General features: G+C 66.8%; 46 protein-coding genes and 1 tRNA gene (2 of these 47 cut by a window edge). 20 read left to right on the forward strand and 27 right to left on the reverse strand.

The window, feature by feature from the left end; all coding sequences use genetic code 11:
• The 3 genes in view from BS38_RS0111645 to BS38_RS0111655 are tightly spaced (each overlapping or abutting the next) and all read right to left on the reverse strand, a layout consistent with a single transcriptional unit that may run on beyond the window.
• Positions 1-1,077, reverse strand: partial view of a Na+/H+ antiporter subunit D gene (locus BS38_RS0111645; protein ID WP_028270964.1) — the 5' portion only. 579 nt of this gene lie to the left of the window's left edge; the window shows 1,077 of its 1,656 coding nt (coding positions 1-1,077); its start codon is at positions 1,075-1,077; the stop codon falls past the left edge of the window.
• A complete protein-coding gene (locus tag BS38_RS0111650; RefSeq protein ID WP_028270965.1) occupies positions 1,074-1,661 on the reverse strand; it encodes a Na(+)/H(+) antiporter subunit C in 588 nt (195 codons plus the stop codon). Before BS38_RS0111650 ends, BS38_RS0111645 begins: the two co-directional genes overlap by 4 nt.
• The gene (locus BS38_RS0111655; protein WP_028270966.1) at positions 1,658-4,702 is read right to left on the reverse strand and encodes a Na+/H+ antiporter subunit A; all 3,045 of its coding nucleotides are present in this window, start codon (positions 4,700-4,702) and stop codon (positions 1,658-1,660) included. Before BS38_RS0111655 ends, BS38_RS0111650 begins: the two co-directional genes overlap by 4 nt.
• 204 nt (positions 4,703-4,906) lie before the next feature.
• On the opposite strand from BS38_RS0111655, the gene BS38_RS0111660 reads away from it, so the two are divergent.
• The 3 genes from BS38_RS0111660 (at position 4,907) to BS38_RS0111670 (ending at position 8,053) form a co-directional block, all read left to right on the forward strand.
• Positions 4,907-6,310: an MFS transporter gene (locus BS38_RS0111660; protein ID WP_028270967.1), complete on the forward strand. Its 1,404-nt coding sequence runs from the start codon at positions 4,907-4,909 to the stop codon at positions 6,308-6,310.
• A 64-nt stretch (positions 6,311-6,374) separates the two neighbouring features.
• Complete coding sequence (locus BS38_RS0111665) at positions 6,375-6,857, forward strand: cation:proton antiporter regulatory subunit (protein ID WP_028270968.1); 483 nt, start codon at positions 6,375-6,377, stop codon at positions 6,855-6,857.
• Positions 6,858-6,862: 5 nt separating this feature from the next.
• Positions 6,863-8,053: a cation:proton antiporter gene (locus BS38_RS0111670; RefSeq protein WP_028270969.1), complete on the forward strand. Its 1,191-nt coding sequence runs from the start codon at positions 6,863-6,865 to the stop codon at positions 8,051-8,053.
• Between the two features lie 39 nt (positions 8,054-8,092).
• Here the strand turns inward: BS38_RS0111670 and dcd are convergent, their stop codons facing one another.
• Positions 8,093-8,668: a dCTP deaminase gene (gene dcd, locus BS38_RS0111675; RefSeq protein ID WP_028270970.1), complete on the reverse strand. Its 576-nt coding sequence runs from the start codon at positions 8,666-8,668 to the stop codon at positions 8,093-8,095.
• Positions 8,669-8,823: 155 nt separating this feature from the next.
• Between dcd and BS38_RS25000 the strand changes: the two genes are divergently transcribed.
• Entirely contained in the window at positions 8,824-10,617 is a 1,794-nt protein-coding gene (locus BS38_RS25000) for a CAP domain-containing protein (RefSeq protein WP_231511219.1), read from the forward strand.
• Between the two features lie 48 nt (positions 10,618-10,665).
• Here BS38_RS25000 and BS38_RS0111685 read toward each other — a convergent pair whose 3' ends face one another.
• Positions 10,666-11,112 (reverse strand): SRPBCC family protein, encoded by a 447-nt coding sequence (locus BS38_RS0111685; RefSeq protein ID WP_028270972.1) that lies wholly within the window; start codon positions 11,110-11,112, stop codon positions 10,666-10,668.
• 267 nt (positions 11,113-11,379) lie between these two features.
• Here BS38_RS0111685 and BS38_RS0111690 point away from each other — a divergent pair.
• From BS38_RS0111690 to BS38_RS0111700, 3 genes are all read left to right on the forward strand, one after another.
• Positions 11,380-11,453 (forward strand) — tRNA-Gly (locus BS38_RS0111690).
• Between the two features lie 105 nt (positions 11,454-11,558).
• The gene (locus tag BS38_RS27395) at positions 11,559-11,708 is read left to right on the forward strand and encodes a hypothetical protein (protein ID WP_197024936.1); all 150 of its coding nucleotides are present in this window, start codon (positions 11,559-11,561) and stop codon (positions 11,706-11,708) included.
• Between the two features lie 8 nt (positions 11,709-11,716).
• On the forward strand, positions 11,717-12,865 hold the full coding sequence (locus BS38_RS0111700; protein WP_043438458.1) for a N(5)-(carboxyethyl)ornithine synthase: 1,149 nt from the start codon (positions 11,717-11,719) through the stop codon (positions 12,863-12,865).
• On the opposite strand, the gene BS38_RS0111705 is transcribed toward BS38_RS0111700, so the two are convergent.
• The gene (locus tag BS38_RS0111705; protein WP_028270974.1) at positions 12,798-14,294 is read right to left on the reverse strand and encodes an MFS transporter; all 1,497 of its coding nucleotides are present in this window, start codon (positions 14,292-14,294) and stop codon (positions 12,798-12,800) included. The genes BS38_RS0111700 and BS38_RS0111705 overlap by 68 nt on opposite strands.
• Positions 14,295-14,429: 135 nt before the next feature.
• On the opposite strand from BS38_RS0111705, the gene BS38_RS0111710 reads away from it, so the two are divergent.
• Together BS38_RS0111710 and BS38_RS0111715 are read left to right on the forward strand one after the other, a co-directional pair.
• Entirely contained in the window at positions 14,430-15,284 is an 855-nt protein-coding gene (locus tag BS38_RS0111710; protein WP_028270975.1) for a LysR substrate-binding domain-containing protein, read from the forward strand.
• Between the two features lie 307 nt (positions 15,285-15,591).
• The gene (locus BS38_RS0111715) at positions 15,592-15,900 is read left to right on the forward strand and encodes a hypothetical protein (RefSeq protein ID WP_231511221.1); all 309 of its coding nucleotides are present in this window, start codon (positions 15,592-15,594) and stop codon (positions 15,898-15,900) included.
• A 153-nt stretch (positions 15,901-16,053) separates the two neighbouring features.
• On the opposite strand, the gene BS38_RS0111720 is transcribed toward BS38_RS0111715, so the two are convergent.
• Positions 16,054-19,605: a bifunctional proline dehydrogenase/L-glutamate gamma-semialdehyde dehydrogenase gene (locus BS38_RS0111720; protein WP_028270977.1), complete on the reverse strand. Its 3,552-nt coding sequence runs from the start codon at positions 19,603-19,605 to the stop codon at positions 16,054-16,056.
• Between the two features lie 344 nt (positions 19,606-19,949).
• Complete coding sequence (locus tag BS38_RS0111725) at positions 19,950-21,413, reverse strand: amino acid permease (RefSeq protein WP_028270978.1); 1,464 nt, start codon at positions 21,411-21,413, stop codon at positions 19,950-19,952.
• A gap of 141 nt (positions 21,414-21,554) precedes the next feature.
• Between BS38_RS0111725 and BS38_RS0111730 the strand changes: the two genes are divergently transcribed.
• From BS38_RS0111730 to BS38_RS0111740, 3 genes are all read left to right on the forward strand, one after another.
• The gene (locus BS38_RS0111730; protein ID WP_028270979.1) at positions 21,555-22,490 is read left to right on the forward strand and encodes a LysR substrate-binding domain-containing protein; all 936 of its coding nucleotides are present in this window, start codon (positions 21,555-21,557) and stop codon (positions 22,488-22,490) included.
• 90 nt (positions 22,491-22,580) lie between these two features.
• Positions 22,581-23,009, forward strand: coding sequence for an aspartate 1-decarboxylase (gene panD, locus BS38_RS0111735; RefSeq protein WP_028270980.1), 429 nt, complete (start codon positions 22,581-22,583; stop codon positions 23,007-23,009).
• Positions 23,010-23,214: 205 nt separating this feature from the next.
• Positions 23,215-24,138, forward strand: a complete 924-nt coding sequence (locus BS38_RS0111740; RefSeq protein ID WP_028270981.1) for an AEC family transporter — start codon at positions 23,215-23,217, stop codon at positions 24,136-24,138.
• On the opposite strand, the gene BS38_RS0111745 is transcribed toward BS38_RS0111740, so the two are convergent.
• The 11 genes from BS38_RS0111745 to BS38_RS0111795 form a co-directional block, all read right to left on the reverse strand.
• Positions 24,135-26,762: a trehalase-like domain-containing protein gene (locus tag BS38_RS0111745; protein ID WP_028270982.1), complete on the reverse strand. Its 2,628-nt coding sequence runs from the start codon at positions 26,760-26,762 to the stop codon at positions 24,135-24,137. The two genes, BS38_RS0111740 and BS38_RS0111745, sit on opposite strands and share 4 nt — an antisense overlap.
• A 180-nt stretch (positions 26,763-26,942) precedes the next feature.
• The gene (locus BS38_RS0111750) at positions 26,943-28,046 is read right to left on the reverse strand and encodes a PP2C family protein-serine/threonine phosphatase (RefSeq protein WP_028270983.1); all 1,104 of its coding nucleotides are present in this window, start codon (positions 28,044-28,046) and stop codon (positions 26,943-26,945) included.
• Positions 28,047-28,166: 120 nt separating this feature from the next.
• Positions 28,167-30,275 carry a hypothetical protein gene (locus tag BS38_RS0111755; RefSeq protein WP_028270984.1) on the reverse strand — a complete coding sequence of 703 codons (2,109 nt, stop codon included), beginning with the start codon at positions 30,273-30,275 and terminating at the stop codon, positions 28,167-28,169.
• 63 nt (positions 30,276-30,338) lie between these two features.
• Entirely contained in the window at positions 30,339-31,430 is a 1,092-nt protein-coding gene (locus BS38_RS0111760) for a glycoside hydrolase family 130 protein (protein WP_028270985.1), read from the reverse strand.
• Between the two features lie 3 nt (positions 31,431-31,433).
• Positions 31,434-32,405, reverse strand: a complete 972-nt coding sequence (locus BS38_RS0111765; RefSeq protein WP_231511222.1) for a carbohydrate ABC transporter permease — start codon at positions 32,403-32,405, stop codon at positions 31,434-31,436.
• 1 nt (position 32,406) lies between these two features.
• On the reverse strand, positions 32,407-33,417 hold the full coding sequence (locus BS38_RS0111770) for a carbohydrate ABC transporter permease (RefSeq protein WP_028270987.1): 1,011 nt from the start codon (positions 33,415-33,417) through the stop codon (positions 32,407-32,409).
• 13 nt (positions 33,418-33,430) lie between these two features.
• Positions 33,431-34,732, reverse strand: coding sequence for an extracellular solute-binding protein (locus BS38_RS0111775; RefSeq protein ID WP_028270988.1), 1,302 nt, complete (start codon positions 34,730-34,732; stop codon positions 33,431-33,433).
• Between the two features lie 12 nt (positions 34,733-34,744).
• Complete coding sequence (locus BS38_RS25005) at positions 34,745-35,857, reverse strand: LacI family DNA-binding transcriptional regulator (RefSeq protein ID WP_231511223.1); 1,113 nt, start codon at positions 35,855-35,857, stop codon at positions 34,745-34,747.
• A 252-nt stretch (positions 35,858-36,109) separates the two neighbouring features.
• Positions 36,110-37,099, reverse strand: a complete 990-nt coding sequence (locus tag BS38_RS0111785; RefSeq protein WP_028270989.1) for an LLM class flavin-dependent oxidoreductase — start codon at positions 37,097-37,099, stop codon at positions 36,110-36,112.
• Positions 37,100-37,339: 240 nt separating this feature from the next.
• Positions 37,340-39,553: a PxKF domain-containing protein gene (locus tag BS38_RS0111790; protein WP_028270990.1), complete on the reverse strand. Its 2,214-nt coding sequence runs from the start codon at positions 39,551-39,553 to the stop codon at positions 37,340-37,342.
• Between the two features lie 314 nt (positions 39,554-39,867).
• Positions 39,868-40,674, reverse strand: a complete 807-nt coding sequence (locus BS38_RS0111795) for a hypothetical protein (protein WP_028270991.1) — start codon at positions 40,672-40,674, stop codon at positions 39,868-39,870.
• 108 nt (positions 40,675-40,782) lie between these two features.
• Between BS38_RS0111795 and BS38_RS0111800 the strand changes: the two genes are divergently transcribed.
• The 4 genes from BS38_RS0111800 to BS38_RS0111815 all read left to right on the forward strand — a co-directional run bounded on the left by BS38_RS0111800 (position 40,783) and on the right by BS38_RS0111815 (position 43,637).
• Positions 40,783-41,484, forward strand: a complete 702-nt coding sequence (locus BS38_RS0111800; RefSeq protein WP_028270992.1) for a type 1 glutamine amidotransferase domain-containing protein — start codon at positions 40,783-40,785, stop codon at positions 41,482-41,484.
• Positions 41,485-41,665: 181 nt separating this feature from the next.
• Complete coding sequence (locus tag BS38_RS0111805) at positions 41,666-42,646, forward strand: ABC transporter substrate-binding protein (RefSeq protein ID WP_028270993.1); 981 nt, start codon at positions 41,666-41,668, stop codon at positions 42,644-42,646.
• A 91-nt stretch (positions 42,647-42,737) separates the two neighbouring features.
• Positions 42,738-43,217 (forward strand): helix-turn-helix transcriptional regulator, encoded by a 480-nt coding sequence (locus tag BS38_RS0111810; RefSeq protein WP_028270994.1) that lies wholly within the window; start codon positions 42,738-42,740, stop codon positions 43,215-43,217.
• Between the two features lie 9 nt (positions 43,218-43,226).
• A complete protein-coding gene (locus BS38_RS0111815) occupies positions 43,227-43,637 on the forward strand; it encodes a VOC family protein (protein ID WP_028270995.1) in 411 nt (136 codons plus the stop codon).
• A 191-nt stretch (positions 43,638-43,828) separates the two neighbouring features.
• On the opposite strand, the gene BS38_RS0111825 is transcribed toward BS38_RS0111815, so the two are convergent.
• From BS38_RS0111825 to BS38_RS0111855, 7 genes are read right to left on the reverse strand one after another with little or no spacing between them, the layout of a single operon-like run.
• Positions 43,829-45,208, reverse strand: coding sequence for an NtaA/DmoA family FMN-dependent monooxygenase (locus tag BS38_RS0111825; protein ID WP_028270996.1), 1,380 nt, complete (start codon positions 45,206-45,208; stop codon positions 43,829-43,831).
• A gap of 9 nt (positions 45,209-45,217) precedes the next feature.
• A complete protein-coding gene (locus BS38_RS0111830; protein WP_028270997.1) occupies positions 45,218-46,324 on the reverse strand; it encodes an LLM class flavin-dependent oxidoreductase in 1,107 nt (368 codons plus the stop codon).
• A complete protein-coding gene (locus tag BS38_RS0111835) occupies positions 46,324-47,157 on the reverse strand; it encodes a DUF1684 domain-containing protein (RefSeq protein WP_028270998.1) in 834 nt (277 codons plus the stop codon). The genes BS38_RS0111830 and BS38_RS0111835 overlap by 1 nt, the downstream gene beginning before the upstream one ends.
• On the reverse strand, positions 47,135-48,301 hold the full coding sequence (locus BS38_RS0111840) for an LLM class flavin-dependent oxidoreductase (protein WP_028270999.1): 1,167 nt from the start codon (positions 48,299-48,301) through the stop codon (positions 47,135-47,137). Before BS38_RS0111840 ends, BS38_RS0111835 begins: the two co-directional genes overlap by 23 nt.
• Positions 48,298-49,347, reverse strand: a complete 1,050-nt coding sequence (locus tag BS38_RS0111845; protein ID WP_028271000.1) for a transporter substrate-binding domain-containing protein — start codon at positions 49,345-49,347, stop codon at positions 48,298-48,300. Before BS38_RS0111845 ends, BS38_RS0111840 begins: the two co-directional genes overlap by 4 nt.
• 11 nt (positions 49,348-49,358) lie before the next feature.
• Positions 49,359-50,201, reverse strand: a complete 843-nt coding sequence (locus BS38_RS0111850; protein WP_028271001.1) for an amino acid ABC transporter ATP-binding protein — start codon at positions 50,199-50,201, stop codon at positions 49,359-49,361.
• A complete protein-coding gene (locus BS38_RS0111855) occupies positions 50,198-51,262 on the reverse strand; it encodes an amino acid ABC transporter permease (RefSeq protein ID WP_028271002.1) in 1,065 nt (354 codons plus the stop codon). The genes BS38_RS0111850 and BS38_RS0111855 overlap by 4 nt, the downstream gene beginning before the upstream one ends.
• Before the next feature lie 268 nt (positions 51,263-51,530).
• Here BS38_RS0111855 and BS38_RS0111860 point away from each other — a divergent pair, with 268 nt between their 5' ends.
• The 4 genes from BS38_RS0111860 to BS38_RS0111875 all read left to right on the forward strand — a co-directional run bounded on the left by BS38_RS0111860 (position 51,531) and on the right by BS38_RS0111875 (position 56,919).
• Positions 51,531-53,483, forward strand: coding sequence for an FAD/NAD(P)-binding protein (locus BS38_RS0111860; RefSeq protein WP_028271003.1), 1,953 nt, complete (start codon positions 51,531-51,533; stop codon positions 53,481-53,483).
• A gap of 107 nt (positions 53,484-53,590) precedes the next feature.
• Positions 53,591-54,055, forward strand: coding sequence for a GNAT family N-acetyltransferase (locus BS38_RS0111865; RefSeq protein ID WP_231511226.1), 465 nt, complete (start codon positions 53,591-53,593; stop codon positions 54,053-54,055).
• 9 nt (positions 54,056-54,064) lie between these two features.
• Entirely contained in the window at positions 54,065-55,783 is a 1,719-nt protein-coding gene (locus tag BS38_RS0111870) for a helicase HerA-like domain-containing protein (RefSeq protein WP_028271005.1), read from the forward strand.
• A 143-nt stretch (positions 55,784-55,926) separates the two neighbouring features.
• Positions 55,927-56,919: a hypothetical protein gene (locus BS38_RS0111875; protein WP_028271006.1), complete on the forward strand. Its 993-nt coding sequence runs from the start codon at positions 55,927-55,929 to the stop codon at positions 56,917-56,919.
• Positions 56,920-57,078: 159 nt separating this feature from the next.
• Here BS38_RS0111875 and BS38_RS0111880 read toward each other — a convergent pair whose 3' ends face one another.
• On the reverse strand, positions 57,079-57,671 hold the 3' portion of the coding sequence (locus tag BS38_RS0111880; protein WP_028271007.1) for an endonuclease domain-containing protein. Its footprint extends 235 nt past the window's final position; the window shows 593 of its 828 coding nt (coding positions 236-828); its start codon lies off the right edge, out of view; its stop codon occupies positions 57,079-57,081.

The following is a 57,671-nucleotide window of genomic DNA, read 5'->3' on the forward strand; positions in this document are numbered from 1 at the left end:
GATCGAGGAGCTTCCGCCGCGGCGTTCGATCAGGCCCGTGACCAGGAACAGGCTGGTCTGGATGGTGATGTGGTGGGCCACGTAGAACACCGCCGCGCCAAGCCCTGCCACGGAGGACATGGCCAGCCCGAACACCATGTAGCCGATGTGGCTCACCAGGGTGAATGAGAGCAGACGTTTGATGTCGCTCTGGGCCAGGGCACCCAGGATTCCCACCACCATGGTCAGCAAGGCGGCCACCATCAGCGGGGTGTTCAGCGAGTCCCCGGGGAAGAGGAGCGTCTCGGTGCGCACCATCGCGTAGACGCCCACCTTGGTCAGCAGGCCGGCGAACACGGCGGTGACGGGGGCCGGCGCGGTGGGATACGAGTCAGGCAGCCAGAAGGACAGCGGGAAGACAGCCGCCTTGATGCCGAAGGCCACCAGCAGCATCACGTGCAGCAGCATCCGCGTCCCGGAGTCCAGGTCTGCGAGCTTGATCGCGAGGTCCGCCATGTTGATGGTTCCGGTGGCCCCGTAGATCATGGCTATGGCGATCAGGAACAGGACGGACGACACCACGGAGACCACCACATAGGTCACGCCGGCGCGGATGCGCGGGCCCGTTCCGCCGAGCGTCATCAGCACGTAGCTTGCCGTCAGCAGGATCTCGAAACCCACATAGAGGTTGAAGAGGTCCCCTGACAGGAAGGCGTTGGACACCCCGGCCACCAGGATCAGGTAGGTGGGGTGGAAGATCGACAGCGGGGCGTCCTGGTCGCCGTCGGCCATGCCCTGGCCGGTGGCGTACACCAGCACGGCGAGGCTGACGGTGGAGGAGACCACCAGCATCAGCGACGAGAACTGGTCCACCACCATCACGATGCCCCACGGCGGCAGCCAGCCGCCGATGTTGACGGCAGCCGTTCCGCCGTCCCAGACGGAGGCCAGCAGCACACACTCCAGCAGCAGGGTCAGCGAAAGCAGCGTGATGCTGACGGCCCGCTGCGCCCGCGAGTGCCGGATCAGCACGAAGGTCAGGGCGGCGCCGAGGATGGGAAGTACGACGGCGAGCGGGGCAAAGCTTGCGATGTTCACTTCACGCCTCCTTCCGGGCCGGGGGTCACGTTTTGGGAGCCGGGCTGTTCTTCCGCGGCGGCGTCCTTGGCCCGGATCCGGTGGTCGCCCGCCTTCACGGTCGCGCCACCGTCCTCGGAGCCGGAAACGCCCGAGTCGGAAATCCCCCGGCCGTCGGAGCCGATCATGGTCAGCGGAAACTCGGAAGTCTCGACCGGAATCTCGGAGTCGTCCTCGGCATCGAAGCTGGGGGTTTCTGCGACGCGGATGTCTTCGACGTCGTCCTGGATCTCATCGCGGCGGGCCAGCACCCATGTCCGGTAGATGATGCCCAGCATGAACGCGGTCACGGCGAAGGAGATCACGATCGAGGTCAGGATCAGTGCCTGCGGGAGGGGGTCGTTGTAGTCGCGGGGGTCCGTGTCCTTGCTGAACATGGGCGCCAGGCCGGCGTAGCCGCCGGTGGCGAGGATCAGCAGGTTGGTGGCGTTGGCCAAAAGCATCAGGCCCAGCAGCACCCTGGTGAGGCTTCGTTCCATGATCAGGTAGATGCCGCAGGCATAGAGCGCGCCCATGACCGTCAGCAGTGTCAGGTTGACGCTCATGCCTTCCCCCTCCCGGTGGTTTCGGCGGGAACGCCTTCGGGTTCCTGCCCTTCGGTCTCGCCGGCCGGGTTTTCTTCAAAATGTTCATCGATTTCGGCGCCCAGGCTGCGCAGCACGTCCAGCACCAGTCCCACCACCACGATGTAGACGCCGATGTCGAAAATAGTGGAGGTGACGAACTTGATGTCGCCGAACACCGGCAGCCACAGTTCGATGATGGCGCTCTGGAACACCTGCCCGCCCAGCAGCAGCGGCACCACCCCGGAGGCCGCGGCCGTGGCCAGACCGATGCCCAGGAGCGTTCCCGCGCCCACCGGGGTGGCCTCGCGCAGTTCGAAGCGGCCGCCGGCAAGGTACCGGATGGTCAGGGCTAGTCCGGCCGTCAGCCCGCCGGCGAAGCCGCCGCCGGGCAGGTTGTGGCCGGCCAGCAGCAGGTAGATGGAGAAGACGATCATCGAGTGGAACACCAGGCGCGTCACCACTTCGAAGATGATGGAGCGGCGCTCGGGAGCCATGGTGCGCCCGGCCACCAGCCAGGCATCCCGGGTGGATGCGGCGAATTTGCGGCTCAGCGCCAGTGCCGCACTGTCCCGGGAACTTTGCCCTGCGTGGGACCGGCGGCCCACTGTCCCCTCGGCCACCGAGGACGAGGCGCGGAGTCCGTCGCCGCGTCCCTTGACGAAGATGAGGCTGGCCACGCCGGTGGCGGCCAGCGCCAGCACGGAGATCTCCCCGAAGGTGTCCCACGCCCGGATGTCCACCAGGGTGACGTTGACGATGTTCAGTCCGCCGCCGCCCTCATAGGCCAGCCGCGGGAACTCCAGCGCGACGGGCGTCGCAACCCGGGCACCCATGGCGTAGATGGCCACGAAGATCATGGTGATTCCGAACGCCACCCCGATGATCACGCGGATCACCCGGTACTTGCCGCCGGTGCGGTCGCGGAGCTCGGCCGGCAGGCTGCGCATGGCCAGGACGAACGCCACCAGGATGATGGTTTCCACCAGCATCTGGGTCAGGGCGAGGTCCGGCGCCCCCTGCAGTGCGAACATCAGGGCGATGCCGTAGCCAGTCACGGAGACCATCAGCACCGCCAGGAACCGCTTGTTGGCGCGGACAGCCGCCAGGGCCCCGATCACGATGCCGGCGCCGGCCACCAGCTGCAGCGGCGAATTGGGATCGATAAAGTACAGTCCCTCCGGCAGCGGCTTGCCGGCAATGAGCAGCGCGGTCAGCGGAAGTGCGAAGGCCACGGTGAGGATGACGGAGAGGTAGAAGAACAGCGAACCACGCTGCGTGCGTCCCGTGACCCAGACGGCAACGTCGTCCAGGGCGCCGATCGTCATCTGGTAGGCCCGGTCGCCGTCCACCCACGCCGGCACCCGGCCCTGGGCGCGGGCAACGATGCCGCGGCCGTAGAACATGGCGATGCCGAACGCGAACGTGAGGGCCGTCAGGCCCAGCGCTGGAGTAAGTCCGTGCCACAGTGCAAGGTGACCGGCGGCGCTTGCCGGGTCGCCGCCGTCGTGCACGAACTCCGCAGCGTACGGCTGGATCCACCCGTCCACCGGTGCCGGCCACAGGCCGTAAACGATGGTGAGCAGGCTCAGCAGGGCCGGGGCGGCGAGGAAGGACGGCTTGATGGCCTTGAACGGTGTGGGCTCGATGCCCGGCTTCGAGGCGAAGGCACCCCACATGAACCGCGCGCTGTAGGCGAAGGTGAGGATGGAGCCCAGGACCAGCCCTGCCAGGACCACCGGCCCCCAGGCGCCGGGCCCGGCGGGATCCGTTGAGGTGCCGTAGTGCACGAAGGCCTCGAACACCGATTCCTTCGCCACGAACCCTGCCAGCGGCGGGATGCCGGCCATCGAGGCGGCACCGATGGCTGCGACAACCGCCAGTGCACGGGAGGACTTGTAGACGCCGGACAGCTTGCGGAGGTCACGGGTGCCGGACTGGTGGTCGATGATGCCCACCACCAGGAACAGGGTGGCTTTGAAAAGTCCGTGGGCCAGGAGCAGGGCCAGCCCGGCCAGCGCGGCGTCCGGCTTGCCGAGGCCCACCACCATGGTGAGGAAGCCCAGCTGGCTGACCGTGCCGTAGGCAAGGATGAGCTTGATGTCGGTCTGCCGGAGCGCGCGGTATCCGCCCACCAGCATGGTGGCCAGGCCCAGCCCCAGCACCATGGGCAGCCAGTAGGCCGTTTCCGCAAACCCCGGCGCCAGGCGCGCCACGAGGTAGACGCCGACCTTCACCATGGCTGCGGCGTGGAGGTAGGCACTCACCGGAGTGGGCGCCGCCATGGCTCCGGGGAGCCAGAAATGGAACGGGATCAGTGCGGATTTCGTCACGGCACCGATGAGGATAAGCACGACGGCGGCGGCCACGGCTCCCGCTGCCGGCCCGGTGGCCAGCCCGGGAGCCATCTCCAGGATGGACGAGATCCGGTAGGTTCCGGCGCTGAAGCCCAGGATGATGAGGCCAACAAGCATGGCCAGGCCACCCGCCGTGGTGACCATCAGGGCCTGCAGGGCCGAGCGTCTGGCGGAGAGCCTGGTGCGGGCGTAGCCGATCAGCAGGTAGGACAGGACGGTGGTGAGTTCCCAGAAGATGAACATCAGGAGCAGGTCATCGGCCGTGACCAGGCCGAACATCGCCCCGGCGAACGCCAGGAGCTGGGCGCCGAAGCCGCCGAGGTCGCTGTCCTTGTTCTTGAAGTAGCGGGCGCAGTACACCAGCACCAGGGCACCCACGCCGAGCACCAGCAGGGACATGATCCAGGCCAGCGGGTCCATCCGGAACGCGAGCTCGATCTTGAGCTCAGGAATCCAGGGAAGGAGCTCGGTGACGGCGCTGCCCGTGGAGGAGGGTGCCTCCTGGCCGGCCGCGCCCTGGTATACGGCGCCGTGCTGGAAGAGGAGCCAGACGAACGAGCCCGCGGGAACCGCAGCCAGCGCATAGAACGAGTTCCTGCGGAATTTCCTGAAGAGAAACGGCGCCACAGCGGCCACAGCGAAATGCACGGCAAGGACTGTGATCACAGGTATCTCCGCAACGTCAGGATTTCGATTGTCAAAAGTTGGAGCAGGCGGTCATACGTCAGGTTCGGTGCAGACAGTTTATCAAGCGGATGCAAACACTTTTGCCAGCGACCCGACCGCCGGGCAGCGGATTCCCCGTGACGCCGGGGAATTTCCACCGCCCCTTCACTCGCCGTTTAGCTAGGGGCGGATAGCATTCAGCCTATGAACCCCGTCACCGCCTCAGCGGCTACGCACCCCCCGTCCGAGCTGGAGTCCGGAACACTGGCCACCAGCAAGGGCAAGGTCCTCGCCTGGGCCGCCTGGGACTGGGGTTCTGCCGCCTTCAACGCCGTGATGACCACCTTCGTGTTCACGGTGTACCTGACGTCCAAAGCGTTCGGCGGCGAGGACCAGGCCTCGGCCGTGCTGGGCGGTGCCCTGGCGATCGCGGGCGCAGCCATCGCCGTCCTGGCGCCCGTAACCGGCCAGCGTTCGGACACCGGCGGCCGCCGGAAGATGTGGCTGGGGCTCAACACGGCCGCCGTCACGGTCCTGACCGGATTGTGCTTCTTTGTCTTTCCGCGGCCGGAATTCCTTCTGCTGGGCGTCACGCTCATCGCCCTCGGCAACGTCTTCTTCGAATTTGCCGGGGTGAACTACAACGCCATGCTGGCGCAGATTTCCACCCCCAGGAACATCGGCAAGGTCAGCGGCTTCGGCTGGGGCATGGGCTACCTGGGCGGCATCGTCGCGCTGCTGATCGTGCTGCAGCTGTTCGTCCAGCCCAGCTTCGCGTGGTTCGGGGCCTCCACCGAGGACAGCCTCAACATCCGCCTCGTTGCCGTGTTCTCAGCCCTCTGGTTCTTCATCTTTGCGCTGCCCGTGCTGTTCGCGGTGCCGGAGCTGCCCCGGCAGCAGCAGGCCGCGAAGCTGGGGTTCCTGGCTTCCTACGGGCTGCTGGTTCGCCGCATCAAGGCGATCTACCGCACCAGTCCGCACACCATCTTCTTCCTCCTCGCCAGCGCCATCTTCCGGGACGGGCTGGCCGCCGTCTTCACGTTCGGCGGGATCATCGCGGCGGGAACTTTCGGCTTCGAACTGAAGGAAGTCATTTTCTTCGCGATCTTCGGCAACATCGTGGCCGCGGTGGGAGCCATGATCGGCGGCTTCCTGGACGACCGCATCGGGCCGAAAGCCGTCATCATCGGTTCGCTCGTCGGACTGCTGATTGCAGGCACCGTCATCCTGGTCCTGGGCAACGGCAGCTATGTCTTCTTCGGGCAGGCCTGGGCAGGCACCACCACCTTCTGGGTGTTCGGGCTCTTCCTCTGCCTCTTCGTGGGTCCGGCCCAGTCCTCCTCGCGCGCCTACCTTGCCCGGCTGGCGCCGCATGGCGAATCCGGGGAGCTCTTCGGCCTCTACGCCACCACCGGCCGGGCAGTCAGCTTCCTGGCGCCGACGCTCTTCACCCTGTGCATCGCCGTGGCCTCGCCGCTCGTGGCGCCGGGGGAAGCCCAGCGCTGGGGCATCCTCGGCATCATGGTGGTGCTGCTGGCGGGGCTGCTGGTGCTGCTGCCGGTCAAGCCGCCGGGGAAGGTGGAAATCGCGGTGGTTCCCGCGGCCTGAGCAGGCAGCGGGGAATTCGCCGTTTCGGCCCTCCAACGCCCTCTGCGCGGACTAGGCTGGTGCCATGAACGTGGATGAGACAGACCTCCCTGGCCTTGGCAGGCGCAAGGATTTCATGACCGCTTCGGGACGCCGGATCGGCGTGGTGGAGTACCGCGAAGGGCAAACCGAACTGATCGTTTCCACCTGGGACGATCCGGACACATGCCAGGCGTCCATTCCCCTGACCGCCGACGAAGCCGCGGCCCTCGGCAACCTGCTGGGCGGGCAGCGGCTGGCGATGCAGCTCTCCGAAGAGCACCGCGAAATCCCCGGGATCGTCACACGCCAGTTCTCCATTGCCGGAGACTCGCCGTTCCATAACCAGCCCATGGGCAAGGCCTGCATCCGCACCCGCAGCGGCGTCTCCATAGTCGCCATCATGCGGGAAGGCGAGGTGGTCCCCTCCCCCGGACCCGACGTCGTCCTTCACCCGGGTGACCTGCTCGTGGCGGTGGGAACGCAAGAAGGCCTAGATACGGCGGCCGATATCCTGCGCAACGGCTGAGCGGCATGGACCCGCTCGCGCTAACCCTCATCGAACTGGGGGCCGTCGTGTTCTGCCTTGGCCTGCTGGCCAGGCTGGCCGGGCGGATCGGGATGTCCCCCATTCCCCTGTACCTGGTGGGCGGGCTGTTTTTCGGGGCCGGCGGCCTGGTCAAACTCGAAGGCATGCACGAATTCGCACATCTTTCGAGCGAGATCGGCGTCATCCTACTGCTGCTTATGCTCGGATTGGAATATACGGCGGCGGAGCTGGTTACGGGGCTGCGCCGGTCGTGGCAGGCCGGCGTCCTGGACCTCGTGCTGAACTTCATTCCCGGGGCAGCCCTGGCCGTCCTGCTCGGGTGGGGTTTGGTGGGAGCCATGGTGATGGGCGGCGTCACGTACATCTCCTCCTCAGGCATCGCAGCGAAGGTGATCACGGACCTCGGCCGGATCGGTAACCGCGAAACCCCGGTGGTGCTCTCCATCCTGGTCTTCGAGGACCTGGCGATGGCCGTGTACCTGCCCATCCTCACCGCCACCCTCGCCGGAGTCAGCTTCCTGGTGGGACTCCAGACCGTGGGGATTTCACTGGCCGTGGTCACGGTGGTGCTGGTGGTGGCCCTCCGGCACGGACACCATGTGTCCAAGGCAGTGCACAGCGAGAATTCCGAGGTGTTCCTGCTGAACCTCCTCGGCGCCGCGCTCCTGGTTGCCGGCCTCGCCGCTGCCATGCAGGTCTCGGCCGCAGTGGGGGCGTTCATGCTGGGCATCGCCATCTCCGGGGCCACGGCGCACAGCGCAACCCGGATCCTGGAGCCGCTGCGGGACTTGTTCGCCGCCATCTTCTTCGTGGTCTTTGGCCTCAATACCGACCCCACGTCCATCCCGCCGGTTCTGGGCTGGGCTCTAATCCTGGCGGTCCTCACGGCCGGCACCAAGGTGATCACGGGAGTCTGGGCCGCCAAGCGGGCTGGAATTGCCCTGCCGGGCCGTTTCCGCGCAGGGGCCGCACTGATTGCCCGCGGCGAGTTCTCCATCGTCATCGCCGGCCTGGCGGTAGCGTCCGGCGTAGTGCCGCACGACCTCGCCGCACTGGCCACGGCCTACGTGCTCATCATGGCCATCATGGGACCGCTGGCGGCACGCTACGTGGAGCCCGTGGTCAAGATGCTGCGCCGCCCGGCAAAACCGCGGCCGGCCGCCCGCCCCATCTGACGCTCTCTCAGATCCTGCCGCCTTCCCGGCGACGCTCTCTCAGATCTCGGTGCGGTGGAAGTTCAGGTAGCTGCGGCTGGCGGTGGGGCCGCGCTGGCCCTGGTAGCGGTTGCCATACTCACCGGAGCCGTAGGGGAATTCCGCGGCCGAGCTCAGCCTGAAGAAGCACAACTGGCCGATTTTCATGCCTGGCCACAGCTTGATGGGCAGCGTTGCCATGTTGGAAAGCTCCAACGTGACGTGCCCGGAGAACCCGGGATCGATGAACCCTGCCGTGGAGTGCGTCAGCAGCCCCAGCCGGCCCAGCGAAGACTTTCCCTCAAGGCGTGCCGCAATATCGTCCGGCAGCGTGACGGTCTCATAGGTGGAGCCGAGCACGAACTCACCCGGATGGAGGATAAACGGCTCTCCCGCGTCCACTTCCACCAGCCGCGTCAGCTCAGGCTGGTCCTCGGCGGGGTCGATGTGCGCGTACTTGTGGTTGTCGAACAACCGGAAGAACCGGTCAATCCGGACGTCCACGGAGGACGGCTGGACCATCACCGGGTCATACGGGTCCAGGACAATCCGTTGGGAATCAATTTCGGCACGAATATCGCGGTCAGAGATCAGCACACTCAAAAATACCGCATCCATTGCCGCCCCCGTTTTGCAGCGTTACTGTTGCTGCTGTTACGAAATGTCATCGTCGATACAGAATGAGGTTGATGTTGCGGCTGTGACGGTGCACCTCCCCCTGAACGGGCGGCACCAAAGGATCTGGGGTTGGCTTGAGGAAAATTTCGGCACGGACACTGGCGGCCATGATCTGCGCTCTGGCTCTCATCCCGCCTGCCGCCGGCCAGCTGGGGGGATCTTCCTCAGGCCCGGAACCCCTCTCCTCCTCCGTGGCCGGCCGTCAAACGCCGGGTCAACAGACACCGAGCGTCGCCCTCGGCCCGCCGTCGTTCGCGTACGACGGCGGCACGGGCGCCGCAGGTAGCGCACCGGGCCGGCGGCTCGCCCCCGCCGTGGACCCCAACATCACTCAAGGGAACCAAAAAGCAGGGGACCAAAACGGAGCCGCTGCCGCGTTGGCCGGCACCGGAGGAACTGCGGACGCCGCCGGGACGCTGTCCACCGAAGCCCAGCCGGCCTACCCGGCAGCCGAGGATTCCCCGCCCGAGCCGGCGTCCATTCCGCCGCTGTCCGCCACGGAGTCGGACCTGGCTGCCCTCGCCCAGGCTCCACCGGCCCCCACATCCGCACCCGCGGCAGGCACCGGGGTCCTCCGCACGGAGTCCCTCACCACCGAGGCACTCGTCAGGGACGACGCCTCGGCGCAGATTAACGCTGTGTTCAACGCCATCAACAGCTATCGGGCATCGTTCGGCCTGCCCGCCGTGAAGTACCACGCCACCGTGGCCGCGATGGCGCAGGAGTGGTCCGACAGCATCGCCTCACGCGAAGTGATCGAGCACCGTTCAAGCTTCTGGACCGATCCGCGGGCGCTCAGCCCCACCAACGGCGCCGGGGAGGTCATCGCGGTCCGCTGGGACCGCGATGCCGCGCAACTGGTGGAATGGTGGAAGGGCTCACCCGCACACAACGCGATCCTGAAGGACCCGCGGTTCACTGTGATGGGCATCGGCATCACGTTCACGGACGGCAACTGGCAGACCACGCCGAACCGTTACACCATGTGGGGAGTGGTGGACTTTTTCGGATACGGGACACTCCCCGCGGGAACCACCAGCAGCCCGGGCGGCAGCAGTGAAATGCCCGCACAGCCCGCCAGCGTGTGCGATCCGCTGGTGCGGCACATGCCCCCGACGGCGGACCTGACCGCAGCCGCCATCAAGGGTCCCGGTGATTTGGTGTCCGTGAACTCGTCCGGCGACCTCCTGAACCGCCCGTCACTCGGGAACCGGCAATTCGGCGCACAGCAGGTCATCGGCACCGGATATGGCGGCGCCAAGGAGCTCTTTGTCACGGACTGGGAGCGGGACGGCGTCTTCGACCTCCTGGTGCAATGGACCGACGGACGGGTCACCCTGCAGTCCGGGGCCGCTGCGGGCGGATTCCTCCCCGCCGTGACCCTGGGCCAGTCGGGATGGGCCGGAATGACCCTGGCCGTGGGGGGCTGGTGCGCCAACAACCGGCTCCCGCAACTGGTGGCACTGGACGGCTCCGGGAACCTCTGGCTGTACCCCAACCGCGGGAAGGCGGATCTGGTGGAGCGGACGCTGATGGCGTCCGGTGTGTCAGCCACCCGGCTCGCCATGGCGGATTACGACGCCGACGGTTTCCAGGACCTGCTGGCCCGCCAGACGGACGGAAACGTCCGCCTCTACCGCGGCTCCGGCGCGCCGGCACCGCGCGCCGAAACCCGGGCGATCGTGGCTAGCGGATGGTCGGACGTCACAGCCATCCGGCCGCTGCGGGATGTCACGGGGCTGAACTCGACGGGATTGGCCCTTCGACGGGCCGGCGACGTGGTGCAGTACTGGGACCTCAGCACCGGAACCCTTGCATCGCCGTCGTCCGTCCCGGGCGCCTGGGCGGGTCAGCGACTCGCGCAGTAGCCACCGCGCAGTTGGCACCCCGCAGGAGCCCCTCGGCGTGCGTTTCAGTTAGGGCTCCGCCGGCCGGGCTTCCAGGACTTCCTTGAGCCGCTCCAGCTGGGCGACCTCTGCCTTCATGGTCCGTTGAATCATGAAGTCCATCAGTCCGGCCAGGCCCTTGGGCCGGACTTCCAGTGCAAACCGGACCCGGGTGCGTGTTCCCTCGGTGCTCAAGTAATAGCCGCCGTGCGGGCGGGCCGGACCGGCAACCACCTGGAACTGGATCTCGGCGCCCGGACGGAGCTGGGTGATCTGGAAATCGGCGGCAATGGGGCGGCCCGCAGGTCCTGTCAGGGTCTGCTGGTACACGGCGCCCTTGGCACCCACAGCACCCGACCGCAGTTCAACCTTCCGGACCCCTTCACGCCAGGAGGGAAGGTTGAGCCCGTCCTGCAGGAACCGGTACACGGTCATGGCATCGCGTTCCACGACGACCTCGTACTCTGCAAATGCCACGGGGATCCCTTGATTGTCGGACAGCTTTCTTTCGTAGCCCGTTCCCCTGATACTGCAGCTAACACCAACAGGATATTCAGCCTGGAGTGCGCCCGGAGCAGCTGCGGCCGTGCCTTAACCGAAGAGTTATCGAAAGGACCGAAGCGTTATCGAAAGGGTGCCGCCCGCGCCGGACGTGTCCCTGTTCGGGGACGGCCCACGGCTGGGGTAAAGTAAATCCGGTTGACGCAACCGGGACCTGGCCGAGACATCTGGCTGGTCCCCCATGCGGCTGTAGCTCAATGGTAGAGCGCTAGCTTCCCAAGCTTGATACGCGGGTTCGATTCCCGTCAGCCGCTCCACTCCTTCCACAGCCCACTCCGCCGGCCCTCCTCCGCCGGGGCATTAGGCGGCTACCTGTATGGTCAGAAGTCAGGAACCCCTTCGGTTCCGCTACAGGAGCAATCATGGCTGACAAGTCCCCGCGTCAAGCAGCATCCGCTAAATCCGGCAAATCCATCAAGGAAAAGCGAGCTGACAAGAGGGCCGCGTCAGCGCCGCCCAGCTCCCTCGACAAGCCAGCCAACGCCAAGGCAGCGAGCCCCAAAAAGAAGTGACCGGTTCCATGAACCACCTCACCCTCGGAGTCCTGGCCAGCACACGGAAGCCCGACGAACGCCGGCTCCCGCTCCACCCCCTTCACCTGGACCGCATCGCACCGGAACTGCGGCAGCAGATCATCCTCGAACAGGGCTACGGAGAACGGTTCGGCGTCTCGGACCTCCACCTCGCCTCGCTCGTGGGGCGGATTGCCACCCGCGGCGAGATCATTGCCGACGCTGACGTGGTCCTGCTGCCTAAGCCGCAGCCTGAGGACCTCGCCGAACTCCGCGACGGCCAGATCCTCTGGGGCTGGCCGCACTGTGTCCAGGACCGCGCCGTCACCCAGCTGGCCATCGACAAGAAGCTCACCCTGATCGCCTTCGAGGCCATGAACCACTGGGCCAGTGATGGCGGCTTCGGCCTTCACGTCTTCCACAAGAACAACGAACTGGCCGGCTACTGCTCGGTCATTCATGCCCTTGCCCTCACCGGCTCAACGGGCGACTACGGCCGGCGGCTCACCGCCGTCGTCATCGGTTTCGGTGCCACGGCCCGCGGCGCCGTCACGGCGCTGAACGCCCACGGCATCCATGACGTCCAGGTGCTGACCAACCGTGGTGTGGCCGCCGTCGGCTCTCCCATCCATTCGGTGCGGATTGCGCAGTTCGACCATGACGACAAGGCGCCGTTCCTCAGCCAGGTCATCACCGAACGCGGCAGGGTGCCGCTGGCACCGTTCCTGGCCGAGAGTGACATTGTGGTCAACTGCACCCTGCAGGATCCCAATGCTCCGCTGACGTACCTGCGCGAAGAGGACCTCGGTGCGTTCCGTCCCGGCAGCCTGATCGTGGACGTGTCCTGCGACGAGGGAATGGGCTTCAGCTGGGCGAAGACCACCACCTTCGCCGAGCCCATGCTCACCGTGGGCGACCACATTGACTACTACGCGGTGGACCACAGCCCGTCGTATCTGTGGAACTCCTCCAGCTGGGAGATCAGCGAAGCGCTGCTCCCCTTCCTGGAGACCGTCATTTCCGGCCCCGAGGCCTGGGCCGGAAATGAGACGATCGCCCGTGCGATTGAAATCCGCGGCGGAGAGGTCCTCAACAAGGACGTGCTGCAGTTCCAGCAGCGCCAGGCGGAGTACCCGCACGCCCCTCTGGGCGGCTGACGCCTTTCCGGCCGGCGGGCGTACGGCTGACCACCCGGAGCAGGCGCCGCCGGTCCTTGAGGTCAACTTTGAGGGTCAGCTCGCCGCGCCGGGCAAGCACGACGGCGACAGTCACCGCCGCCAGGGCCGGCACCCCGCCGGAGACCAGGATGGCGGTGTGCGGATCCACGTGCTCGGCAATCCAGCCGATCATGGGACCGCCGATGGCCTGGCCGCCGATCAGCACCATGATGTACAGGCTCATGACGCGTCCGCGGATCCCCATGTTCGAGCTGATCTGCACCAGCTGGTTCGAGGCGGTCAGGAACATCAGGCACCAGAAGCCGGACAGCACCATGGCGGCGCCGAACCACACCATGGACGGCGCCAGGGCAGCCAGGCAGAGCATCAGCCCGTACATCCCGGCGCCCAGCACCACCGACCGCAGCCGCAGCTGCCGGCGGCGGGTGGAGGCGATTGCCCCGGCGAGGGCACCGAGCGCCACCAGCGCGTTCAGCAGGCCGTAGCCTCCGGCGCCGACGTCGTACACGTGGTCCGCGAAAGCGGCCAGCAGCACCGGCAGGCTCATGGCGAAAACAGCGATGAACCCGGCCATCAGCCAGGGCCAGTAGATGGTGGGCTTGCTCAGCGCGTACCGCAGCCCCTCCCGGAGCATTCCCTTGCGCTTGGGAGCGGGTGCATTGATGAAGAGCTGGTCCTTGCGCAGAAGCAGCAGCATGGCCACCGTGGAACAGCAGGCCACGGCGTTGGCGGCGAAGGCCCACCCTGCGCCGACCGCCGTCAGGAGGAGGCCTGCCAGCGCCGGGCCGATCAGGCCGCCCAGCTGGAACGTTGTGGAGTTCACGCTGATGGCGTTGCGCAGGTACGTGGGACCCACGAGCTCGTTAACAAACACCTGCCGGGCTGGCTGGTCCAGGACCGTAACCAGCCCCAGCAGCAGCGCGATGGCGTAGACATGCCACACTTCGATGCGCTGGCTCAGGGCCAGTGCGGCCAGGGCAGCAGCAAGCACCGCGGCGACGGACTGGCAGAGGATGAGGATCTTCCGTTTCGCGAACCTGTCCGCCATCATCCCGCCCCACGGGCCCAGGACCAGCGACGGCATGAACTGCAGCGCCACGGTGATGCCGACGGCGGTGACGGACCCGGACAGCTGCAGGACCAGCCAGTCCTGCGCGATCCGCTGCATCCACAGGGCGATCACCGCAACGAAGTGTCCGATCGCGAAGATGCGGAAGTTGGGGACGCGGAGGGAAATGAAAGTGTGGCGCCAGGGCAGCCGTTCACTCACGACGGCGATCGGCTGGGTGGCGGTGTGCGGCTGCGGTGGCTGCAGCTGCTGTGGCTGCATGGGCGGGGAATCGGCGGAGGCGGCGGAATCGATGACGGGCTGGCTGACGGTTGCCGTGGACGGCGGAGGGGGTGCCACAGGGAATCCTCAAAAGGTGCGGGTGAGCGGGATATGTCCACGCTATGGTGGCAGCAAGTGATTATGGAAGCGTATTGTTCCTATAACTAACATTGCGAACCGCAATAATATCGACGCCAGCCAACCGGGAGTGCCGTGTTCGAACCCGCCCAGCTCCGTTCCTTTTTGGCGGTGGCCGAAACCCTCAGCTTCACCAAGGCGGCGGAACGCCTGGGGTTGGCGCAGCCCACGGTCAGCCAGCATGTGCGGAAACTGGAAGCTGCGGCGAAGCGGGTCCTGATTGCCCGGGACACCCGGGACGTGCGGCTGACGGACAACGGCGATGCCATGGCCGGCTTCGCGCGGACCATCCTTTCCGCCCACGATGCAGCTTCACGCTACTTTTCCGGGTCCGCCATGCGCGGCCGGCTGCGCTTCGGGACCGCGGACGATCTGGCGATCACCGGGCTGCCGCGCATCCTCCGGGAGTTCCGCCAGATCTACCCCCAGATCAACCTTGAACTGACAGTGGGCCAGAGCGACCAGCTGTACAAGAAGCTGAATGCCGGTCAACTGGACCTGGTGTTCGTGAAGTGGGTTGCCGGAGCCAAGGACGGCACGGTGGTCCAGCACGATGCGTTCGCGTGGGTGGGCCTGGAGCAGACCGCCCTGGAACCCGGCGATCCGGTTCCTTTGATCGCCTACCCTTCGCCCAGCCTCAGCAGGAAGCTTGCCATTGACGCCCTCGAATCCCGGGGGCGCACGTGGCGCATCACCTGCACCACCCGGCAGATCAGCGGAGTCCTGGCCGCCGTCCGGGCGGGGATCGGCGTCGCCGTGATGCCGTCCTCGCTGGTTCCGGAAGACCTCAAGATCATCACCCGCCGCTTCGACCTGCCGCCCGTGGGGGATGTGGATTTCACCCTTATCCGCAACCCGCTGGCCAACTCCGAAGTGATCGAGGCCCTCACCCAGGCGATTGTGGGGCGCACCATTAAGCGATCCGCCTAATGGTCCCCGCCCCGGGTTTAACCAGTAAGTGCCCGGGAATTGGTTAAACGAGTAGGTATTCGTCCCCGCACGGGTAGTTATTACACGTAAGTGATTGAAGATATTACGTGCGTAAATTATGCTTGAATTCTGTTAAAGGTTAAGCAGAAGCCGATGACAACGATTCGATGACGAACCGTGTCCGCCGCCGCTGCCTTGGGGGCGCCTGACGGACAACGTTCGGGATAGGCACGCGATGACGCCAACCACGAACCACCCGCATCTTAAAGTCTCAAATCCAGTCCACTCCCTCAACACGCTACGCCCGATGACCGTCGGTACGCACCGCAACACGCCGGTGCATCATGAAGCAAGCGCACACGCTGAGCTGGTCACTCCGCGCGAACCGCACCCCGCTGCCACCCTGGTGGACACTGAGTTTGTAGGCAGTCCCTACTGCGAGCGGTGCGGAACGGATGAGTTCATCTACCTGGAGACGTTTGTCCCGGCAAAGTTCCGGCATGACGGCACCCTCCGGAAGCCGGGAGAGGTCACCTACTTCTGCACCGGATGCGAAGATTTTTCGGCACACTCGGTCCCGGCCTCGTGGGTGCCGCCCGGCTGGTATTTGGGCTAGCCGGATTCCCGGGCGTCAAGCCGGGCACGCCAGAAAGTCGCGCCAAATAGGAATCGCCGCCGTCAGGCACCGGAGGGTGCCTGACGGCGGCGATTTCTTTGCCTGAACCTCGTCCGGATGGCCCCCGCCGAGGCGGGGCTCATCCGGAGCCCGTTAGATCAGGTTGTCCGAGAGGTGGTTGGGTGTCCCGAAGCGGTGCGCGGTGATGCTGACGGCCTGCTCGTGCAGGAACGGCAGCAGCTCCACGCGGCCTGCCTCGGTGACCGGGTGGGAGTAGACGGCCAGGTCCGGGCGTCCGCCGGTGGCTTCGGCCAGAGCAGCGGCATCGCCGCCGAGGAGCCTGATCCGACCGCCGGAAAGCTTCCCGGCGTCGGCGAGCCTCGCAGCGGAGGCCAGCCAGGCGGCGTCGTCCTCCACCGTGGCCGTGATGCGCAGCGCGGCGAGCGCGGCCTGCAGCGGGGCGGGAAGTTCGACGGCGGTGGACACCGTCAGTGCCGAACCGGCCAGGACGCCGGCGGCTACTGCCCTGACCAGGTCTGCGACCGGTTCGCCCTCGGAAAGGCGCACCGTCACCGGCAGGGAACGGTAACGGAAGATGTTCCGTTCCGCGCTCAGCCCGGAAACATCCTTGGCCGTGCCGAACTCGTCGGCCCAGGCGAGGGCATCGGAGGCCAGCGCCCGCTCCAGGGATTCAAAGGCGGGAGCGTCCAGTGCGCCCTTTGCGGCACCAACCAGGCGGCGAACGCCGGGGTTGTTCACGGCCGCCTTGGGGCTCCTATCGGAGCCGCCTGCCGTGCTGGCCTTGCTGACCCAGTCTCCGAGTCCGGCGAGGTAGTTCGGTCCGCCTGCTTTGGTGCCGGCGCCGACGGCGGACTTCTTCCAGCCGCCGAACGGCTGGCGCTGCACGATCGCGCCGGTGATGCCGCGGTTCACGTAGAGGTTGCCCGCCTGGATGGTGTCCAGCCAGAGCCCCACTTCCTCGGTGTTCAGCGAGTGCAGCCCGGCGGTCAGGCCGTAATCCACCTGGTTCTGGATGGCGATGGCGTCTTCCAGGGTGTCGGCAGTCATGACGCCGAGCACCGGCCCGAAGAACTCGGTGAGGTGGAAGTAGGATCCGCGGCGCACGCCGTAACGGACGCCCGGGCTCCAGAGCCGGCCGGTCTCGTCGAGCTTGCGCGGTTCGACGGCCCAGTTTTCGCCTTCACCCAGGGTGGTGAGCGCGTTCAGGAGCTTGCCGTTGGCGGGCTCGATGATCGGGCCCATCTGGCTGGTGGGGTCCTCGGGGTAGCCCACCTTGAGGGAGGTGACGGCGTCGATCAGCTGGTTGTGGAAACGCCCTGATTTGGCAACGGAGCCTACCAGGATCACCAGCGAGGCGGCGGAGCACTTCTGCCCGGCGTGGCCGAAGGCGGAGTACGCAACGTCCTTGGCGGCGAGGTCAAGGTCCGCGCTGGGCGTGACGATGATGGCGTTCTTGCCGCTGGTTTCGGCCAGGAGCGGCAGGTCCTTGCGGAATGAACGGAACAGTTCGGCGGTTTCGTAGCCGCCGGTCAGGATCACCCGGTCCACGGCCGGGTGCGAGATCAGCTGCTGGCCGAGCTCACGCTCGCCCAGCTGCACCATGGTGAGGACGTCGCGGGGAACGCCGGCCTCCCAGAGCGCTTCGATCATCACGGCACCGCTGCGGCGGGCCTGCTTGGCAGGCTTGATCACGACGGCGGAGCCGGCGGCGAGTGCCGCGAGGGTGGAGCCGGCCGGGATAGCCACCGGGAAGTTCCACGGCGGGGTCACCACGGTGAGCTTCGCGGGCACGAACGTGGCGCCGTCGACGTCGTCGAGCTTGCGGGCGGACTCGGCGTAGTAGTGGGCGAAGTCAACGGCTTCGCTGACCTCGGGATCACCCTGGTCAATGGTCTTGCCCGTTTCGCTGGCCATGACCTCGAGCAGGTCCGCGCGGCGGGCCTCCAGAATGTCGCCGGCACGATGCAGTACTTCGGCGCGCTCGGCGCCGCTGAGGGCGCCCCAGGCCTTGCCCTTTTCGACGGCGGTGGCGATCACGGTGTTGAGCGTTTCAGCATCCGTGATGGTCGCGGCTTCCACGGAGGCGTTGCCCAGGGTGGAGTAGGGCACGCGTTCCAGGATGGCGCGGCCCCAGTCGCGGTTGGCGGGCAGCGAGGGGTCCGTGTCCGGGGTGTTCTCGAAGGAGTCGCGCGGCATCGGATCGGCCGGGAGGCTGCGGTTCTGCCGGCGGTTGGGGCCGGGGACTTCGTCGTCGAGCTCTGCCAGAGAGGCGAGGAAGCGCTGCTTCTCACGCTCAAAGAGGGCTTCGTTTTCGCTGAGTTCGAAGACGGCGGACATGAAGTTGTCCTGGCTGGCACCTTCTTCGAGGCGGCGGATCAGGTACGCGATGGCGACGTCGAACTCGGCCGGGTGCACCACGGGGGTGTAGAGCAGGAGGGAACCGACGTCCTTCTTGACGGCTTCCGCCTGGCCCTGCGCCATGCCCAGCAGCATCTCGAACTCGATGCCCTGCTCTGCGGTATCCGCGATGCCGCGCTGCTTGGCCAGCAGCCAGGCGAAGGCAATGTCGAAGAGGTTGTGGCCGGCGACGCCGATCCGGATGTTCCTGATCCGGTCCGGGTGCAGCGAGTAGTTGATGACGCGCTTGTAGTTGGTGTCCGAATCCTGCTTGGTGTTCCAGGTGGCGAGCGGCCAGTCGTGCAGCGAGGATTCGACCTGTTCCATGGGCAGGTTGGCGCCCTTGACCACGCGGACCTTGATGGCGGCGCCGCCGTTGGCACGGCGTTCAGCAGCCCAGTCCTGCAGGCGGATCATGGCGGCGAGGGCGTCCGGCAGGTAGGCCTGGAGCACGATGCCGGCCTCGAGGTTCTTGAACTCGGGCTTGTCCAGGATCCTGGTGAAGACCGCGATGGTCATGTCCAGGTCCTTGTATTCCTCCATGTCCAGGTTGATGAACTTGGCCTTCTGCCCTCCGGCGGCGAACGAGGCGGCGCGGGTGAACAGCGGAGTGAGCTTTTCGACGACGTGCTCGACCGCTTCGTCGAAGGCCCAGGCTGAGTGCGGGGCAACGGTGGAGGAGACCTTGATCGAAACGTAGTCGACGTCCGGGCGTGCCAGCAGGGTGTGGGTTCCCTCGAGCCGGCGTGAGGCCTCGTGCTCACCGAGGACTGCTTCGCCGAGGAGGTTGACGTTGAGCTTGACGCCGTCCTTGCGGATCTTGGCGATGGCCGGACCCAGCTTCGCGTCCGTGGCGTCCACGATCAGGTGGCCCACCATTTCGCGGAGCACGCGGCGGGCGATCGGGATGACCACCTGCGGCAGGACCGGGGCCATGGTGCCGCCGAGCTGGACGGCGCGGCGCATGTACCAGGGCAGGAAGGAGGGAACCTTCGGGGCCAGGGCTGCCAGGTTGCGGGCGGCCACGTGGAGGTCTTCGGGGCGGACCACGCCGTCCACGAAGCCCACGGTGAAGTCGAGCCCGTTGGGGTCCTTCAGGACGCCGGCGAGCTGTTCAGCGGAGGCGTCCACGGGGACCTTGGCGGCCTCCGTCAACCAGTGGCGTACCAGTGCGATCGCTTCCCCGGCCAGGGCCTGCGCTTCGGGGACGTGGGAACCGCCTGCAACGGCTGGTTCGCCAGCCGTCTTTCCGGTGAGGACACCGGGCTCCGTTGAAATATTGGTCATGGCTAACACTCGTTCTTTCCGTGGGTGAGGACCGTCTTTCCACCAGTATGAGCCTCGGTTCACTTAAGATAAAGCGACGTTTTCTGAGCAATACAGGTTAGAAAAGCCAATGGTTTTAAAACCCGCCCGAACGTTCGGAAACCAGCCCCAACCCTCTCTCACTTCCCGGCCCCTTCCGGCCAACCCTCCCTCACTTCCCGGCCCTTTCCGGCCAACCCTCCCTCACTTCCGCCCGGACGCGACGAACCCCCTCCCACCGGGGTGAGAGAGGGTTCGTCGATATGGCCCCGGACCTGAGAGAGCGTCCGGATATTTGCGGCAGGAAGTGAGAGAGCGTCGGGTGGCTACGCCAGGGGGCGGTGCATCTCGACGGCCTCTTCGTGCCTGGGGCTGTCCGGATTCATGAGCGAATGCTTGCGGCCGTAGCCGAAGTAGATCGCGAGTCCGATGACGAGCCAGATGCCGAAGCGGGCCCAGGTTTCCCAGTGAAGCTGGAACATCAGGAAGGCCGAGGCCAGCACGCCGAACGCGGGAACCAGCGGCATCAAGGGCAGCCGGAAGGCGCGCGGAGCGTCCGGCTTCTTGTAGCGGAAAACAATGACCGAGAAACAGACCACCACGAACGCGGCGAGGATGCCGATGTTCGTCAGGTCGGCGACGGCCTTGATCGGGAAGACGCCGGCCAGCAGGGCGGAAGCGACGCCGGCAATCCAGGTGACGCGCTGCGGGGTGCCGTGATGGTCCGTCTTGGCGAACCAGCCCGGGAGCAGGCCGTCGCGGCTCATGGAGAACCAGACGCGGGTGACGCCCAGCAGGAACGTCAGCATCACGGTGAGGATGGACAGCACCGCGAAGACGGAAATGATGGTGGCAATGACGGGCAGGCCGACGCCGGTGAATGCCGAGGCGAACCCGGCCTTCGGGTCGATGTCCTTGAAGTTCTGCATCCCCGTAAGAACCAGGGTGGCGGCCACGTAGAGCAGCATGGCGATGATGAGCGAGAGGATGATCGCCTTCGGCATGTGCTTCTTGCCGTCGGTCGCTTCTTCCGCCGCGGTACTCATGGCGTCATAGCCGAACACGGCGAAGAACACGGTGGCCGAACCTGCCAGGACGGGGCCGAAGCCGCTGGGCATGAACGGGTTGTAGTTGTTGGTGTCGATGTAGAAGATACCCAGGCCGATGATGAACAGGATCAGCACAACCTTGATGGCCACCGCCACCAGTTCGAACCGGCCGAACGCCCGGGTGCCGCGGGACAGGATCCAGGTCACGATGAGGCAGACGACGATGGCCGGGATATTGACGATGCCGCCCTTGCCCTCATCCGGGGTGGATGTCATCCAGATGGGCATATGAATGCCGATACCGGAGAGGAAAGCGTCAAAGTAACCCGAAATACCAATGGCCACAACGGCCACAATCGCAATGTATTCAAGGAGCAGGTCCCAGCCGATGAACCAGCCGATCACTTCACCGAGGGCCACGTAGCCGTAAGTGTAGGCCGAGCCGGCGCGCGGAATCATGCCGGCAAATTCCGCGTAGGACAGTGCGGCGGCCGCAGACGCGAGGCCAGCAATCAGGAAGGAGAACAGCACCGCCGGGCCCACGCCGGGTTCGGTTTCGCTGCCGTGGGCCACGAGGCCCGCCAGGGAAAAGATGCCGACGCCGATAATGCCGCCTACGCCGATTGCCGTGAGCTGCCACAGGCCCAGGCTTTTCATCAACCCGCTGTGTTTGTTTTCTTCCTCAATGTCGTCAATCGGCTTGCGCCGCATGATCGACTGGGCTAAATCTTTTGTGCTCATCAGGGACTCCTGCATAGACATGGACCCATCAATCCGCCCTGTGATGGGAATAACTCAGTCTGATTAGTATGCAAGCCTCATTGCATTAGATAAAGTGAATTCTCCTAATTAATATTCATTAGATTTAGCGAAGGAACAGTCATGCTCGACGTCCGGCGGTTGAGGCTGCTCCGTGAACTCAAAATCCGGGGAACGCTCGCCGAGGTGGCGGAGGCACTCCAGTACAGTCCGTCGTCGGTCTCCCAGCAACTGGCGCTGCTGGAGAAGGAGGCAGGCGTGCAGCTGCTGCGCAAAACCGGCCGCCGGGTCCAGCTGACCCCGCAAGCCGAAGTCCTGGTGGAGCACACGGCCCACCTGCTCGAAACGCTGGAGCAGGCCGAGGCCGATCTGGCGGCAAGCCTCACCACCGTTTCGGGCACGGTGCGGATCGCCGTTTTCCAGTCCGCCGCCCTCGCGCTGATGCCGGGCACCCTCACCCGGATGGCAGCCAGCTATCCCGAAGTGAGGATTGAGATGGTCCAGCGGGAGCCGGAAACCGCCCTGCACGAAACCTGGGCCCGCGACTTCGACCTGGTCATCGCCGAGCAATACCCCGGCCACGCCGCCCCCCGCTATGCGGAGCTGGACCGTGTCCGCCTGACCGGCGACGCCATCCGGCTGGCCGTCCCCGGACCGGAGAAAGACCTGCCGCCGATACGCTCACTCGAAGACACGGCCGATCTGGCCTGGGTGATGGAGCCGCGGGGCGCGGCCTCCCGGCACTGGGCCGAGCAGGCCTGCCGCAGCGCCGGCTTCGAGCCCGACGTCCGGTATGAAACGGCCGACCTGCAGGCGCAGATCCGGCTGATCGAATCCGGCAACGCCGTCGGACTGATGCCCGACCTTGTCTGGACCGGACGGGAGACGTCGGCCCAGTTACTGCTGCTGCCGGGGAACCCGCACCGGACCGTCTTCACGTCCGTGCGGCGGTCCAGCGCCAAGCGGCCCGCCATTCTGGCCGCCCGCGAGGTACTTGCCGTCACGGCCGACTCGATTGCGCCCGCCGGACCGGTCCCGCCGGAGGCCAAATCCGCGTGATCCCCGGAAAGCCCGTCGCCGCGCAGCCCCCGGCGGGAAGTTCCCTACGTCACAGCGCGGAAGTGCGCCGGGCGTTAGACTGGGCACGTTATGAATCGCACAATGTTTAAGTCCAAAATCCACCGGGCCACTGTCACGCATGCCGACCTTCACTACGTGGGGTCGGTCACCGTTGACCTGGACCTGCTGGAGGCCGCGGACATCCTCCCGGGCGAGCTCGTGGCGATCGTTGACGTCACCAACGGTGCCCGGCTGGAGACCTACACCATCGCCGGCGAGCGCGGTTCCGGCGTTATCGGCATCAACGGCGCGGCTGCGCACCTGATGCACGAAAATGACATCGTCATCCTCATCACCTACGCCGAGATGACCACCGAGGAAGCCAAGGCGTACACGCCGAAGGTGGTCCACGTGGACAAGGACAACAAGATTGTCCAGATCGGCAACGACCCCGCCGAAGGGCACACGCGCGGCCTGATGCGGCCGCCGTACGCACTGAACAACTCCGCCTTGAACTAAACAACTCGGCCCTGAACTGAATTTCGGCCCGGACCACCCCCGTCCGGATACCGAGATCCTGCCCACACCGCGGCTCCAGCCTGAATAAATCTGATTAGGCTGGGGAGGTGAACTCCAACCCCCGCCCGTCCGTCCTGCCACGGACGCGGCCACGGTCACGGACACGGCTACGGGCACGGCCACGGACACCGTTTGGGGCCTCCGGGTGCTAGGGGTTCTCGCGGGGTTCTTCGTGGTCTGGGCCATCATCCTGGTGGGCATGTTCGTGGGCCGCCGGAAGATACTCGGGGAGAACGCCCGTTCCGTCCTCAGCGCGCTGACGTTTTTTGTGGCCAGCCCGGCGCTCCTGTTCGAGACCCTCAGCAAGGCCAAGCTCCACGATGTCTTTGCCGCTCCCCTGCTGGTCACGGCCGTCGGCGCGATGGTTACGGCGGCAATCTTCTTTGTGATCGTCCGGTTCCTGCTGAAACGGACGGTCCCGGAATCGCTGATGTCGTCCATGAGCGCGTCACTGGCGAACTCGGCCAACCTGGGTATTCCCATCGCGGTATACGTCCTCGGTGACGCCAGCTACGTGGCGCCGCTGCTGATCTTCCAGCTGGCCTTCTTCACGCCGCTCTTCCTGATGGCCCTGGATGCCACCACGAGCTCGCACCGGACCACGCCCGCCGGCTTCGCACTCATGATCCTCAAGAACCCGATGATCGTGGGTTCCGCGCTGGGCCTGGTGGTGGCGGGAACGGGCTGGCAGGTGCCGGAGCTGGTGATGCAGCCCATCCACCTGATCGGCGGGGCAGCCATCCCGGCCATGCTGATCGCCTTCGGCATGAGCCTGAACGGATCCCGGCCCCTGCAGGCAGCAGCCGGCCGCCGCGCCGACACACTCCTCGCCAGCGTATTCAAACTCGTGGTCCACCCGGCCATCGCCTATGCCTTCGCCCGCATGCTCGGGATGGAAGGGCAGGCCCTGTTCGCCGTGGTGGTGACCTCGGCACTCCCCACCGCCCAGAACGTGTTCGTCGCGGCCAGCCGGTACCGTACGGGCATCACCGTGGCCAAGGACACCGTGCTGATCACCACGGTGGTCGCCGTCCCGGCGATGATCGGCGTGGCCCTGCTCCTGACCTAGCTCTTCTGGTGCTGGTCCAGGATCCGGGCGCAGCGGATGAAGCCCAGGTGCGAGTACGCCTGCGGATGGTTGCCCAGATGGGTCTCCGTGCCGGGATCGTATTCTTCGGGCAGCAGGCCGGTGGGACCGAACAGGTTCACCAGCTGGTCGAACAGGTCCCAGGCCTCCTCGATCCGGCCCACCGCCACGTACGCCTCGATCAGCCACGTGGTGCAGATGTGGAAGCCGCCCTCCAAACCCGGCAGGCCGTCGTCGTACCTGTACCGGAAAACGGTGGGCCCCACGCGAAGCTCGCGTTCAACTGCGGTGACGGTGTCCAGGAACCGCTGGTCGTTCACATCCAGCAGGCCGGAGAGGCCGATGTGCAGCACGGCCGCATCCAGGTCCGGGCTGTCGTAGGCCACGGTGTAGGACGCCGCCCCCTCATCCCAGCCTTCACGGAGGACTTCCTCGCGGATGGTGGCGGCGGTTGGCGCCCACCCGGGTTCCGGCGTCCTGCCGTGCCGGGCAGCGGTGCGGAGTGCCCGGTCCAGGGTCACCCAGCACATCACCTTGGTGTACACGTGGTGCCGGGGTGCACGGCGTGCCTCCCAGATCCCGTGGTCTGCTTCATGCCAGCGTGCCATGACGGCGGAGGCCATCTGGACCATGAGCTCCCAGTGCGAATCCTCCAGGGCCCCCTCGCGGTCGCTCACCGCGCTGATGAGTTCCGCGATGGGCCCGAAGACGTCCAGCTGCACCTGATGGTCCGCTGCGTTGCCGATCCTGACAGGGCGTGATCCGGCATAGCCTGGCAGGCTTTCGATGATGGCCTCTGTGGACAGCGGCGCACCCGTGACGGAGTACAGCGGGTGGAGCCATTCCGGCCCGGGCGCGTTCTCCAGGATCCGGCCCAGCCAGCGCAGGAAGCCGTACGCTTCGGTGGTGGAGCCGAGGTCCACCAGCGCGTTCACGGTCATGGAGCCGTCCCGCAGCCAGCAGTAGCGGTAATCCCAGTTCCGGGTGCCGCCGATGCCTTCCGGCAGCGAGGTGGTGGGGGCGGCCAGCACGGCGCCGGTGGGTTCATGCACCAGGGCCCGGAGCACCAGCGCCGAACGGCGCACCAGCGACGGCTTGACGCCCGGCAGCTCCAGGTCCTGGACCCACCGCCGGGAGTGATGGGCGACGGCGGCACGGCGTTCCGTTTCGCCGCCCACCCCCGCGTGGCTGGGCTCGGTGTCACCGCAGCGCAGGTTGAGCACCACGGGCCCGTTCCGCAGGTTCACATCAGCGGTGGCCGTTGCATGGCGGCCGTCCGAAGTGATGGAAAAGCTGACGCCGGGAGCCAGCAGGATGATGGGATCGGACGTGCCCACGACGTGCAGCTGATCGCCCCGGGCCTCCATGCTGAACGGCGCGTTGGCGTAGTCCGGCCTGGGCGCGAAGACGATCCGTGCGGCGCCGCTCCCGGAGAGCACCCGGACCAGGCTGGTGATCCCGTCCGGGGCCGGTTCAAGGTAGTCGGTGACGGTGACGTCTGCCCAGCGGGTTTCCACGATCATGGTGCTGTCAACGTAGCGCTGGCCGAGCACCTGGGACGTTTTGACCGGTTCCACGGAAAAATGGCCGGCGGCGTCTCCGCCCAGGATGTGCGCGAACAGGGACCCGGAGTCCGGCAGCGGGTGGCTCATCCAGCAGACCTTGGCTTCCGGCGTGATCAGGGCCGTGGAGGAGCCGTTCCCGATCATGGAGTGGCGTTCCAGGCCCACGGCGTCCTCGCCGAAGAGCCACGCGCGCCGCAGTTCGAAGAGGATGGCCAGGACCCGGGCGAAGGATTCGGGATCCCGGAGGCGGTGGGCGGCTGCAGTGGGGCCCTCCCCCACCTTGATGCCCATGTCGGGGCCGCGGAGGGTGGCCATGGCCAGCTCGTCGCTGGAGGCGTCGCCGGCGTAGAGCGCGGCGCTCACGCCCAGGCGGGCGCGGAGGTGTTCCAGCGCGTCGGCCTTGGACGGTTCCACCACGGAGAGGTCCAGCACGGAGCCGTCCACGATGTAGAACAGGCCGTGGGCGCGGGCAACTGCCTCGGCCTTCTCCAGCACCTTCGCCACGATCGCGGCCGAGGCCGGCCGGGTGTGCACGGACACCGCCACGGGCTTCCGTTCGATGCTGATCCCCTTGTAGGCGCCGATGGTTTCCACCAGGGCCTGGCTTGCCTGCTGCAGGACGGATTCGGTGGCCAGCGACAGGCCGTGCGCGAAGCCCATGTCGAATTCCGCGCCGTGGGAGCCCACCAGGTGCACCTCCGCCGGGAGCCTGGAAACGGCTGCCAGGTCCCGCAGCGACCGGCCGGAAATGACGGCCGCGTGGGTGTTGGGCAAGGCCGCGAGCGCACGCAGCGCAATCGCTGCACTGCCCAGCGGCAGGGTTTCGGTGGAGATCCCCTCCGCGTCGCAGAGCGTTCCGCCGTAGTTGCAGGCCACCAGCAGCCCGGGAGTGCGGGCCAGGATCTTCAGTTCGGCGAGCAGGTGCGGCGTGAGGCCGTCGTCTGCGGCGTCCGACTGCACGAAAGCCCGGAGCAGGCCCAGCGGCAGGGAACGGGTCAGGAGGGCAGAATCGGCCACGGACTGGTTGAGCGGAGTAGGCACAGGCGACGTCCTTCGGATAATCCCCAATAATGCGTGAGAAAAGTCCGGCGAGGGACATACCCCCAGTTTCCGATGCCGTCGTTACACCAGAATATCCCTGTCATTGCGGGAATGTAACGTGTGCGCGTGCCCCGGTTTGCGGCGGCCGGGCGGGCTCGGATCCGCGGGAAGCGGCGGAGCCTACGCCCGCGCCCGCTTCAGCACAACCACTGTGGCGTCGTCGGACACCTCGCGGCCCGAGGCCAGGTCAAGGACGGCGTCGCAGGCGGCCTGGGCACTGGCACTGCCGGAGACGGTGCCGGACACCACGGCAGTCAGCACGTCGACGTCGGGATAGACATCCAGCAGGCCGTCGCTGACTACGGCCAGGCAATCGCCGGGCTCCAGCGAAACCTGGTGCGCGTCCCATTCCTGGTCCGGCCAGGCTCCCACGGGAGGTCCGCCGGTGAGCAGCCGGGAGCTGCTGCCGTCCGCCTTGATGTGCAGGGCCAGGCCGTGGCCGGCGTCCAGGTATTGAAGGATTCCGGTGGCGGCGTCGAGCCGGGCGTGGAAGAGGGTGACGAAGGAGGCGGACTGTTCGAGGTCTGCTTCCAGGATCCGGCCGGCCGAGCTGAAGGCTTCACTCAGCGGCCTCCGGTGGGCCACCGAACGCATGACGGCGCGGACGGTGGCGGCGATCAGCGCCGCACCCATGCCCTTGCCCATGGCGTCGGCGAGGGTCAGCTGCAGCCCGCCGTCGTTCGGGTACCAGTCGAAGAAGTCGCCGCCGACGTTGCGGGAAGGCCGGAACGAACCGGCGATGTCGAATCCGTCGAGGGACAGGCCCTCTGCCGGGAGCAGGCTGCGCTGGACTTCGACGGCGCGGCGCAGTTCGTCCTGCACGGCCGCTTCGTGGACGGCACTGGCGCGCGGCCTGCGGAACAGGGCGGTGATCCGCGAGCCGAGTTCGCGGGGGCTGAAGGGTTTGGTGAGGTAGTCGTCCGCGCCGGTGTCGAGCCCGGTGAGGCGGTCCAGTTCCTCGCCGCGGGCGGTGATCATCAGGATGTAGGCGTCGGAGAACCGGCGCAGCTGGCGGCAGACCTCAACGCCGTCGATATCCGGCAGGTTCAGGTCCAGCGTCACCAGTTCGGCGCCGTCGCGCTGCATCAGCTCGACGCCGGCACGTCCGGATGAAACGGCGGACACCAGGAAACCCTGCTTGGTCAGGATGTGGACCAGCAGGCCGCGGATATCGTCATCGTCCTCAATGACCAGGGCACGGCGTACGTCCGGCTCATCAGTCATGCACCAATTAGACGACGTGCGGGCCGCTGTTGTCACATCGGTACCAGCCGGGCCTTTCTGTAACACCGGTGGGTGCAGGGTCCGGCGCCCGCAGGTGCCGGACCCTGCAGCTTCTGGCACTCAGCGGGCGCGGAACGTCACCATGGTGAAGCCGCCGGGCGCCACGGTCACGCGGCCGGACGAGGTGCCGGCATTGCCCTTTGCCCCTGCGACCGGCTGCCCGGCGGAATCGTACTGTCGCTGGACCATGGAGAAGCCCTCGGGCACCTCAACGTCCTTCACTGTGGTGGACCGTGCTGCGCTGATGTAGAGCGTCGAGTTGCCGCCGGTTCCGGACACTGACACCGTGGAGATTTCCGGCTGGACCAGCAGGGCGTCCAGGGCAACGTTTCCGTCCGTGGTGCCGACGACGGCGGTCAGCCCGGCGGTCAGTGCACGCTTGAGGGAGTAGGGGAAGAGGATACCGGGGGCATCGGTGATGCCCTGCGCCCCCGCCCCGCCGTTTTCCGTGGTTCCCAGCGGTCCCTTGGCGGACGTCCACGCGGTGGTGCCGGACGGGGCCGTCCCGCGGTTCACGATGGGGTAGATGTTGTGGGCCTGGTCCGCGGCCGGGAGCGGTATGTCCAGGGAGGCGCCGGCTTTCAGGTCCACGTATGCTCCGCCGGAGAGGTTCGCTTCGCCGGTCCAGGCCGAGGCGGGCCGGACCACCGCTCCGCTGCCGGAGATGGTTCCGGATTCGGCTTCCACCACGCTGAGCCCGTGCGTGGACACCGTCCGGTTGATGCCGAGTGCCGCGGTTTTCAGGGCAGGATCGGCGTCGAGGGCCAGCATGGTGAGCAGTGCGTGGATGGTGGATTCCGCGCCGGAGTTCGGGTTGACCCGGCCGTCGGGTTCGATGCCGTCGATCGCTGTTCCCGTAGCGGGGTTGTACGCCGGGGATCCGCTGGGATTGGCTCCGAAGAACCATCCGGCGGTGACCGCAGCAAGTTCCAGTAGGCCCGGCGCATCGGCCGCCTTGGCGGTGGCCACAAGGCTTTGGACCCGGGAGTCCACACCATACGCGATCTGCGCTTCGCCGGGGGTTGGGCTCCAGGCATTGTCCGGTCCGCCTGCGGCGAGGAGCTGCGGCGTGAACTGGGCGGTGTCCTTGACTGCCGCTTCGAGCAGTCCGGGACGGTCCAGCACCTCGGAGGCGGTGGCGACGGCGGCCGGGGCCATGCCGCCCCAGGCGTGCCAAAGTGTCCGGGATTTGTTCCACGGCATGATGGCGCCGAAGGGCCATTGCCCGGCGGACCCCGCGGACATGGCGGCAACGCCCTCGCTGAGCCGGTCCAGTGCAGTCGCTGCCAGCTCATCGCCGGGGACGGAGGTCACGTAGGAAGAGAGTCCCAGCACGGCTTCTGCCGAGGCATCGGCGCCGCCGGCGATCAGCCAGGCCGGCACCTTCACGCCGTCGGCGGTGTCATAGGTGCCGTACTTGGCAAGGGACTGCCGGTTGAGCGAGCCCAGGGCCAGGTGCAGGCGGTCCCGGAGGAATCCCGCGAATTCAGGGTCCTCGTCCTGGAACGCCGAATATCCTTCGCCGAGCGCCCAGACAGTGCGCGCAAGCCAGTACGACTCTGCCGAGTCGGACGGGTCCGGCAGTTCCACCGGCTTGGCGCTGGGCGTGAGGCTTCCGTCTTCCTGCTGCCACAGCACCACGTTGCCGGCATTCGGGCCGTCCGTGGTCTGCAGGAACGTCAGCGAGCGCAGCGTCTGGAAGGCCCGTTCCTTGCTGGCGGCATCGCCGGTCTGCTGCCAGTGCCGCAGGTAGACCACGGCCGTGCGTGCGATGTCATCGGCGTTGTAGGCGCCCTGGGTCCAGTGCCCGGTGGCGGGGTCGAGGTCTCCCCCGCCGACGCGGCCGTAGCTCCCGTCCGCTTTCTTGTCTGCGTAGGTCCACGGCGCCTGGGCCGAGGGCATCTCGTCGAGTTTGTAGGTGGTGTGGCCTGCCACCGGCGCGAGCGGGACGGTCTCCATCAGGAAGTCCAGGTGCGCCGTGTTGGTCAGCGGTCCTGATTCAACGGGGGCTGCGGGGACGGGCGCGGTCAGCGACGGCGCCGCTCCGGCGCCAGTGCGGCCGGCCGGTGCCGCCGAAGCGGCACCGGCCCCCACCAGGAGCATCGACGCGGCCACAGCGATGGCCAGCGGTTTGGTTCGTGCTTTCGAGCGGACATCGTTGTTCGTCATCGGTACTCCTGGTGGGGGTGGTCAGGCGGGCACTGTGGGGACTGGGCGCGGGCTGGCCTGGTCCTAGGTGGCCGGAACGCGGTCCAGCCTGGCCACGCCGATCTTCGAGTCAGCCATGCCGTAGAACACGAACAGCTGGCCGTCCACTTCCTCGATGGCGGTGGGGAACACCACGTTAGGCACGATGCCGGAGATCTCGTCTTCGGTTTCCGGGGCCAGCAGCGGCTTGTCGCTCCGGGCAATGACCTTGGAGGGGTCATTGGCGTCCAGGATCATGGCGGCCGCGGTGTAGTTGACCTTCTGCTGGTGGTCGAAGGCGGACTTCTCCAGCGCGCCGGCCACACCGTGGTGGATCAGCAGCCATCCTTCGTCGACGCGGATCGGCGCCGGTCCGCCGCCGATCTTGAGTTCCTCGAACGGGAACTCGCTGAGGGCCACGAGGGTGTGCTTGCCCATGTGGACCAGGTTGCGGATGTCCTTTTCCACATCCTCCACGGCAACGTAGGAGATCCAGATGCCGGGGCGGTTGTCCGTGACGCCGGCGGGCAGGTGCTCGCCTTCGCCTTCGCGGATCCAGCCAAGGTCCCACATGGGGCGGTGCAGCATGGCGTAGGAGGGAACGCCGTCGGGGTCGTTCACCGGCTCCGGGAAGAACACGGCGTCCTTGTTCGGGAAGAGGTTCAGGTCCATGGAGAGCTCGGCCTTGTATTCGAAGAAGCACGGGCCCAGGCGTTCCCAGCTGCGAAGGTCTTCCGAGTGCGCGAACGCCAGGCGCGGACCCAGCGGTCCGTAGGCGACGTAGGTCATCAGGTGCTTGCCGAGGCTCGGGACCCAGGTGGTGCGGGGGTCCTCGGTGCCGGCGTTGTTCATGCCGCGTTCCCAGCCCTCGTCGGGGGCGAGTACCACGCCCTGGCGTTCCACTCCGGTGGGAACGCCGTCTTCGATGACAACCTTGGCCAGGCCCACGCGGGACACATTGCCCTTGGCCACCAGGCGCGGAAGCAGGTAGAGCTCGCCGTCCGGACCGCGGCCGCTGGCGGGGTTGAGGACGCCTTCCGCCTCGAAGTCGTTGCCCTCTTCGGGGGACATGATGACCCCGGCGCGGGTGAGGGTGAAGGGAACGGTGGGGAGTGCAGAAGTGTGGGGGGAAGTCATTGATTAGCCCTTTACGCTTGATCCGATATTGGTGGAGATGAATTGGCGCTGGAAGAAAATGAACAGCGCGATGGCTGGTGCCGCGAGGACGCAGGCGCCGGCGAGGATTGCCCCGAACGGGTTGGAGGCCGTGGCGGCAACGTTGGAAATGTAGTTGGCGAGGGACACCGCGAGCGGCTGGATGGCCGCGTCCTTGGTGACCAGGAACGGCCACAGGAACTCGTTCCACGGCCCGATGAACGTCAGCAGGACCGCTGTGACAATCGCCGGCCGGACCAGCGGGATGGCAATCTGCCACAGGATCCGCAGTTCGGAGGCGCCGTCGATCCTGGCGGCCTCAAACAGCGTGGACGGAAGCTGCATGAAGTACTGGCGGAATACGAACACCGCGGTGGAGTTGATGGCGAACGGCAGGATCATGCCGATGTAGCTGTCCGCCAGGCCGTAGTCCCGGACGATCATCACGTACAGCGGGATGAGCAGCAGCTGGAACGGAATCATCTGCACCAGCAGCATCATGCCGAACACGAAGCCCTTGCCGCGGAAGTGCATCTGCGCCAGGGCGTAGCCCACCAGGAGGCCGAAGACCACGGTGAACAGGATGACGCCCCCAGTGAAGATCCCGGAGTTGACCAGGCCCTTCAGCAGATTGATGGAACCGTTGATGTTCGCATAGTTCTCACCGGTGAGGTTGGCCGGATTGGGGAACGCACCCGCCACCGAAGTGTCCGGGGACGTCTGCAGCGAGCCGATGAACATGTAGTAGAAGGGGAAGAGGAACACGAAGGCGCCCACGGCGAGCAGTATGAAACTGCCGACGCCAAGGTTCCTGCGCTTTTCCACAGTGGAACCTCCACGCGTGGAGCCTCCGCGGGTGGAACCTCCGCGGCCGGAAGGAAAGGCACCCGGCTGCCCGGCGTCGTCGTTCTTTTCGTTGTCGTTGTTGGCGGCGGTTGCCGCGTCGATGACCGACATGTCAGTCCTCCTTTCCGCCTACGAGGCGTTTCTGGATCAGGGCGATCAGCAGGACGCCGATCACCAGGACGACGCCCAGCGCGGCAGCCACATCGGGGTTTCCCTGCAGGATGCCCTTCTGGTACATCAGGAACACCGGCGAGGTCGATGCGCCGTCGGGTCCGCCGCCGCCGGTGAGCAGGTAGGGCTCGGTGAAGAGGTTGGCGCCGGTGATGGTGGCGAGCAGCGTGACCAGAACGCTGGCCGACCGCACGCCGGGAACCGTGATGTTCCAGAACTGGACCCACTTGTTCCCGCCGTCCACCGAGGCGGATTCGTAGAGCTCGTCCGGGATGTTCTGCAGTGCGGCCAGGTACAGCAGGATGAAGAACCCCAGCTGTTTCCAGGTCACGTACAGCGCCACCGTGGGCATGGCCAGCCAGGAGTTGGTCAGCCATGACAGGTTCGGGGCCAGCGGCCCCAGCAGCGCATTCACCAGTCCGTTCTGCTGGAACAGGAACAGCCAGACGCCGACGACGGCGACGCTCGCCGTGACGTACGGGACGTAGTAGCTCACCCGGAAGAAAGTCCGCAGCCTGGTCACGCGGTTGAGGGCGTTGGCCAGGACCAGGGACAGTCCCACGGTCAGCGGGACGTTGATGACCAGGAATACGCCGATGTTGGCGAAGGAACGCTGGACGGCGGGATCGGACAGGACGGTGATGTAGTTGTCCAGGCCGACGAACGGCCGGTCCACCTTGACCCGGGGGGCCGTGAAGAAGAAGTCGTGGAAGGAAATGTAGACGGCGTAGCCCAGCGGGTAGGCGAGGACGGCCAGGACGTAGATGACGTACGGGGCGCTGAACAGCAGCCCCAGCGGCTGGCGCCCCAGGAAGTTCTTGCGTTTCCTGGGGGCCAGCCGCTGGTCGGCCGTTCGCCCAACCGGCATTCCCGTAGCGACGGTGCCCGGTGCGGGGCTGCCCGCTGCAGGACTGCCCGCTTCGGGGCCGCCGTCAGAAGAGCGGAGTGACATTGGGGATCACCCGTTACTTCTGGGCTGCCAGTTGGTTGATCTTGTCCGCTGCGCCCTTGAAAGCCGAGTCAATGCTTTCGTTGCCGAAGATCACTGACTTGGCGTAGGCGGTGCGGAAGGTCTGCCAGACCTCGACCGAGTTGGGCACGTTGGGCACCTCGACGGTGCGGCCGGCCTGCTCGGCGAACTGGGTGTAGAGCGGGTTCTTGGTGAAGTAGTCGGCGTAGGCCGTGGTCAGGTCCTTGCGCATGGGCATCTGGCCCGTCTCGGACAGGAGCTTGCCGTCCTGCTCCTGGCTGGTGGCGAACTTCATGACCTCCCACGCCGTTCCCTGGTTCTCGCAGGCGGAGTACATGGCCACGTTCTTGGCGTCCGAGAAGGTGGACGTATCGGCCTTGGCCTGGGCGGCGGGCACCGGCACGGCACCCCAGTTGATCTTGTCCTTGTAAGCGGCAATGGCCCAGGGACCGGCCATGGCCATGGCGGCCTTGCCTTCGCCGAACGCGTCACCCTGGAAGGCCTCCTTGGACGCCAGGTTCTCCTTGTAGAGCGTTTCGAACATGGTGGCGACCTGCTTGCCCTCCTCGCTGTCGAAGGTGGCTTTGCTGTCCTTCAGGAGCGGGGTGCCGTCGGTGTTGGCAGCGTAGAACGGGTAGAAGTCGAACCATGACTGGAAGAAGTCGCTTGCCGGGGACGGCCACACCGCGTTGGCCGTAGCGCCGGACTTCACCAGCGTCCGGGCGGTTTCAAGGAGCTCTTCGTGGGAGCCCAGCTTGGGGTTTTCGGCGTCCAGTCCGGCCTTGGCGAACATGTCCTTGTTGTAGAACAGGACCACGGGGTTGGACTTCCACGGCAGCTGGTACATCTTGCCGTCCGTGGACTTGTACTGGTCCGCCAGGTCTCCGGTGCGGTCCTTGATGTACTGCGCGCCGTCGGGGAAGGTGTCCAGCGCAACAAGCCCGCCCTGCTTCTGGAACTGCGGAACTGCGACTGGGGCGGTGTTGAAGACCAGGCACGGGGCGTTGCCTGCCGTGATGGCTGCGCCGATGACTTCCTCGGAGCTCTTGCCGGCCGGGATTTCCTGGGCATCGATCTTCTGGTCCGGGTGCGCGGCGTTCCAGGATTCCACCATGGACTTGCCCCACTTCACCTCGAACTCGTTGTTGGAGTACCAGATCTTGATGGGGCCCTTGGCGGCCGTGGCCGAATCGGCGGAGCTGGCTCCCCCTCCCCCGCCGCAGGCTGCGAGGCCTGCGCCCATGATGGTCAGGGCGGCCACGGACAATACGCGCGTGGCTGTTGAAAAGCGCTTCATTGCGACTCCTATTTAGGGGAAACAGAGGGTTGGGGGCGTGTCTGGGTGCTGTGGGGCTTGCTGGGTACAGGTGTAGTGCGGTGGGACCGGGGCGTTTGGGGCGGCTTCGCCTGCGGGTGCCGGGCCGGTGGACGCCCTGACCAGGAGGGTCGGAGCCTGGAGGACGGTGTCTTCGCCGTCGTGGCTGTTGCTGAGCTGGTTGAGGAGCACCTGGGCGGCAACGCGGCCCCAGAGCATGGGCTCTGTGGCCACCGTGGTGAGGGGCGGATTCAGGTATTGCGTGAAGTCGGCGTTGTCATAGCCGGTGACGGACAGGTCACCGGGCACACTGAGCCCCTGCGTTTGCGCGTAGTACTGGCCGGCGGTCGCCATCAGGTCGTTGGCGTAGACGATTGCCGTGGGCTTGTCGGTGCGCCGGAGCAGCTCGGCGGTGGCGGCCATGCCGCCCGCTGCAGTGAAATCGGCGGCTTCGAAGAGGTCTGCGGGCAGGCCGGCAGTGGCGAGTGCGCTTTCCCAGGCCTGGCGGCGGCTGCGGCCGTGGATGTATTCCTGCCCGCCGCCAACGTGCGCAATCCGGGTATGGCCCAGGGCCACAAGGTGTTCAACGGCCGCGGTGATCCCGGCGCAGTCATCCATCGAGACGGCAGGGAACGGTGAATCGGAGTCGGGGCGGTTCAGGGTGACGGCGGGGAGCTTGAGTTCCTGCAGCAGCGGGATGCGGGAATCGTCGTGGCGGACATCGGTGAGGAGGAAGCCGTCCACGCGGCCGTTCTCGGCCAGCTTGCGGTAGCACCGTTCCTCCGCCCCGGCACCTGTGGCGACGCTGAGCACCAGCGTGTAGTCGTGTTCTGACAGGGCGGTTTCGATGCCCGCGATGAACGCCGGAAAGAAGGGGTCCGTTCCGAGCAGGGACGGGTCCCGGGCAACGACCAGGCCCAATGCGAACGCTTTGGCGGAGGAGAGGCCCTTGGCCCGGAGGCTGGGCTTCCAGCCGAGCTCCTTGGCCGCCTGCAGGATCCGTTCCCGGGTTCCCGCGCTGACTCCCGGCTGCCCGTTGAGGGCATACGAGACAGCACCCTTGCTGACGCCTGCCGCGTGGGCGACGTCGCTGATGGTGACTGCCATGGTCCTGCCTTCTGTGGATCGGCGGCCCAGTGATACAACTCACTGAACCGGTTCAGTGATCTCTACTAAACCGGTTCAGTTGGGAGTTGTCAAGGGGAGCGCTCAGAGGAGGCAGTGCCCGACGGCGTTGCCCGCGTCCCGTCCCCGCGTCACGCAGGGCTCACTTTAGGAGCACGACGGCGGTGCCCGCCGCGGGATTCCAGGGGAACCCGCCGTCGGACATTCCGAAAGGGTGCGTGGCGTGACGCGCGGTCAGGCGCGGACGAGTCCCGCGGCCTTCGCGAGGAGTTCCACGGACCGCAGGCGGGCCTCGGTTCCGTTGCTCTGGTGGGCCACGATCAGCTCATCCGCGTCCGCGTGGGCGGTGAACTGGTCCAGGTAATCCATCACGACGTCCGGCGTGCCGACCGCCGAGTACTTCATCATCTGGGCCACGTGCTGGCCCTGCGGCGAGTCGAGGATCATGTCCGCTTCGTCGTCCGTGAACACCCTGCCGTTGCCGAAGAACAGGGACACGCGGGCGTGCTTGGTGGCCTGGAACATCTCCTGCGCCTCGGAGGCGGAATCGGCCGCGATCACATTGACGCCCGCAATCACGTGCGGGGCGTCCAGCTGGGCGGAGGGCTTGAATTCCCGGCGGTAGATGGCCACGGCGTCCTGCAGGGCGGCGGGCGCAAAGTGCGATGCGAAGGCGTAGGGCAATCCGAGCTGCGCCGCCAGCCGGGCCCCGAAAAGTGAGGACCCCAGGATGTACAGCGGCACGTTGGTGCCCTTGCCCGGCGTCGCCTCGACGCCCTGGATGCGTGTGGGGCCGGTGAGGTAGCCCTGCAGTTCCAGGACGTCCTGCGGGAAGCTGTCCGCGGACATCGTATCGCGGCGGAGCGCGCGCATGGTGTTCTGGTCGCTGCCGGGCGCACGGCCCAGGCCGAGGTCGATGCGCCCCGGGTGCAGGGTCTCCAGCGTGCCGAACTGCTCGGCGATGGTCAGCGGGGAGTGGTTGGGCAGCATCACACCGCCGGCGCCAAGCCTGATACTGCTCGTGTGGGCGGCGATGTGGGCGATCAGCACACTCGTGGCCGAGGACGCAATGGAAGACATGTTGTGGTGCTCCGCGTACCAGACCCGGCGGTAGCCCAGTTCTTCCGCCCGCTGCGCCATGGCCACGCTGCCGGCGAAGCTCTCGGCCGCCGTCTGGCCCTTCGCAATGGTGGCCAGGTCAAGGATGGAAAGCGGAACAGTCACGGAGGAGCCGGCCTTTCGTAGCGGAGCGTTGCGGTCACTGCTCCGGTGGCGGAACAGGCACACTGGCGACAACGACGGCGGCACCCGGGTTATTTCTGCAGGTCACCGTGGCGCCGGACACGCGGGAGCGGTATTGCCGGGCGCGCGGAAGCGGCGGTGCCGGACAAACGGGAGCGGGGCCACCGTTTCCGGCAGCCCCGCCCCGTTTTAGCTCACTTGTGCTATGTGATTCTGCGGCGCCTACTTCAGCTTGAAGTTGGCGTCGATGCGGGAGCCGTCTGCCGCGACCATCGACAGCTGGAAGCAGGCGCCGGGGAGGTTCGGCGTCTTCCAGTTGTAGATGTACTGGCCGCCCGTCGAGTCATACCGCAGGGAGGTGTTCCCGGTGGAGGTGATCTCGACTCCGTCCTGGGCCGCCAGCAGGTTGCAGGTCATCTGCCTGATTCCCATCGTCACGACGCCGGTGTCCGTCAGTTCCCTTGAGCCGGCGAACAGTTCGAACTTGGCGGGTACGGTGCTGCCGGCCTTCACGGTGTTGGTGACGCCACCCATGTCGATGGGCTGGTAGAAGCCCTTGGTCTCCCAGGCCATGACCGTGTATTTGTGCGTCGTTGTGGAGGTACGGCCCGCATTGTCGGTGGCCGTGGCCGTCAACGTGTGGGGACCAACCAGCGTGCTGTAGCCGGTCACCTTGCAGCCGGCCGCGCCGGAGCCTCCGTCCGTGGCGGTGCAGGTGGGCTCGGCACCGACGGAACCGAAGTACGCATCCCCCGGAACGGAGTCAAACGTGGCCACCGGATCGGTCAGGTCCACCTTGAAGGAGTCGCTGGTCGCGGCGCCCGCGGGGGTGGTGTTGTCCGCGTCATCCGTGAAGGCCGGGCTGGTCAGGACCAGGCCAGTACCTTCCCCGGTGGAGACAGCCTCCTTGACCGCGGATGCCGGACCTGACAGCTCATCCGTGCCGGTGAAAGTGGCCGTGACCGGGCCGGTGTACCAGTCGTTCAGGCCCTTAGTGCCGTTGAGACCGGTGAATGCAACTGAGGGCGCCGTGAGGTCGATCTTGTAGCTCACGGATGGCGTTCCGGCCTCGGAGGCGTTGCCGGCAACGTCCTCGAAGGCCGGGCTGCCAACGACGACGGCCGAGCCCTCGCCGACGGACGTTGCGGTCTGGGTGGCTGCTGCCGGACCGGAGACTGAGTCGGTCCCGGTGAACGTTGCAGTGACCGGGGCGTTGTACCAGCCCTTGGCATTGGGCGCACGGTCGGCTTGAGTGTAGGCAACTGACGGGGCCGTCCAGTCGATATTGAACCGCTGGATGACCGCACCGAGCGCCGAGGGGTTGCCTGCCGTGTCGCTGAACACCGGGCTCCTCACCTCCAGGTCTTCTCCCTCCGCACCGTCGGCTGTGGTTGCGGTCGCAGTTTGCGACGCGGGACCTGACGTTACGTCAGTGGCCGTAAACGTTGCCGTGACGGGGCCCCTGAACCAGCCGTTGTTGCCGGCCAGGCCTTCGGCTCCCGTGTAGCTGACGTCGGGCGCTTTAGCGTCCAGGCCGAGTGGAACGGTTGCCATGGAGGCGGTGCCGCCGGCGCTGGTTGCGGAGCAGGTATAGGCGATCTTCACCTGGTCCGCTGAAATGTTCCGCTGCCCGCAGCCTTCAGTGGTCAGAGAACTCGGGGAATCCGCATCGGTGACGGTCCAGGTGAGGATTAGCGGCGAGGTAAACCACTCGCTGAGGCCGTTGGGGGTTCCCGGGTCCAAGGTGTAGCTGATCTGCGGGCCGCTGGGGTCCACGATGTTGTAGGTCACGGATCCGCTGGCCTTGAGTCCGCCGCCGTCCGTGTAGCTGCAGCTCGCTGTCTGCGCGCCGATGCCGTCCGTTGCGTAGGCGCCAGTGATGCCGCTGAGGGTTGCAGGGAACGTGCTGTTGCCGTCTTCGGCGTCCACGATATCGCAGGTGGCCGCCGGGACGGCTCCCTTGTCGTAGGACGCACCGGTGCTGACTCCGCCTACCGTGAGGGTCGGTGCAGTGTTGGCCGGGGCCGGAGCTGCCACGTTGACGGTGAACGTCGCGGGAGCAAGGTTGAAGGTTCCGCCGGTCGTGTTGGTGGTCTGGCGCGCGGTGACCGTGGCGGTGCCGCCGGCCACCGGGGTGATGGTCAGCGTCTTGGTTTCGCCACAGCTTCCGAACGTCACGGAGGCGGGGCTGACGGTTGCTACCGACGTGTCGCTCGATGCGAGACTCAGGGTGAGTACGGTGCTGCCGGTCAGGTTGCAGCCGTTCTTGCCCGGATCGTTCGTCGGATCAACGGCCAACGTGGTGGTTCCCGCAGCCCCGCCTACGTTCAACGGCATGGTTTCGGCCACGGCGTCAATGCTCGCATCGAGGGTGTTAAAGACATCGTCCGCCTGCGCCACACCGGCCCCGGCAAGGAGCAGTCCGCCCGCAGTCACCGCGGCCAGGAATTTCCGGCCGGCACGCCCCGCAGACCAGGCGAACCCCGGGCCCGTTCCCCGTCTCTGCCTGGTTCCCCGCTCGGGACCCCTTCGATCTGATGTGTTCACTGCAGCGCCTCCCATCGCAACAATGCGGCCGTCATTGGCCGCAAATGTAGTCCCGATGTTAGGGGCGGGCGCTCAGAAAAACACCAGTACATTCCACTCGACTTTGGGTGTTTCTATACCTGTTTTTTATACGCAGTACTCACTTTTTTACTCAGGCCGACTTGCGTTGACTTAGTGCGCTTTTGTAACACAGCAAGCAGTAGTTACTTGCAGGCGTAGTTGTAGTCGAGGCCGCCGGAGACGTACTGGGTCACTGCCACCGTGCTGCCCGGAGTAAGCCCTGCCAGGGAGCAGTTCGACTTGGCCCCATTGAGGGTTCTGGCGCCGGCGAGCCAGCTCGGAAGTCCCGCCAGATTGCTGGTGGACGGAACCGCCCCGGCAATTTTGCTCCACTGCGAGCCGGTGGAATAGAGCCCGACGTCGGCACCGATGCTTTCGAAGTAGGCGGTCATCCCTTCCAGGTCAGCCCGGTTCGCGGTCGTGTCGCTCTGCCAACTGTTCCCTGTCTCCACATCCAGCCACCAGAAATAGTTCTGCGGGCCATCCACGCCGCGCAGCTTGGCGTCGTCGTACGCTTTCGCATAGCCGTACACATAGGCGCAGGCGGCGTCGTTCTTGCCCGTGCACTGCCCGTACGAGCTGGTCACGGTGGTTCCCATGTACTCATTGGACGTCGGCCACCAGGAACCGGCCAGCCCGGGGTTGGCTGTATTCACGTACAGGGCCACGCGCGGCTGCGCCGTCAGCTGCTTCTGGGACACCGCGCCCTCGGCCCAGTCCAGCTGTTCCTGGAAGCAGGGATTGGTGGTGTTGGCCAGCCCGTTGTTGACGCCCACGATCGCGAAGGCGAGTCCGGAGGGAAGGGTCTTGCCGCACTGCGGCCACGAGACATCAATGCCCACAGGATCAGACGGACGCGGCGGGCCCGCCATGGCCGGACCACCGCCCATCAGCGCCAAGCCAAACGCAGTGGCAACGGACAGAACCATCTTCATCATTGATGCGGCCATACCCAAGGTTATATACCAAGCGGCCCCGGGCAGGAATACTCAGCATGCTTATCGGGTTGCCGCCCTTGTGAGCCGTCCCGGACGGGCCGGCCGGACAGGAGCAATATCATGGCAAACATTCTGATGGTGGTATCCGCAGCTGACTCCCTCACCATGCGGGACGGCACCAAACACCCCACCGGCTACTGGGCGGAGGAGCTGGTGGTCTCACACCAGACCCTGCTCGACGCCGGCCACACCGTGCACATCGCAACACCCGCCGGCGCCAGGCCCACCGTTGACGAGGTGAGCCTCGCCCCGGAGTCGGCCGGCGGCCAGGACCGTGCAGACGGCTTCCGCGCCTACCTCGCCGCCATCGACGGTGAGCTGTCCGCACCGCTGGTGCTCGCCGACGTCGACCCCTCCGCATATGACGCCGTGGTGATGCCGGGCGGCCACGGGCCCATGGCGGACCTTTACAAGGACGCCGACCTCGGCCGCATCCTGGCTGAGGCGGACCGGGCCGGCAAGGTGATCGCGCCGTTCTGCCACGGCCCTGCGGGCCTCCTCAGCGCCGTTGACGACGACGGGACGTTCGTTTTTGCGGGGCGCCGCCTCACCGTATTCACGGATGAGGAGGAACTCAACGGCGGCACCGGCCCCAACACGCCGTGGTTCGTGGAGGACGTGCTGAAGGACAAGGGCGCCATCGTGGAAAACGGAGCCGCCTGGAGTTCCAACGTGGTCCGCGACCGCAACCTGATCACCGGGCAGAACCCGCAGTCCAGCGAGGACGTGGCCAAGGAGGTCATCAAGGCCCTCGCCGCCTAGTCGACGGTCGCCCAGACCCGGCCGCGGCGTCACGGCAGCGGGTTCCGTGACGCCAGCGAACGCCGGATTAACCACGATTACCCCTTGTATCGAAGGGTTTCAAGGCGCTTTGACCGGGTTTTCGCGCTGACGGATAGTTGCTGGCACAAGCACCGAATCCGCACACTTCCAAGGGGAACCCATGGCCCGTTTTTCACTCAAACCCGCCGCCACCGCAGCGCTGGCCGCCACCACGTTGCTGGGGCTCGCGGCCTGCTCTGACCCCGGGGCTTCTGCGGCGTCGGGCTCCGCCCCGGCGACGTCGTCCACGGGCATCAAACAGTTCAACCTCTCACCGGAGCAGGACCGTGTGAAGGCTGAAGTGGATCCGGCGGCCGCGGCTTTGGTCCCGGAAGCAATCAAGAAGGACGGCAAGCTGACGGTGGCCGTCAGCCCGTTCGCGGCACCGTTGGCCGTCTACGCCACGGACAACAAGACGCCGGTGGGCAATGAGGTGGATATCGCCGTCGCACTGGCCCAGACGCTGGGACTGGAGGCTGACATCGTTCCCACCGCCTGGGCCGACTGGCCCCTCGGCGTCGAGTCCGGCAAGTACGAGGCCGTGCTGTCCAACGTCACGGTGACCGAGGAGCGGAAGCTCAAGTTCGATTTCGCCAGCTACCGCGACGACAAGCTCGGCTTCTACGCGAAAAGCGACAGCTCCGTCACCAAGGTGGAGTCCGCGCCGGACGTTGCCGGCAAACGCGTGATTGTGGGTTCCGGAACCAACCAGGAGTCCATCCTGCTGCGCTGGGACGAGGAGAACAAGAAGAACGGCCTGCCCGCGGTGGAGTTCCAGTATTACGACGACGACTCCGCCTCCTCGCTCGCCCTCCAGTCCGGACGGGCGGACCTGACGTTCGGGCCGAACGCGACGGCGGCATTCAAGGCGGCTTCCGATGCAAAGACCAAGCTGGTTGGCCTGGTGGACGGCGGCTGGCCGCTGAAGGCAAGCATCGCGGCCACCACCAAGAAGGGCAACGGTTTCGCCGCCGCAGCACAGGCGGGCCTGAACCACCTGATCGAAGACGGCAGCTACGCCAAGATTCTGGACCGCTGGGGCCTCAGTTCGGAGGCCGTGCAGAAGTCCGAGCTGAACCCGGCGGGGCTGCCCAAAAAGTAGTCCGGCTTTCGACGCAAATGTGCAGGGCGGCCGGCGGCTGCCCTGCACATTTGCGTGGCGAAACCCCCGCAGTGCGGCGTACGCTCATGACATGACCCCGCAAGAGCTGGCCAACCTGGCGCACCTGCGCCGGGCGCGGGACCTGATCGACAGGGACTTCGCCCGCGCCTTGGACGTGCCCACCATGGCGAGCAAGGCCCTGATGTCACCGGCGCACTTCTCTCGGCAGTTCCGGGCCGCCTACGGCGAGACCCCCTACAGCTACCTGATGACCCGCCGGATCGAGCGGGCCATGGCGTTGCTCCGCGGCGGCATGAGCGTGACCGATGCCTGCATGGCGGTGGGCTGTACGTCGCTGGGATCCTTCAGCTCACGCTTCACGGAACTAGTGGGGGAACCGCCCAGCGCCTACCGGCTCCGGGAACACAGCGCGGTGGAGGCGATGCCGGGCTGCGTTGCACGGATCAGGACACGGCCAGCGAGGCAGCCTGCCAAGCCTGCAGGTCCCGGGAATGCAGCCGGTGCCCAAGTGAGCAGGATTCGAGAAGCGGCCCTGACGCCCGCGGAATAGCTTTGTGGCATGAACATTTCACTCCAGTACTGCAACATCACCGTCAATGACACCGAGAAGGCCCTCGCTTTCTACCGGGATGCCCTGGGCCTCGAACTGCGCAACGACGTGGCCTCCGGGGGATTCCACTGGATCACCCTCGGCAGCGCCGCCCAGCCGGGCCTTGAGATCGTGCTCTCCGAGCCGCATGCGGGCCGCTCCCAGGAGGACGGGGACATGATGCAGGAGCTCCTCACCAAGGGAGTCCTCCCCATGCTCGTGTTCCGTACCGACGACCTGGACGCCACGTTCGAGAAGGTCCGGGCGTCCGGTGCCGAGGTCATGCAGGAGCCGATCGACCAGCCGTGGGGGCCGCGCGACTGCGCCTTCCGGGACCCCTCCGGGAACATGGTCCGCATCGCGCAGGCTCCGAAGGACTGATTCCTCCGGCGCAGGCCATCACAACAAAGAATCCCCGCCGGACGTCGTCCGGCGGGGATTCCTTTGATGGGCGAGCCCGGGTCCTCTAGAGGTACTGCTGCCAGATAGTCAGCTGCAGCTTCACCGTATCCGCGGCGGACTCCCGGTCAGCATCTCCCACTTCCGTGCCGGACACGTCGCCGCCCATCGGCTCAGACCCTCGCTTCCAAAGGCGCAGATTCCGTGGGGGCGGATGCCGAAGCACGCTCCGGCGTGGCCAGCCCCAGGTTCTCCCGCAGCGTGCTGCCGGCATACTCCGTGGGGTAGACGCCGCGTTCCTGCAGTGCGGGCACCAGGTGGTTTACGATGTCGTCCAGGCCCGTGGGAATCAGCCACGGCGAGATGTTGAAGCCGTCCACGGCGCCGGTGCGGGCGTGCTCCACCAGCCGGTCGGCCACCTCGGCGTAGGAGCCGTTGAAGGTGGCGTCCACGCGGCTGGTCTTGGCAGAGACGAACTGGCGGATGGACAGCCCCTTCTCCTTGGCTTCGGCCCGCCACTGGTCGGCCAGCTGCCGCGCCTTGGCCCCGTGGAAGCCGCTGCCGCGGGTCTCGGAGGTTTCCTCCACCACCGGGTCAATCTCCGGCAGCGGCCCGTCCGGATCATATTCGCCCAGTTCGCGTCCCCAGAACTGTTCCAGGTAAGCGATGGCCTGCTGCGGGCCGATCTGGAGGCTGCGGACCCAGGCTTTCTTGTCCCGGGCCTCCTCCGGCGTTGCGGCAAGGATGAACTCGCTGGCCGGCATGATCTTGACGTCGTTTGCTCCGCGTCCTGCGTCCAGCGTCCGCTCCACGATGTCGCGCCGGAAGTCCAGGGCGTCGTCGAGCTTGGGGTGGGCGGAGAAAATGACGTCGGCCTGGCGGGCGGCGAAGTTTCTGCCCTCCGGAGAGTCGCCGGCCTGGAACAGCACGGGCCGGTACTGCGCGCTGCGCGGCAGGCGAGGGGTCACGTCCACGGTGTAGTGCTGCCCTTCGTGAAGCACGCGCTGCCACTGCCCGGTGGCCGGATCATGCGAATCCCAGATCCGTTTGGCCGTCTCCACGAATGCCTCGGCGTGCGTGTACCGGTCAGCGTGGTCCAGGTACCCGCCGCGGCGGAAGTTGGCACCGGTCCAGGCGTTGTCCGTGGTGACGATGTTCCATGCGGCGCGTCCGCCGGAGAGAAGGTCCAGCGAGGACAGCCTGTGCGCCAGGTCCGCCGGATCGTTGTAGGTGGTGTTCTGCGTGGCAACGAGTCCGATGTTGGAGGTCACCGCGGCCAGGGCGGCGAGCATGGCCTGGGCGTCCGGGCGTCCGGCGACGTCCAGTTCATGCGGACGGCCCAGGTGCTCACGGAGGCGGAGCCCCTCACCCAGGAAGAAGGCGGCAAACAGTCCCCGCTCCGCCGTCTGGGCGATGCGGCGGAACGATTCGAAGTCCGTCTGCGAGCCGGACTCGGCGGCCTTCCAGATGGTCCCTGAGTTCACGCCCTGGAAGAAGATGCCGAACTGGAGCTTCCCGCTCGGCTGGTATTTAGCACGGCTGTGCTGTGTCATGGTTTTCCCCTAGTTTCCGACGGCGGTTGCGGCGTAGCGGCTGGCTGGTCGTTCGAGGCCCAGCAGGTCCCTGAAGGTCCCGTCCTGCGGCACCGGGGCGAGCACTCCCCTGCGCCGGAGTTCAGGCAGCACCAGCCGGGACAGTTCCTCGAAGTCGACGTCGAACCTGGCCGGATGCAACCGGACTCCGTCCGCCACTTCCAGTACTTCGGTCAGCAGGTCTGCCAGTTCGGCCGCGGACCCGGCGAAGCGTGCCCGCCGGGCACCGTCAGTCCCTCCGCTGCCAGGCTTGCCGATGGCCGATTCGTCCCCGAGCCGCTGGGCGGCGCCCTGCCCCCTGGCGTCCAGGACGACGTCGAGCTCCACCACGACGGCGGGCGATCCGCCGCCCAGCCGTTCCCGCACGTCGCGGATCTCCTCCGCGAGGAGCTCCGCCGTCGGTGCCGAGACCAGCACTGCGTCCACCCCGGATGGCTCAACCAGGCCGGCGCCCACGAGGGACGCCGGCACGAGCACCGGCAGCTGTCCCTGCAGGGGACGGGGGATGATGGACGGACCCTTGACCGAGTAGCCGGGACCGTCGAAGTCCACGTAGTGCAGCTTTCCGGCGTCGAGGTAGCGGCCGCTGGCGACGTCGCGGATCACGGCGCCGTCTTCCCAGGAGTCCCAGAGCCTGCGGCTGACCTCGATGGATGCCGCGGCCTCCTGCGCCAGGCCGTCACCGGCAACGTAGGAGCGCCCGACGGCGGCGGCCGCCGCGGGATCGTCTTCAGCGGTGGCGATCCAGCCGGCACGGCCGCCGCTGACGTAGTCCAGGCTGGCCAGCTGGGTGGAGGCATGGAAGGGCTCGGTGTAGGCCGTATCCACTTCCGGGATCAGGACGAGGGAGCGGGTCAGCGGCCCGGCGAAGGCGGCGCGCTGCAGCGCGTTCAGCCGTCCTTCCGCCGGGGAATCCTTGAAGGTCACGGCGTGGAAACCGGCGGATTCGGCGGCCAGCACGGCGGCGGCGAGCGCCGTAGCACCCCCGGCTGTGTCGCCGTCGGCCGCGCGCGCCACGCCGTCGAGTTCCAGCGCCAGGAAGCCCCAGCCACCGGCAGTCTTGTTGGTGTTTCCCATCATGCGTCCTGACGTTCGGTGGGGGTCTGCTCTCCGGCTTCGACCGCTACCGGCAGCCGGTTCTCGGCGGGCGGCAGCGGGCACGTGGCAAGGTCGGTGTAGGCGCACGGCAGGTTCACGGCCCGGTTGAAGTCCAGGCGGACCGTGCCGTCCGGTCCGGGTGCCGCGACCGTTAGCGACCGGTTGGCCGCGTAGGTGGTCTTGCCGGACGTTTCATCCGTGAACAGCACGGACAGGCTGCCCGGAGCGTGGCCGTTGAAAGCCGTCAGGGCAAGATTGCGCCCGCCCAGCCGGAACCTGACCTGGCCGGGGGCTTCGTAGACGTGCTGGATGCCCTCGACGGCGGCGCCCACGGTGGTGGCACGCGGCTCGTCGAACGGGACGAACGTTCCTTCCACCGCGAATGCCGGGTCCGGTTCGTACGCAGGCGTGCCCTGGTACTCGCGGAGCAGCGGGTTCTCCGGGTGGCGCGGCCTGACAATGTATTCGCCGCCGCGTTTGGCGAGTTCGACGACGGTGTCCCCCGCAGCGAGGTTGACGCCGCCGCGTTCCGCGATGGGTCCGAACAGCACGGTGGCGCCGCCGCCGTCGGCGTTTAGTTCCCTGCCGTCCTGCTGCAGGGTCTCGCCTTCCGCCAAAACCAGGCGGACGGCGTCGTTCTCCACATTCCAGGTGCCGGGAACGCCGTCGAGCCGCGCGGGCTCGGAACCCAGCCAGTGCAGGTGCGTGACGGCCAGGAAGCCGTGGGGGTCGGCGCGGTGCCGCTCATGGGCGGCGTGCCACTCGGCCCAGGCCGTGGCGAACGGAGTTTCAGTGTGCGTAGACGTGGGCATGATCGCTCCTGTAGTTGTCGTGGTCGGCGGCGACGATGGCGGCGGCGTCCGGTTCGGTGGCCCCGGCAGACTCCGGACGGCCGCCGAAGGGATCCGGTGATTCCCACAGGTTCGTGGGCGCCGCCGCCCGGACTTTGGGGATGACCTCCAGGGCGAACCGCTCCAGGATCTTCAACTGCTGCTCAAACGGCAGCGTGGTGGGCAGCGAGATGGACTGGAGGTCGTGGCCGTACAGCTGGTGGTAGCTGAGGATCTTGTCCACCACCTGCTCCGGGCTGCCCACCAGGGCGGGCCCTTCAGCCACCGCGTGGTCGATGTCGCGGAACGGCGAGTTGTTGCCCGGCACATTCCGGCCGGCGGTCAGTGCCTCGTACACGGGGCCGAACTGCTTCTTGGCCTCCTGCGTGGTGTCCGCGATGAACACCCCGCCGGCGCCGCTGCCCGATCCGAGGAACTGGTGCCGCGGATCGTGCCCGTGGCGTTCGTACTCTTCGCGGTAGTGATCGATCAGCACCTGGTAGTTTTCCCGCGGCTGGATGGCGTTGGCGGTGAACAGCGGATCGCCCCACTTTGCCGCGAGCGCCGCGGAGGTCAGGGTGGTGGCTGAGCCGTGCCACACCCGGGGTGCGCCGGCGAACGGCCGCGGTGTGGTGGTGGTCGGTTCGGTCAGTGCCGGGCGGAATCTGCCGGACCAGGTGACGTTCTCCTCGCTCCAGAGGCGCCGGAGCAGCCCGTATTTTTCGGCCAGGAGGTCCCACTGGTCATCGAGGTCCAGGCCGAAGAGCGGGTACTGCAGTACCTCGTTGCCCTTGCCGATCACGAGTTCCAGCCGGCCGCGGCTGAGCTGGTCGATCGTGGCGTAGTCCTCCGCAACGCGCACCGGGTCAAGGACGGAGAGGACGGTCACCCCGCTTTGCAGCCGGATCCGGCTGGTCACAGCGGCGATGGCGGCCAGCACGGTGGTGGGCGACGACGAGATGAACTCCCCGGCGTGCCGTTCCCCCACGGAGAAGCTGTCGTAGCCCAGCTCCTCGGCGCGCTGCGCGGTCCGGACCACCTGGTTGAGCCGGTCAGCCGTGGAGACGATCGCCCCGGTGAGCGGGTTCTTCAGGTGCGGAATGATGTCGAGGACCTGGAACTTCACTGTGTTTTCCCTGCAGGCGCAGCCCCGAAGTTGGCTTCAGTGACGGTCTTGGATTCAGGCAGTGCTTCTTCGGAGAGGCCCCAGCGTTCCAGGACCTTGCCGTAGGAGCCGTCCTTGATGGCGGAGTTCAGCGCCTCGGTGATGACCGGTGCCAGCCCGTTGCCCTTGAGCGAGGTGGCGGCCACCAGGGTTTCGGACGGCCAGCCGGCGTTGACCTTGCCCACGATCTTCAGGTCGTCCCGGGTGTTCTCGCGGTACGCAGTGGACGGGTAGGGCGCGATGTTCAGGTCGGTGCGGCCCGAGGACAGCGCCAGGATGGTGTCGGCGTCGGAAGAGTAGTACTGCAGCACTGCCGGCGCTTTGCCCTTGCCCTCGAGTTCCTTGTTCCAGGCCAGCAGGATCTTCTCCTGGTTGGTGCCGGAGCCCACGGAAACCTTCAGGCCGGAGATGTCGTCTGCGCCCTTAATGTCGTAGGAGGAGCTCTTTTTCGCCTCGAAGCCCATGTAGGCGGCCCGGTAGCTGGCGAAGTCGAACAGCTTCACGCGGGCGGCGTTGATGCCCACATTGGAGAACACGGCCTCGAAGTCGCCGGACTGGGTCTTCAGCGGCCAGTTCTCCCACGACGTGACCTGGATGTCGAGCTCCAGGCCCAGCTTGTCCGCCACCAGCTGGGCGATGTCCAGTTCGGAGCCGATGGGCGTCTTGTCATCCGTGGCGTGGAAGGACAGCGGGATGGAACCGGCTGTGGTGGCCACGGTGAGTTTGCCGTCCTTGCCGATCAGCTCGGGGACCTTGGCGGCGAGCGCCGCGTCCTTATCGGCCCGGATCCGCTGCTGGTCCGGTGAGGTGTTGTAGACGACGCCGTTGCGTGCCGCCGTCGTCCCCGGATTGCCGGAAACTGCGCCTCCGGAAGCGGCCGCGCCCGGATCGGCGCAGCCGCTCAGCGCCAGGGTGCCGGCAAGGGTCCCGAGAAGGACGACGGCGGGAAGCGCCGCCAGCGTGCGCGTCCGGCCGCTGCTGTTGTGCCGGGAGGTGGAGAGTGCCATGGGGAGGTCCTTTAGATGTTGAAAGCGGGTTCGATCACCTTGGAGAAGAAACTCCGGGTGCGTTCTTCCTGCGGGTTGGTGAAGATGTCATGGGGTGCGCCCTGTTCCACGATCTGCCCCTGGTCCATAAAGACCACGGTGTCCGCCACGTCGCGGGCGAACCCCATTTCGTGGGTGACGATGATCAGCGTTGTGCCGGAGGTGGCGAGCTCCCTGATAACGTCCAGGACCTCGTTCACGAGTTCGGGGTCCAGGGCAGAGGTGGGCTCATCGAAGAGGAGGATCTTGGGGTCCAGTGCCAGGGCCCGGGCGATGGCCACACGCTGCTGCTGGCCGCCGGACAGCTGGCGGGGGTAGGCGCCGGCGCGGTCTTTGAGGCCCACCCGGTCCAGCAGTTCCAGCCCTCGGTCCCTGGCCTCGGCCTTGGTCAGGCGCGGTTTGCCGGAACGCGGCGCCACCACGGGGGCTTCGGTCACGTTCTCCAGCGCCGTGAGGTGCGGGAAGAGGTTGAAGTTCTGGAACACCATGCCGATTTCGGTGCGCTGCTTGAGGATGTCTTTCTCGCGCAGTTCGTGGAGGCGTTTGCCGCGGACCTCGTAGCCCACCAGTTCGCCGTCGATGGCGATGAAGCCGCCGTCCACCTTTTCCAGGTGGTTGATGGTGCGTAGCAGGGTGGACTTTCCGGACCCGGACGGGCCCACGATGACGGCCACTCCGCCCGGTTCAACGGTCAGCGTGATGCCTTTGAGGACTTCGGTGGCGCCGAAGGATTTCCGGACCTTGGTGATTTCCACGAGCCCGCGGGTGGTGTCGGAGGCGGCCGGGTGCTCTGTTGCGACGGCAGTGGCGGTCATCGGGTGCTCCTTGCTCGGTTGTCGGTGGCAGCGTGGGTGGCGAAGAACCGGCGGGCCTTCTGCAGCGGCGTCAGCGGGAGGGTCCGCACGGCGCCCTTCGAATAGTGCCGTTCGATGTAGTACTGGAAAACGCTGAGCACCGAGGTGATCACCACGTACCAGAGCGTGGCCACGAGGAGCAGCGGCAACACCTGCTGGGTGCGGTTGTAGATGACCTGGACGGTGTAGAACAGCTCCGAGTACGCCAGGACGTACACGATGGAGGTGCCCTTGACCAGGCCGATGATCTCGTTGAAGGCGGTGGGCAGGATGGCCCGCATGGCCTGCGGCAGGACGATCCTGGTGGAGCGCCGCCAGGCCGGAATGCCCAGGGCGGCGGCGGCTTCCAGCTGGCCCTGGTCCACCGAGAGGATGCCGCCGCGGATGATCTCCGCCGAGTAGGCCGCCTGGTTCAGGGTGAGGCCCAGGACTGCAGCCGCGAACTGGCTGATCAGGGTGGTGGTCTGGACTTCGAAGAAGCGGACGTCCGTGAAGGGGATGCCCAGGCTGATTTTCTCGTAGAGGTAGCCCAGGTTGTACCAGAGGAGCATCTGCACCAGGAGCGGGGTGGAGCGGAAGATCCAGGAGAAGGTCCAGGACACCGAGACCAGCAGCGGCGAGGCGGAAAGGCGCATCAGGGCGAGGATGAACCCCAGGATGAACCCCAGGGCTCCGGAGATGGCGGTGAGCTTGAGCGTCTCCACCAGCCCGTTCACCACGGACTGCGCGGTGAACCACTGGGCCACCACGCCCCATTCCCAGCGCGGGTTCGTGGCCAGGGACCACGCCACCGCGGCCACGCCGAGCGCCACGACGGCGGTGCCCACCCAGCGCCACGGGTGGCGGGACGGGACCAGCCGGTAGTCGGCGTAGTCGGTGGCAGGTCCGCGGGACTGCGGGTTCTCGGGTCCCCGGGGTCCGCCCTGCTCCGCGGACGGGCCGGGGTTGGAAACACCTGCGTCAGTTCCGGCGGAGGCCGGCCCTGCCGCGGACTGCGCTGCCCGGGTTGCTGTGGAACTCATGCGCCACCTCGCTTCTTGTGCTGCTGGATTGGTTTATCGCGTTCGGATTGCTGCAAATCTAGGGACGCCGGAAAGCGGCAGCAAGGCGGCATGTTGCATTGCTTCACGGAGGTTCTCACGGCGTCATGAGTCGTTTTCTTGCGTGGATTTACGCGCTGTTACGCGGCGTGAACGGCCGTGACCAGAGCCTCGACCGCGGTCTGCCGGGCTGCCTAGCATGAGGCGAAAACCCGGTCCCGGACCACCCCGCCTGAACAGGAGCGCAGCCGTGCCAGCGAACATCCCTACCGTTGCCTTTGTGGGCGGCGGTCCCCGGACGGCCGGCGTCCTGGAACGCCTCGCGGCCAACCGGCCGGAGCTGTTTGCCGGCCCGCTGGCCGTCCATGTCATTGAGCCGCACGTTCCCGGCTCGGGCAGGATCTGGCGCTATGACCAGCACCCCGGCCTGCTGCTCAACTCCGCCGCAGCGGACATCACCATGTTCACCGACGCCTCCGTAACGTGCGAGGGCCCCGCCGCCGACGGCCCCGGGCTCGACGGGTGGGCTGCCGGGGTGCTGGACGGCAGCATCACCGACGTTCCCCCGCTCCCTCCGGAACTGCAACGCCAGCTGCGCGCCCTCACCGGCGCCACGTTTCCCACCCGCCAGCTGCAGAGCGTTTATCTTGAGTGGTTCTTCCGCCGGGCGGTTTCCGCGCTTGGCCCCGATATCGACGTCACTGTCCACCGGGACACCGCTGTCCGGATCGATTCCGACGGCGACAACGGCGCCGGCGGGTACCGTGTCAGGCTCGCCGGCGGCGGGACTGTTGACGCCGACGTCGTGGTTTCCGCCCTTGGCCACACCGATGCGCTGCCGGACGGGGCGTCCGCCGGTTTCGCCGGCTTTGCGGAGCGGCACGGCGGGTTCCACGCGGCACCCAGCTACACCACCGACGTCGACTATTCAGCGCTTGCCCCCGGCCAGGACGTGATCGTCTCGGGCATGGGGCTGGCGTTCGTGGACCTGGTGGTCCTGCTGACTGAAGGCCGGGGCGGCCGGTTCGAGGAAACGCCCGACGGCGGCCTGGCGTACGTTGCGTCCGGCGCGGAACCGCGGCTCTGGGCAGGTTCGCGGCGGGGGGTTCCGTACCATTCCAAGATTTCGTCCACCCTCCGGGGCGAGCCGGCAGGTGCGCCGCAGTTCTTTACCGCCGCCGTGGTGCAGGAATTGCTGGCAAAGCACGGGGAGCTGGACTTCCGCGCCCACCTCTGGCCGCTGATCGCCAAGGACGCGGGCTACGGCTACTACCGCGAGCTCTTCACGGGCTACCCGGAACGGGTGGCCCCCGGCTGGGACGAATTTTCGGTCCGTTTCGCCGCGCTGGACTGGTACAGCCCCGAACGCGAACGGCTGGTGCTCGAGTCGGTGCCGGACACGGAGTTCCACCTGGACTTCGAGAAGCTGGACCAGCCGCTGGCCGGACGTAACTTCGCCAGCCACTATGAGGTCCAGGAAGCCGTGGCCGCCTACATCGAGCATGACCTCCGGCTGCGCACCGGCCCCGACCACTCGGAGACGCTGGCCCTGTTCATCGCCCTGCTCAAGGTGTACATGGACCTGGGCCGGCTGGTGCCGCCGGCGCGGTTGAATGCGCGGTCGCAGCGTGAGGTGCACGGCTGGTGGCACGGGTTCTTCAGTTTCGTGGACTCCGGCCCTCCGCCGCAGCGGCTGCGGCAGCTGCTGGCTCTCCACCGGGCTGGGCTGCTGCAGTTCGTTGGGCCAGGGCTGGAAGTCGGCGCCGATGAGGCCTCGGGGCAGTTTGTGGCCGTGTCCGTCCGGGGAGGGGTGCGGGTGTCCGCCAAGGCCTTGATCGAAGCGCGGCTTCCCGCCCCGGCGGTGGCAGGCTCCGCGAATCCGCTGCTGCGGTATCTGCACAGCTCAGGATTCGGCAGCGAGCAGGCGGTTCTTACCGCCGACGGCCTCCATGCAACCGGCCGGCTGCTGGTGTCCGCGGCCAGCGAGCTCGTCAGCCCGGTGGGCGAACCGCAACGCAGGTTGTTCGCCGTCGGGCCCAACACCTCCGGCTGGGGCGCCGGCGCCTTTGCCCGCCCCGGAACCAACGCTGCGCCGTTCCGCGAAAATGATGCGCTGGCACGCCGGATCCTTGGCGTTCTGGCGGAAGATGAAGCATCGGCCGTACCGGCCGTATCGGGAAAGGCTCAGCCATGGAACAACTAACCGTGCCGCCGGCGTCTTTGCAGGCGGCGGCAACATCGTCGGCTCCGGCGCGCGTGGAGGCTCCGGCGCGCGTGCGGGCGTCCGAACTGACGGTGCTCAGCCTGCCCATGCACGACGCTCGGGTGCGGCCGCTGCTTGACGAGCTCGCCCAGGAATACGACTCACGCTACGGGAACCTGTTCGGCCGGGGAGCTGCGGCAGAAGAACTCAACCGCTACCCTGCCGAGGAATTCGTCGCTCCGGGGGGTGCCCTGCTGATCGTCCAGGAAAACGGCGAATCCGTGGCCGGCGGAGCGTTCCGGCGGCACGGGCCAGACACGGCGGAGTTCAAACGGATCTGGACCCACTCCGCCCACCGGCGCCGCGGCCTGGCCCGGTTCGTGCTGGCCGAGCTTGAAGCCCTCGCCGCCCGCCGCGGCTACAACCGGGTGTACCTGACCACCGGCCCGCGGCAGCCCGAGGCGAAGCACCTCTACCTCAACTCCGGCTACGAGCCGCTGTTCGACCTGGCAGCCGATCCCGAAACCATCAAGTTCCTGGCATTCAGCAAAGATCTGGAGCCGCGCGGCTAAGCTATCGGCATGGCCATCAAATCCACCGCAGATAAAGTCGCCACCATCCAGAAGGGCTACACCCTGGAGGGCGCCACCATCGAACTGGGAGCCGCGATTGTGGACGGCGAAGTCCACAAGGATGCCCCTGTCCGGCTGCCGCTCTCCATGATGAACCGGCACGGACTGGTGGCGGGCGCAACGGGCACCGGCAAGACCGTCACGCTCCACATGATGGCGGAGCAGCTCTCCAACGCCGGCGTACCCGTATTCCTCGCCGACATCAAGGGTGATCTCTCCGGCCTCGCAACCGCAGCGGCGGGCAGCGAGAAACTGAAGGCCCGCACGGACGGCATCGGCCAGGCCTGGGCGGGCAAGACTTTTCCGGTGGAGTTCCTGGCGCTCGGCGGCGACGGCAACGGCATCCCGGTCCGGGCCACCATCACGTCCTTCGGCCCCATCCTGCTTTCCCGCATTTTGGAACTCAACGACACGCAGGAATCCAGCCTGCAGCTCGTCTTCCACTTTGCGGACAAAAACAACCTGGAACTGATCGACCTGAAGGACCTCCGGGCGGTCATCCAGTTCCTCACCTCTGACGAAGGCAAGGACGAACTGGAGGCGCTGGGCGGCCTGTCCAAGGCGACCGCCGGCGTCATCCTCCGCGAACTGGTGACCCTGGAGGCCCAGGGCATGGAGGCGTTCTTTGGTGAACCCGAGTTCGACACGGCCGAGCTGCTGCGCACGGCGCCGGACGGCCGCGGCGTTGTCACCTGCCTGGAACTGCCCACGCTGCAGACCAAGCCGATGGTGTTTTCCACCTTCCTCATGTGGTTGCTCGCGGACCTTTTCGAGGACCTGCCCGAAGCCGGGGACCTGGACAAACCCAAGCTGGTCTTCTTCCTCGACGAAGCCCACCTGCTGTTCAACGACGCTTCCAAGGCGTTCCTGGAAGCCATCACCACCACCGTCCGGCTCATCCGCTCCAAGGGCGTGGGCATCTTCTTCGTCACCCAGACGCCGAAGGATGTTCCGGCTGATGTCCTGGGACAGCTGGCCAACCGCATCCAGCACGCGTTGAGGGCATTCACGCCGGAGGACGCCAAGGCCCTGAAAGCCACCGTGTCCACGTTCCCGGTGAGCGACTACGACCTCGAAGAAACGCTGACGTCGGCCGGCATTGGTGAAGCCGTCATCACGGTGATGAATGAGAAGGGCGCTCCTACCCCGGTGGCTTTGACCCGGCTGCGGGCCCCGGAATCGGTCATGGGCCCCAGCACCGAGGAGCTGGTCAAGAGCACCGTGGCCGGCTCCGCACTGCTCGCCAAATACGGCACCGCGGTTGACAACGTATCCGCCTACGAGAAGATCTCCGGAAAGAGCGCGGCGCCCACGGGCGCGGCAGCCCCCGGCCAGCCGCCCACACCGGCCAGGGACGTCTTTGTTCCCGGCCCTGTTCCGGGAATGGACCAGGCAGCGGTCGACGCCGATGCCCGCCGCATCGAGGAGGAGATCCTCGGCCGCCCCAGCAGCAGGCCTGCCCCGGCACCGGAGCGGCCGCGCAGCAGCGAGCGCCAGGCACCACGGGCGCCGCAGGAACAAGGCGGCGGAATGATGGGCGACCTCGCCGGAGCCCTGGGCGGCGCACTCGGCGGCGGCCTCAAAAGCATGGCCCGTTCGCTCGGCACCCAGCTGGGCCGGGAGTTGCTGCGGGGCGTCTTCGGCACCTCCTCGAGGCGCCGGCGCTAGAACCTCCGCCGGGCGCCTGAAGGGCCGACCGCGGGAGCCAGCCAGCCGCCGTCGGACTGTCTGACAGCCGCTCTGTAGCGTCATGGAGGGCGGCCCCTGCACCTGCTTTCACGTGCCTTACCGGTAACGTAAGGTGCGTGCAGATGAGTCAAGCGTTGGTGAGGATCGCAGCCGGGTGGCTGCTGGGCCTGATGCTTGCCATCGCCGGAGCCGTTGTGGCGGTGAACCTGGTCAACGCCTCGGTGGCGAGTCCCGAGCAGCCGGTACGTGAATATTTGGATGCATTGCAGAAGGGCGAAGGCGAAAAAGCGCTGGGCCTCCTGCGTGCCTCCGTGCCGCAAAGCGACGCCGCCATGCTGGACGGAACCGCGCTGCAAACGGCCGCGTCCCGGGTGACGAACGTGAAGTTCGGCGAGACGCAGGACCGCACCGGGAACCAGGTCATGGTTCCGATGGAATACACCATTGACGGCAGCCGGCTCAGTACCGAGTTCCTGCTGGAGCGGACCGGCACCGAATGGCTTTTCTTCAACAAATGGGCGTTTGTGCCTGCCACATTGCCCGTCCTGGAAGTCACCGTGGTCAACTCCAACCAGGCCACCCTCAACGGCATTCCCGTGAACATGCCCAACGGCCGCAATACCTTCGCCGTGTTTTATCCCGGCGAGTACGAGGCCAGCCTCAACGGCGAATTCTTCTCGGCCCCGGCCAGCCGCGCCACAGTGTCCGGCCGCGATGTCCCGACGGCGCCGCTGAGCCTCCTGACGGAGGCCACCCCGGCGCTGAGGGATGCTGTGGCGGCCAAGGTCAAGGAATTCCTGGACACCTGCGCCGCGGGAGCCGTGAAGGAGCAGAAGCTGCAGCCGGACTGCCCGTTCTACCACGCCACTTTCAACCGGGTGACGCCGGGAACCATTGACTGGAGCATCAGCGAGTACCCCAAGGTGTCCATTGAGCCCTTCGGCGGACGCTGGGTGGTGGCCCCGCTGGACGGGAAGGCACGGTTGCGGGCGCAGCAGACCGACCTGTTCAGCGGCGCCGTGACCAACCTGGATGTGGAACACGACTTCAGCTTCACCACGCGACTGGACGTCGACGGCGACACCATCAGGGTCACCCCGCTCCTCAGCTACTAGGGCGCCGTCACCAGGTCGCCCGGCCGTCACGCAGTCCGGCCGTCACGCACCGTCACGCAGGGCAGACTTTTACCCCGCTGTGCCTCGTCCGGATGCGGATTCCTGCCGAACCTTGTTCCGTGGAGGCGTAAAAGCCTGCACTCAGTGACGCGCTGCCACTCAGGGCTGCAGACCCCGGCGCCCGGCCAGCACCGCGAGAACCTCGGCCAGCATCTGCTCCGGGCCGTGCACCACGTCCGCATAGTAGTAGCGGAGAACTGTGTAGCCTTCCACCACGGAGCGGTTGTTCCGGCGTTGGTCTTTCTTCACCTGCCTCCAGTCGCCGTGATGGCGCCCGTCAAGTTCGACGACCAGCCAGCCTTCCAGCAGCAGGTCCACGTACCCTACTCCGTCGATGTAGACCTGCGACTCCACCGTGATCCCTGCTTGGCGGAAGCACGTCCTGGCCAGGGTCTCCAACATCGACTCCGCACCGCGGTCCACCCACTGGAGGACGGCACGGGCCCGCCCGTTGCGGCGCCCCGGCAACTGCTGCCGCAGGAACTCCACAGCCATGTCGCCCCTGCCCACGGCGCATTCGACCATGATCAGCGACTCCCGGAACGGCAAGCACCGCAGGGCATGGATCAGCACGTCGGCGAGTGCTGCCACCGGCCTCGTGGAATTCGGGGGCAGGAGGAGTCCGCCGTGCTGCACCTCACGCTCGAAGACTTCGCCACGACGGTGGTACACATGGGCGGGCCCGGAAGGTT

It is taken from the genome of Arthrobacter sp. UNC362MFTsu5.1, from assembly GCF_000685965.1.
Lineage (GTDB): Bacteria > Actinomycetota > Actinomycetes > Actinomycetales > Micrococcaceae > Arthrobacter.

Bases quoted from the DNA above. Each gene is read 5' to 3' on its own strand.
- BS38_RS0111650 (WP_028270965.1), bottom strand. From the start codon at position 1,661: ATGAGCGTCAACCTGACACTGCTGACGGTCATGGGCGCGCTCTATGCC.
- BS38_RS0111660 (WP_028270967.1), top strand. From the start codon at position 4,907: ATGAACCCCGTCACCGCCTCAGCGGCTACGCACCCCCCGTCCGAGCTG.
- BS38_RS0111665 (WP_028270968.1), top strand. From the start codon at position 6,375: ATGAACGTGGATGAGACAGACCTCCCTGGCCTTGGCAGGCGCAAGGAT.
- BS38_RS0111670 (WP_028270969.1), top strand. From the start codon at position 6,863: ATGGACCCGCTCGCGCTAACCCTCATCGAACTGGGGGCCGTCGTGTTC.
- BS38_RS27395 (WP_197024936.1), top strand. From the start codon at position 11,559: ATGGCTGACAAGTCCCCGCGTCAAGCAGCATCCGCTAAATCCGGCAAA.
- BS38_RS0111700 (WP_043438458.1), top strand. From the start codon at position 11,717: ATGAACCACCTCACCCTCGGAGTCCTGGCCAGCACACGGAAGCCCGAC.
- BS38_RS0111715 (WP_231511221.1), top strand. From the start codon at position 15,592: ATGACCGTCGGTACGCACCGCAACACGCCGGTGCATCATGAAGCAAGC.
- BS38_RS0111720 (WP_028270977.1), bottom strand. From the start codon at position 19,605: ATGACCAATATTTCAACGGAGCCCGGTGTCCTCACCGGAAAGACGGCT.
- BS38_RS0111725 (WP_028270978.1), bottom strand. From the start codon at position 21,413: ATGAGCACAAAAGATTTAGCCCAGTCGATCATGCGGCGCAAGCCGATT.
- BS38_RS0111730 (WP_028270979.1), top strand. From the start codon at position 21,555: ATGCTCGACGTCCGGCGGTTGAGGCTGCTCCGTGAACTCAAAATCCGG.
- panD (WP_028270980.1), top strand. From the start codon at position 22,581: ATGAATCGCACAATGTTTAAGTCCAAAATCCACCGGGCCACTGTCACG.
- BS38_RS0111750 (WP_028270983.1), bottom strand. From the start codon at position 28,046: ATGACTGATGAGCCGGACGTACGCCGTGCCCTGGTCATTGAGGACGAT.
- BS38_RS0111755 (WP_028270984.1), bottom strand. From the start codon at position 30,275: ATGACGAACAACGATGTCCGCTCGAAAGCACGAACCAAACCGCTGGCC.
- BS38_RS0111760 (WP_028270985.1), bottom strand. From the start codon at position 31,430: ATGACTTCCCCCCACACTTCTGCACTCCCCACCGTTCCCTTCACCCTC.
- BS38_RS0111765 (WP_231511222.1), bottom strand. From the start codon at position 32,405: ATGTCGGTCATCGACGCGGCAACCGCCGCCAACAACGACAACGAAAAG.
- BS38_RS0111770 (WP_028270987.1), bottom strand. From the start codon at position 33,417: ATGTCACTCCGCTCTTCTGACGGCGGCCCCGAAGCGGGCAGTCCTGCA.
- BS38_RS0111775 (WP_028270988.1), bottom strand. From the start codon at position 34,732: ATGAAGCGCTTTTCAACAGCCACGCGCGTATTGTCCGTGGCCGCCCTG.
- BS38_RS25005 (WP_231511223.1), bottom strand. From the start codon at position 35,857: ATGGCAGTCACCATCAGCGACGTCGCCCACGCGGCAGGCGTCAGCAAG.
- BS38_RS0111795 (WP_028270991.1), bottom strand. From the start codon at position 40,674: ATGGCCGCATCAATGATGAAGATGGTTCTGTCCGTTGCCACTGCGTTT.
- BS38_RS0111800 (WP_028270992.1), top strand. From the start codon at position 40,783: ATGGCAAACATTCTGATGGTGGTATCCGCAGCTGACTCCCTCACCATG.
- BS38_RS0111805 (WP_028270993.1), top strand. From the start codon at position 41,666: ATGGCCCGTTTTTCACTCAAACCCGCCGCCACCGCAGCGCTGGCCGCC.
- BS38_RS0111810 (WP_028270994.1), top strand. From the start codon at position 42,738: ATGACCCCGCAAGAGCTGGCCAACCTGGCGCACCTGCGCCGGGCGCGG.
- BS38_RS0111815 (WP_028270995.1), top strand. From the start codon at position 43,227: ATGAACATTTCACTCCAGTACTGCAACATCACCGTCAATGACACCGAG.
- BS38_RS0111825 (WP_028270996.1), bottom strand. From the start codon at position 45,208: ATGACACAGCACAGCCGTGCTAAATACCAGCCGAGCGGGAAGCTCCAG.
- BS38_RS0111830 (WP_028270997.1), bottom strand. From the start codon at position 46,324: ATGGGAAACACCAACAAGACTGCCGGTGGCTGGGGCTTCCTGGCGCTG.
- BS38_RS0111835 (WP_028270998.1), bottom strand. From the start codon at position 47,157: ATGCCCACGTCTACGCACACTGAAACTCCGTTCGCCACGGCCTGGGCC.
- BS38_RS0111845 (WP_028271000.1), bottom strand. From the start codon at position 49,347: ATGGCACTCTCCACCTCCCGGCACAACAGCAGCGGCCGGACGCGCACG.
- BS38_RS0111850 (WP_028271001.1), bottom strand. From the start codon at position 50,201: ATGACCGCCACTGCCGTCGCAACAGAGCACCCGGCCGCCTCCGACACC.
- BS38_RS0111855 (WP_028271002.1), bottom strand. From the start codon at position 51,262: ATGAGTTCCACAGCAACCCGGGCAGCGCAGTCCGCGGCAGGGCCGGCC.
- BS38_RS0111865 (WP_231511226.1), top strand. From the start codon at position 53,591: ATGCACGACGCTCGGGTGCGGCCGCTGCTTGACGAGCTCGCCCAGGAA.
- BS38_RS0111870 (WP_028271005.1), top strand. From the start codon at position 54,065: ATGGCCATCAAATCCACCGCAGATAAAGTCGCCACCATCCAGAAGGGC.
- BS38_RS0111875 (WP_028271006.1), top strand. From the start codon at position 55,927: ATGAGTCAAGCGTTGGTGAGGATCGCAGCCGGGTGGCTGCTGGGCCTG.